This is a genomic window from Actinocorallia libanotica, assembly GCF_039525175.1.
Lineage (GTDB): Bacteria > Actinomycetota > Actinomycetes > Streptosporangiales > Streptosporangiaceae > Actinocorallia > Actinocorallia libanotica.
On record NZ_BAAAHH010000012.1, the window covers coordinates 56,705 to 108,110 of the forward strand.

Consider the following 51,406-nt stretch of genomic DNA (forward strand, 5'->3'; position numbering starts at 1 on the left):
CGCGGCCAGGGGGTGACCGGCGCCGCGGACCCCGGCGGACGGTCCGGATCGCGGCTTGGCGGCGTCCAGCCAGTACCGCCGGCGGTCGAAGGCGTAGGTGGGCAGGGGTGGGATCGGCGCGTCCTGGGAGCCGGGGTGGGCGGTCCAGTCGACGACGACGCCGCGCGTCCACGCTTCGGCCGCCGACAGCAGGAAGCGCTCCAGTCCCCCTTCGTCGCGGCGGAGCGTGCCCAGGACCGCGCCTCCGGCGTCCTCGACCGGCTCCACGAGGGCGGGCCCGATCACCGGGTGCGGGCTGATCTCGAGGAACGCGCCGTGCCCGGCCGCCAGCGCGGCTTCCACTGCGGTCTGGAGCAGGACGGGTGAGCGCAGGTTCCGGTACCAGTACGCGGGGTCGGCGAAGTCGGCTCCGGCAGGCCCGCCGGTGAGAGTGGAGAACACCTCGACCTCCCCGGCGGCGAACGGCGGCACGACGGGCAGCACCGCAAGGAGCTCTTCCCGCAGTACCTCGACGGCCGGGGAGTGCGAGGCGTAGTCCACCTCGATCCGCCGGGCTCGCAGCCCTTCCCGTTCGGCCCGTTCCCGGACGGCCTCCACGGCGGCGACCGGCCCGGACACGACCGTCGAGGCGGGCCCGTTGACCGCGGCGACCGCGACCTCCTCCCCGAGGCCGGCGAGCAGCTCGCGCACCCGGGAGTGCGGGGCGGAGACCGCGAGCATCGCACCGGTCCCGGCGAGCGCCAGCAGCGCCCGGCTGCGCAGCGCCACCACGGCGGCGGCGTCCGGCAGCGTCAGCGCCCCGGCGGTGAGCGCGGCGGCGATCTCGCCCTGCGAATGCCCGGCGACCGCCGCAGGCCGCACCCCGTAGGACTCCCACAGGGCGGTGAGCGCGGCCATCACCGCCCACAGGACCGGCTGCACCACATCCACCCGCTCCAACGGAACCTCACCGCGCAGCGCACCCAGCAGCGACCAGCCGGTGACGGGATCCAGAGCCGCCGCGCACTCGGCGATCCGCGCGGCGAAGACCGGCGATTCCTCCAGCAGCGCCCGCGCCATCTCCGCCCACTGGGCGCCCTGCCCGGGATACAGGAAGACCGGCGAGAGTTCGTCGGAGGCCACCCCGGTGACCGCCAGCGGCGAAGGCCGGTCGTCGGCGACGGCCGCCAGCCCCTCCAACGCCTGCGCCCGGTCGGCGGCGACCACCACGGCCCGGTGGCGCAGCCCGGTCCGCGTACGCGCTAGCTCGGCGGCCACGGCCCCCAGCGGAGCGTCCGGGTGAGCGGTGAGGTAGTCGTGCAGGCGGCGCGCCTCGGCCCGCAGCGACCACCGGCTCCGCGCCGACAGCACCAGCGGCACCGGCCCGTCCTGCGCCTCCTCCGGGACCGGCCCGGCCTGTACTTCCGCTTCCGTCGGAGGGGCGGGAGGTTCTTCGACGATGACGTGGGCGTTGGTGCCGCTCATGCCGAACGCCGAGACGCCGAAGCGGCGCGGACGCCCGCCCGTGGGCCAGGGGGCGTTCTCGGTGAGAAGGGCCAGGCCGCCGGAGTCCCAGTCGACGTGCCGGGAGGGTGCCGAGACGTGCAGGGTGCGGGGCAGGACGCCGTGCTCCAGCGCCAGGACCATCTTGATGAGGCCGCCGACCCCGGCCGCGGCCTGGGTGTGGCCGATGTTGGATTTCAGGGAGCCCAGCCGCAGCGGGGGCCCGCCGTCGCGGCTCGCGCCGTAGGCCGACAGCAGCGCCTGTGCCTCGATGGGGTCGCCGAGGGTCGTGGCGGTGCCGTGCGCCTCGACGGCGTCGATGTCGGCGGGGGTCAGGCGCGCGTCGGCGAGGGCCTCCCGGATCGCGCGTTCCTGGGCGGGGCCGTTGGGCGCGGTGAGGCCGTTGCTGGCGCCGTCCTGGGTGACGGCGCTGCCGCGCACCACGGCCAGGACGCGGTGCCCGTTGCGGACGGCGTCCGACAGGCGCTCCACCAGGAGCAGGCCGACGCCCTCGCTGAAGCTGGTGCCGTCGGCGTCGTCGGAGAAGGCGCGGCACAGCCCGTCCGGGGAAAGGCCGCGCTGGCGGGAGAACTCCACGAACGTCGCGGGCGTCGCCATGACGGTCGCCCCGCCCACGAGGGCCAGGTCGCATTCGCCGCGGCGCAGCCCTTGCGCGGCCAGGTGCAGGGCGACCAGGGAGGAGGAGCAGGCGGTGTCGACGGTGACGGCCGGGCCTTGCAGGCCGAAGGTGTAGGAGATGCGGCCGGAGGCGACGCTTCCGGCGCTGCCGGTGCCCAGGTAGCCGCCGTGTTCGCGGGGGTCGTCCTGGGCGCGGCCGCCGTACTCGGTGTAGATGAGGCCGACGTAGACGCCGGTGCGGGAGCCGCGCAGCGAGGCGGGGTCGATCCCGGCGCGCTGGAACGCCTCCCAGGAGGTCTCCAGGAGGAGCCGCTGCTGGGGGTCGGCGGCGCGCGCCTCCCGCAGGTTCATCTCGAACAGGTCGGCGTCGAAGTCGGCGGCGTCGTGCAGGAAGCCGCCGCTGCGGGTGTAGGAGGTGCCGGGGTGGTCGGGGTCGTCGTGGAAGAGCGCGTCGAGGTCCCAGCCCCGGTCCTCGGGGAAGGGGCCGACGGCCGAGCGCCCCTCCGCCAGCAGCTCCCACAACCGTTCGGGCGTGTCGGCGCCGCCGGGGTAGCGGCAGCTCATCGCGACGATCGCGATGGGCTCGTCCGCCGGTGCCTCCGTCCGGGCCGCGGCGTCGGGGCCGGCGGCGTCGTCGAGGAACTCGGCGAGCGCGCGGGGTGTGGGGTGGTCGAACACCAGGGTGCTGGGGAGCCTGCGGCCGACGGTCTTGCCCAGGCGGTCGCGCAGCCGCACGGCCAGCAGCGAGTCCACGCCCAGTTCCCGGAAGGGCCGGTCGGGGCGGACCTCCCGGGCGGAGGCCAGGCCCAGGACGTCCGCGACGGTCCTGCTCACCACGTCCAGCAGGGCGCGCGGCGCCTGCCGGGACGCCGCCTTCACCCGGCGCGGGGTACGGACCTCAGGTGCGGCGGTCGGTGCGGCGTTCGTGCCGTCCAGGGGCCGGAACCGCACCTCTTCGGCGGTCAGGACGGTTCGTCCGGCCGGGTCCACGGCCGCCAGCGCGACCGTGTCCGGGCCGGTGACGGTCACCCGGACCCGCAGCTCCCGTACGGTGCCGCCGTCGTGGACGCGCACGCCGCTCCAGGAGAACGGCACGACGGGGTCCCGGCCTCTCGCCAGGTAGGCGGCCTGGACCGCGCCGTCGAGCAGCGCCGGATGCAGTTCGTGGCCGCCCGCGCCCTCGGGCAGCGCGACCTCGGCGTCGTGGTGGCCGTCGCCGCGCCATACCGCCCGCACCGTGCGCAGGCCCGGCCCGTAGTGCACGCCGTGTCCGGCCAGTTCCTCGTAGGCGGCGGCCACGTCGAGGGGTTCGCCTTGGGGCCAGGCGGTGGGGAAGCCGTCCGGCGGGTCGGTTTCGTCCTCGGCGAGCAGGCCGGTGGCGCACACCTGCCAGGCACCGTCGTCTTGGCGGGCGTGGAGGGTGAGGCCGCCGTCGGCGGCGACCTGGACCTGCAGGTCCACCGGCCCGTCCGCCACGTCCACGGGTGCCAGGAAGGTCAGCTCCTCCAGTGCCGTGGCCCCGGTGCGGGACCCGGCGGCCAGGGCCAGTTCCACCAGGGCGCTTCCCGGCAGGAGGGCGCGGTCGCCGAGGCGGTGCCGCCGCGCCCAGCCGTTCGGGACGCTCCCGGTGAACAGGGTTCCGCGTCCGTCGGCGGTCTCCACGCCCCGCCCGAGCAGCGGGTGCCCGGAGGAGACGGCGGTGTCGAGCCAGAAGCGCCGCTCCTGGAAGGCGTAGGTGGGCAGGTCGGTGAGCGTCCCTGCGGTCGCCGCCCGCCAGTCGATGGGCGTTCCGGCCACGTGCAGTTCGCCGGCCGAGGTCAGCAGCCGTTCCATACCTCCGTCACCGCGCCGCAGCGTCCCGGTGGCGCGGGCGTCGTCGGTCCCGGCGTGCTCGAAGGTCTCCAGCAGCGCGGTGGTCAGCACCGGGTGCGGGCTGATCTCCAGGAAAGCGCGGTGGCCCTCGGCGAGCAGTCCTTCGATGGTCTGCGCCAGCCGCACCGGTTCGCGCAGGTTGGCGTACCAGTAGGCGCCGTCGAGCCCGGCCGCGTCCAGCGGCCCGGCGGTGACGGTGGAGTGGAACGGGACCGTGGCGGCGTGCGGGCGGATCGCGGCGAACCTGGCGGCCAGGTCGTCCTTCAGCGGTTCCACGGCGGGCGAGTGCGAGGCGTAGTCGACGGGGATGAGCCGTGCCCGCACCCCTTCGGCCTCGCGTTCGGCCACGAAGCGCGCCACTTCTGGTGCCGTGCCGGAGACCACGGTGGAGCGCGGTCCGTTGACGGCCGCGACCCAGATGCCCTCCCGGCCCTCGATGTCGGCGGCGGGCAGCGCGACCGAGGCCATCGCGCCGGTCCCGGCCAGTCCGGCCAGGGCCTTGCTGCGTCCGGCCACCAGCGCGGCGGCGGTCGGCAGGTCCAGTGCGCCCGCGACGCAGGCGGCGGCGATCTCGCCCTGGGAGTGGCCGACGACCGCGGCGGGCTCGACGCCCAGGGACCGCCACAGGGCGGCCAGGGAGACCAGCACCGCGAACAGGGCGGGCTGCACCACCTCGACGCGCTCCAGCGGGGCGCCTTCGGCGGAGGTGACGACCTCGACCAGGTCCCAATCGGTGTGGGGTGCCAGCGCCTCGGCGCACCGGGTGAGTTCGGCGCGGAACACCTCGGACGTCTCGTACAGGTCCCGGGCCATCCCGGCCCACTGGGAGCCCTGGCCGGGGAAGACGAACACCGGCCGTCCCGTGGTGGTGGCCTCGCCGAGCGCCGTCCGGTCGCCGGGCGCCTCGTCCACGACGTCCTGTAGGGCCTTGGCCAGGTCTTGCGTCCGGGTTCCGACGACGACGGCGCGGTGGGGCAGCAGCGCCCGCGCGGTGCGCAGCGTGTGGGCGACATCGCCCGGAGCGGTGTCGGGATGGTCGGCGAGGTGCTCGCGCAGCCTCACGGCCTGTTCGCGCAGCGCCTGCGGGGAGTGCCCCGACAGCAGCCAGGCCGTCGGGCCCGCCGGGCGGGTGGTCGCGGCGGGCCCGGGTGCGGGGGGCTCCTCCACGATGACGTGGGCGTTGGTGCCGCTGATGCCGAAGGACGACACGGCTGCGCGCAGCGGCCGCTCCCGCTTCGGCCAGGGCCGTGCCTGTGCCAGTGGTACCAGGCCTCCGGCGTTCCAGTCGATGCGCGGAGACGGCTCCTCCAGGTGCAGGCTCTTCGGCAGGGTGCGGTGCCCGATCGCCTCGATCATCTTGATGAGGCCGCCGACCCCGGCCGCGGCCTGGGTGTGCCCGATGTTGGACTTCAGCGACCCCAGCCACACCGGGTCGGCCTCATCGCGGGCCCGGCCGTAGACGTCCAGCAGCGCGCCGGCCTCGATGGGATCGCCGAGGGCGGTGCCGGTGCCGTGGCCTTCGACCGCGTCGATGTCGGCGGGGCCGAGTCCGGCGTCGGTGAGCGCGGCGCGGATGACGCGGCGCTGGGCCGAGCCGTTGGGCGCCGACAGGGTGCTGCTGGCGCCGTCGGAGTTGACGGCGCTGCCGCGCAGCACGGCCAGCACGGGGTGGCCCAACCTTTGGGCGTCCGAGAGCCGCTCGATGAGGACGAGTCCCGCGCCTTCGGCCCAGCCGGTGCCGTCGGCCCCCGCCGCGTACGCCTTGCAGCGGCCGTCGGCGGACAGGCCGCGCTGGCGGGAGAACTCCACGAACGTGGAGGGGGTGGCCATCACGGTCGCGCCGCCCGCCAGGGCCATGCGGCAGTCGCCGCGCCGGACGGCCTGTGCGGCGTAGTGCAGGGCGACCAGGGAGGAGGAGCAGGCGGTGTCGACGGTGACGGCCGGTCCTTCGAGGCCGAAGGCGTAGGCGACGCGGCCGGAGGCGACGCTTCCGGCGCTGCCGATGCCCAGATGCCCTTCGAACCCCTCGGGCGGGCGGGCGTGCCGGGAGGCGTAGTCGGAGTACATGATCCCGGCGAACACCCCGATGGGCTCGCCCGCCAGGGAGCGGGGGTCGAGCCCGGCGCGTTCGAACGCCTCCCAGGCGGTCAGGAGCAGCAGGCGTTGTTGCGGGTCGATGCTCAGCGCCTCGCGCGGGCTGATCCCGAACGGTTCGGGGTCGAAGTCGGCCGCGCCGTGCAGGAAGCCGCCCTCGGCGGCGTAGGTGGTGCCCTCGTGGCCGGGGTCGGGGTGGACGAGGTCGGCCAGCGGCCAGCCCCGGTCGGCGGGGAACGGGCCGATGGCGTCGGTGCCCGAGGCCACGAGCCGCCACAGGTCCCGCGGCGAGCGCACCCCGCCGGGGTAGCGGCAGGCGGCGGAGACGACGGCGAGGGGTTCTCGCGTGAGGTTCTCGGCCTTCTCCAGGGCGGCGCGGGTGCGCAGCAGGTCGGCCGTGGTCCGTTTGAGGTAGTCGCGCAGTTTCTCTTCGTTCGCCATGGTCCGCTCCTGCCTCAGTCGCTCAGTTCCCGGTCCAGCAACCCGAACAGTTCATCGTCGGAGGCTGAATCCATGCCAAAGTCGTCCTCCTCGGAGGTGTCGAGCGCGCTCAGCGCGTCCTTCAGCGCCCGCGCCAGCTCCGCGCGGCCGTCGCCGTCGGCGGCCGCGATCCAGGCCGCCAGCACCTGCGGGTCGTAGCCGGGCCGGGCCGGCTCGCACAGGTCCAGCAGGTGGGCGCCGAGGGCGCGGACGGTCGGCTGGTCGAACAGGACGGTCGTGGGCAGGCGTTCGCCGAGGTCGGCGCTCAGCCGGTTGCGCAGCTCCACGGCGGTCAGCGAGTCCAGGCCGAGGTCGAACAGGCCGCGGTCGTCGGGGACGCGCGCGGGGCCGTCGAGGCCCAGGACCTCGGCGATCCGCGCGGCCACCGCCCCGCGCACCAGATCCAGCGCCGCCTCCCGGTCCAGCCCGGCGACCCGCTCCCCCAGCGTCTCGCGCGGCGGCGCCGGCCGGGCGGGTGCCAGGTCGGCGAGGACCTCCGGCAGGCCCGGCGAGGCGGCGGGGGCGAGTCTGGCCGTGACGAGCAGGGCGGCGTCGGCGTCGAGGGAGCGGTCGAACAGCTCCAGTCCTTCGGCGGCGGCCAGCGGCCGGATGCCGAGCCGGTCGATACGGGCGCGCGCCGCCGGGTCGAGGGCGGCGGCCATGCCGTCCTCCCACAGGCCCCAGGCCAGCGAGGTCGCCGGGAGCCCCTCGGCGCGGCGCCGCTGGGCGAGCGCGTCCAGGGCGGTGTTGGCCGCCGCGTAGGCGGCCTGCCCGGCGTTGCCGACCACGCCCGCGATGGAGGAGAACAGCACGAACGCGCGCAGCGGCTGGTCCTCGGTGTGCCGGTGCAGGTTCCAGGCGGCGTCGGTCTTGGGCCGCAGCACCCGGTCCAGGTCGTCCGCGGTGAGGTTGTCCAGGACGGCGTCCGCCAGCACGCCCGCCGAGTGGACGACCGCGCTGAGGGTGCGTCCGCGCAGCAGCTCGGCCACGGCGTCGGAGTCGGCCAGGTCGCAGGCGGCGACCTCGGCGTCCAGTTCCGCGCCGAGCGCCGCCAGCCCCGGATCGGCGTCACCGCGCCTGCTGACCAGGAGCAGCCGGTGCCCGGCCAGATGCCGGGCGATCGCCGAGCCGAGCGCCCCGCCCGCGCCGGTGACCAGAACGGTCTCCGCACCCAGATCCGGCCCGCTCCGCCCATCCGGCGCGGGGGATGCGGGCAGGGCGCGCAGGCGGGGTCGGAGGGCGGTGCCGCGGCGGACGGCGAGCTGGCCGGGGGCCGAGGCCAGCAGGCGGGGCAGGGCGGTGAGGGTGTCGGGGTGGTCGTCGGCGTCGACGATGCCGACGCGGCCGGGGCGCTCCTGCCGGGCGGTGCGGACCAGCCCCCACAGGGCGGCTTGTTCGGCGTGCTCGACCCGGTCTCCGGGTGTGGCGGCGAGTGCGCCGCGGGTGAGCACGACCAGGCGTGCCCGTTCCGGCAGGGTGAGGATCAGGTCGCGGACGGCCAGGACGCTCGTCCGGATTCCGCCTTCCGGGGCGGCGGCGACGATCACGTCCTCGGTGCCGTCGGGGACGGGCACCGCTTCGAGCGCCAGGCCGGGAATCGGGTCGCCGAGCACGACCGTCCGCCCGGCGGGCGCGGCGTCGAGACGTGCCTGCACCCAGGCGACCTCGTACGGCCGGAGCGCGGTGGTGCGCCGGGCAAGGAGGGCGGCGGCCTCGACCTGCCGCGCCCGGACCTCGCCCGCCGAGAACGCCGGGCGGCCGCGTTCGTCGACGGCGTCCAGCGCGAAGGCGTCCTCGCCGGTCCGGCGCAGCCGCACCCGCAGCGGGCCGCGCGGCTCGCCGTGGATCCGCAGGTCGCGGAAGGCGTAGGGCACCAGCAGGGGTCCGTCGCCGTCGGCGATCCAGGCGTGGAAGGCCGCGTCGATCAGGCCGGGCAGCGTGCCGTCCTCGGTGGCGACCTCGGCGTAGGAGTCGGTGCCGTCCCGCCACAGGGCGCGCAGCCCCTGGAAGGCGGACCCGTAGTCGTAGCCGCGTGCCGCCAGCGCCGGGTACAGGCCGGACAGGTCCACCGGCCGGGCGGCTGCGGGGCGCTCCCCCGCCCAGGCGGGGCCGGGTTCGGTCTCGCCCAGGACGGCTTCGGCGTTGAGGGTCCACTCTTCGGCGTCGGCCGGGCGGGTGTGGATCTGCGCGTGCGGGCCGGTGACGCTCACCCGCAGCCGTATCTCTTCTGTCGCGCCGATGAGGACCGGCGCGTGCAGGGACAGCTCGCGGACGGCCGGGTGTCCGTGTTCGGCGGCCAGCCGTGCGGTGAGGTCGGCGAGGGCGGCGGCGGGCAGCAGCGGGACGCCGCGCAGGGCGTGGTCGGCGAGCCAGGGCTGGCGGCGGTGGGAGAGCACGCCGGTGTGGAACGTGCTGCTCGCGTCCGGGGTGGTGACGGAGGCGGCCAGCAGCGGGTGGGCGGGCTCGTCCGCGCCGATGCCGGCGGCGGTGCCGTCCGCGGCGGGCGGCATCAGCCACAGCCGCTCGCGCCGGAACGGGTAGGTCGGCAGCGGCACGGGCGCGGCGTCCGGGCCCAGAAGCGCCCGCCAGTCCCAGTCCGCGCCCGCGACGTACGCCCCGGCCACGAACGTCCAGAACGCCTGCGTGTCGGGGTGTCTGCGGTCCATGACGGCGTGGGCGCGCGTCTCGTCGGTCTGGCGGAGCAGGGCGGTCAGCGCCGCGTCGGGGCCGACCTCCAGGAAGCGGACCGCGCCGAGCTCCCGTAGCCGCCGCAGGGCGTCGGCGAAGCGGACGGTGCCCCGGACCTGGTCGGCCCAGTGCGTTCCGGAGCCCAGCAGTTCGGGTCCTGCTTCGCGGCCGGTGAGCGTGGAGACCACGGTTCGTCCCATCGTGCCGGTCGCCACGGTGTCCACCTGGTCGCGGAACCGTGCCGCGGCGGGGTCCATGTGGGCGGAGTGGAAGGCGTGGCTGACCGTCAGCGGCCGGACCCGGTGCCCGCGCTCGCGCAGCAGGCCGGTCACGGTCTCCACCGCGTCGGCGTCGCCGGACACCACGACCGCCTCGGGTCCGTTGACCGCTGCGATGTCGGCCGCGGCCCCGGTCTCGGCGAGCACGGCGCGGACGGTCTCGGGGTCGGCCTGGACGGCGTGCATCAGTCCGCCTTCCGGGCATTCCTGCATGAGCCGTCCGCGCAGGCCGACCAGGGTGACGGCGTCGGCCAGGGCGAGCGCGCCGCTGAGGTGGGCGGCGGCCAGCTCGCCGATGGAGTGCCCCGCCAGCAGTTCGGCCCGCAGCCCGAGGGACTCCAGGAGGCGGAACAGCGCCACCTCAACGGTGAACAGGGCTGCTTGGGTGTGGCGGGTCTGGTCGATGAGCGAGGGGTCGGCGATCGCGGCCGGTACGTCGAGGCCCTCCTGCTCGCGGAACAGGGCGGTGACCTCGTCGAAGGCCCGTGCGAAGACCGGGAAGGCCTCCCGTAGTTCCTCGGCCATGTCCGCGCGTTGGCTGCCCTGCCCGGTGAACAGGACGGCGGTCGCGCCCCGTGCGGCGGTCCCCGTCACCACGAGGGGGAAGCCGTCGCCTGCGGGCGCGCCGGTGCGGAGGGCGTCCAGCCCGGCCAGGAGCTCCTCCCTGCTGCGGCCCAGGATCACGGCCCGGTGGTCGAAGGCGGTACGGGTGGTGGCCAGCGCGTAGGCGACGTCGGCCGGGTGGGCCTGCGGGTCGGCCAGGACGCGGTGGTGCAGCCGTTCGGCCTGCTCGCGCACTCCGTCCTCGGTGCGGGCGCTGAGCACCCACGGCACGACAGAGCCTTCTTGGCGGTGTTCGCGGGCGGGTTCGGGCGGCCCCTGCTCCAGGATGACGTGGGCGTTGGTGCCGCTGATGCCGAAGGAGGACACCGCCGCGCGGCGCGGGCCGGGACCGTCGGGCCAGGGCACGGTGGCGGCGGGCACGTCGACCGTGCCCGGCGACCAGTCGACGTGCTCGCTCAGCCCGTCCAGGTGCAAGGTGGCCGGGACCCGGCCGTGCCGCATGGCCAGGACCGACTTGATGATGCCCGCGACGCCGGCGGCGGCCTGGGTGTGGCCGAGGTTGGACTTGACCGATCCCATCAGCAGCGGGGGCCTGCCGTTCCGGTCGCCGCCGTAGGTGTTGAGGACGGCGCCGGCTTCGATCGGGTCGCCGAGCCGGGTGCCGGTGCCGTGCGCCTCCAGGACGTCCACGTCGCGGGGCCGCAGCCCGGCACCGCGCAGCGCGCCGCGGATCACCCGCTCCTGGGAGGGGCCGTTGGGGGCGGTGAGCCCGTTGCTGGCCCCGTCCTGGTTGACGGCCGAGCCGCGCACGACCGCCAGGACCCTGCGCCCGTCGCGCAGCGCGTCCGACAGGCGCTGGAGGACGAGCAGGCCCGCGCCCTCGCCCCAGGCGGTGCCGTCGGCGGCGGCCGAGAACGGTTTGCAGCGGCCGTCGTCAGCCAGGCCGCGCTGGCGGGAGAACTCCACGAACGTCGCGGGGCTGGCCATCACGGTCGCGCCTCCGGCCAGCGCCAGGGAGCATTCGCCGAGCCGCAGCGCCTGGGCGGCCTGGTGCACGGCCACCAGGGAGGAGGAGCAGGCGGTGTCGATCGTCACCGCCGGGCCCTCCAGCCCGAGGGTGTAGGAGATGCGGCCGGAGGCGACGCTTCCGGCGCTGCCGCTGACCAGGTAGCCCTCCAGTTCGCGGGCCGCGCCGGGCCGCTGGTGCACGCGCGCCCCGTAGTCGGAGTACATGACGCCGACGAAGACGCCGCTCTGGCTGCCGCGCAGGCTCGCCGGGTCGATCCCGGCGTCCTCGACGGCCTCCCACGCGGCTTGCAGCAGCAGGCGTTGTTGCGGGTCGACGGCCAGTGCCTCGCGCGGGCTGATCCCGAAGAACTCGGGGTCGAACTCGGCGGCGTCGTGCAGGAAGCCGCCGTAGCGGGTCGTGGACGTGCCGGTGCGCTCGGGGTCGGGGTCGTAGAGGGCGGGGTCCCAGCCGCGGTCGTCGGGGAAGGCGGTGATGGCGTCGCGACCCTCCTCCAGCAGCTCCCACAGGTCGGCTGGGGTGCGCACACCGCCGGGGAACCGGCAGGCCATCCCGACGATGGCGATCGGCTCGTCGGCGGACACGGCCGCCGGAGCGGGCTCCTCCCGGTCGTGCCCGGGGTCGTCGAGGCCGGCGGGGCGTTCGAGGTGGTCGATCAGGGCGCGGGGCGTCGGGTGGTCGAAGATGACCGCGCCGGGCAGCCGGACGCCCAGGACGGACGAGAGCCGGTTGCGCAGTTCCACGGCGGTCAGCGAGTCGACGCCCAGTTCGGCGAAGGTCCGTTCGGTGTCGATCTCGGCGGCTCCGCCGTAGCCGAGGACGGCCGCGATCGCCTCCAGGACCAGCGGCCCGGTCCGGGCCTCCCGGACGGTCGCAGCGGCCGCGTTGGTCGTGGTGGTCGTGGTGGTCGTGGTGGTCGTGACGGGCGGGGTGAGTGCGGCGGGGACGCGGTCAAGGCGGGCGGCGACGAGGGCGGGCCTGCCGGTGGCGAGCGCCGTGTCGAGCAGGGACAGTGCCTCGTGTTCGGCCATCGGCCGGATCCCGGCGTCGGCGAGGCGGACGAGGTCGCGTTCGGACAGGTCCGCGGCCATGCCGCCGTCCAGGTCCCACAGGCCCCAGTGCAGGGTGACAGCGCGCTCCCCGGCCAGGCGGCGGGCACGGGTGACGGCCTCCAGGGAGGCGTTGGCCGCCGCGTAGGCGGCCTGCCCTGCCGTACCGAGCACCGCGGCGACGGAGCCGAAGGCCACGAAGGCGTCGAGGTCGCGGCCCCGGGTGAGTTCGTCCAGGTGCCGGGCGGTGTCGGCCTTGACGGCGATGACCTGGTGCAGGGTCTCGGGGTCCAGGCGGGTGACCGTCGCGTCGCCGGTGATCCCGGCGGCGTGGACGACGCCGGTCAGCGGCACGGCGTCCAGCAGGGCGGCGAGCGCGTCACGGTCGGTGAGGTCCAGCGCGGCGAACGCCGGGTGCGCGCCGAGCGCGGAGAGCTCCTCCTCGATCTCGGCGGCGTCGGGATGGCCGGCTCCGCGCCGTCCCGCCAGCAGCAGGTTGCGCACGCCGTGCGCGGCGGCCAGATGGCGGGCGACGGCACGGCCGACCGCCCCGGTCCCGCCGGTGACCAGCACGGTGCCACCCTCGGCGCTGCGCGGCCACAGCGGCTCACCGCCCGGCTCGGCCGTCAGGGGGACGAGCCGGGGCGTCAGGGTCCGGCCGTCGCGGACGGCGGCACGGGACACCCCGACCGACACGCTCCCCACACCGCCGCTCCCCACACGACCGGTCGGTTCGCCGCCGTTCGGCTTGCCGTCGATCAGTAGGAGGCGTCCGGGGTGTTCGGCCTGGGCGGCGCCGACCAGGCCCCAGATCGCGGCGGCCTCTCGGGAGGCGGGTTCGTCGTCTTCGGTGGCCAGGCCGTGCGTCCTGACCGTCAGGGGCTCGGGGAGGTCGTGGGAGAGGTGTTCCTGGACGAGGGCCAAGGCCTCCGCGACGTTCTGCGGCTGCGCCACCGGGCCGGGTGCGTCGTCGACGGTGTCGGCGGGGTGCCAGCGCAGCTCGTACAGGCGGGCGGCGGTGGGCAGGGGCCGGAGCCGGAGCCGGTCGGCGGTCAGGACGGGGCGGCCGTCGCGGTCGGTCAGCTCCAGCCGGTAGGAGTCGGCGTCCAGGGGGGTGAGGCGGGCGCGGACGGCGGTGGCGTGCGCGGTGTGCAGGCGGACGCCTTCCAGCCCGTAGGGGATGCGGGAGGGGCCGTCGAGTCCGTGCAGGGGCAGGGTGTGCAGGGCAGCGTCCAGCAGGGCCGGGTGCAGGAGGTGGCGGGTCGTCTCGGCCGCGGGCAGCGGGGGCAGTGCCGCTTCGGCGTAGAGGGTGTCGCCGTCGGACCAGGCGGCGGTCAGGCCGCGGAAGGCGGGGCCGTAGTCGTAGCCGTGTCCGGCCAGTGCCGCGTGGACGCCTTCGGCCAGGACGCCCGGCGCATCCGGGATCGGCGCGACGGAAGGCGCGGGCGCGGCGTCGGTGTCGGTGAGGGTGGCGGTGGCGTGGGTGGTCCAGGTGTCTTCCCGCCGGGTGCGGAAGGTCAGCTCGCCCGAGCCGGTGAGGGTCAGCTGGAGCCGTACCTCCCCGTCCAGGACGATCGGCGCGTCGAGGGTGAGGTCGGCCAGGTGGGGGCGTCCGGTGGCGGCGCCGACGGCCAGCGCGAGTTCGGCCAGGAGCGCGGCGGGGGCCAGGGCGCGGCCGCCGATGCGGTGGTCGGCCAGCCAGGGGGTGCGTTCGGTGGACAGCACGCCGGTGAACAGCCGGCCGCCGTCGGGCAGGTCGGTGGAGCCGCCGAGCAGCGGGTGCGGGGCGGCGTCCAGGCCGAGGTCGGCGGGGGTGGCGGGCGCGGTGTCGGGCAGCAGCCAGTAGCGGCGGGTCTGGAACGGGTAGGTGGGCAGGTCGGCCGGGCGCGCGCCGGAGACGAAGGAGGCGTGGTCGACGGGGACGCCCGCGGTGTGCAGGCGGGCCAGCGCCTCGCGGAAGGAGCGGACCTCGGGGCGGTCGCGCCGCAGCACGGGGACGGCGAGCGCGCCGTCCTCTCCGGCGTGCGCGGCCAGGGTGCCGTCGGGGCCGAGTTCGACGAAGCAGGTGACCCCGACTTTGCGTGCGGCGCGTACCGCGTCGGCGAACCGGACGGGGCGGCGGATCTGGGCGGTCCAGTAGTCGGGGTCGGCCAGGTCCTCGGGGGCGGCGACGGTGCCGGTCACGGTCGAGATGACGGGCAGTCGTGCCGGGTGGAAGACCAGCCCGGAGGCGACCTCGCGGAACTCCGCCAGGACCTCGTCCATGTGGGCGGAGTGGAAGGCGTGGCTGACCTTGAGGCGGGTCGCGCGCCGACCGCCGGCCTTCCAGCGCGCGACCAGCTCGTCGATGGTCGCGGCGTCGCCTGACAGGACGACGGAGCCGGGCCCGTTGACGGCGGCCAGGTCGGCGGCGCCGCCCGCCAGGTCGGTGATCTGCTGTTCGGTGCCGTCGAAGGCCGCCATCGCGCCGCCCTGCCGTGCCGACTGCATGAGCCGTCCACGGGCGGCGACCAGCGTGCAGGTGGCGGCGAGGTCGAGGACCCCGGCGACGTGTGCGGCGGCGAGTTCACCGATGGAGTGGCCGATGAGGTGGTCCGGGCGCAGTCCGTGGGATTCGGCGAGCCGGTACAGGGCCACCTCGACGGCGAAGAGCGCGGGCTGGGCGTACCGGGTCTGGTGCAGCGGGCCGTCCTCGTCGGCCAGGAGGCCGCGCAGGTCGAGGCCGAAACCGTCGGCGACGGCGTCGAAGGCCTCGGCGAACCGGGGCGAGGCGGCCAGGAGTTCGAGTGCCATCCCGGTGCGCTGCGAGCCCTGCCCGGAGAACAGCGCGGCGAGCCGCTGCTCTTCGCGAGCCGTGCCGGTGACCAGGAGGGGGTGGGGACGGCCGTCGCGCAGCGCGGCCAGCGCGTCCGGCAGGTCGGGGCCGGGTTCGAGGACGGCGCGGTGGGGGAAGCGGCTGCGGCGGGCCAGGGTGAGGGATACGCCCGCCGGGTCGGGCGCGGCCGGCCCGGTGAACAGTTCGTGCAGGGCGGCGGCCTGCGCGCGCAGGGCGGTCTCCGTCTTCGCCGACAGCACGAGCGGTCCGGCCTCGTGGCTCTCATCCGTCCGGCCGGGTTCCGGCGGTGCCTGCTGGAGGATGAGGTGGGCGTTGGTGCCGCTGATGCCGAAGGAGGAGACGCCCGCGCGGCGGGGCCTGCCGGTCTCGGGCCAGGCGGTCCGCTCGGTGAGCAGGGCGACGGAGGGGTCCCACTCCACGTGCGGGGAGGGCTCGTCGGCGTGCAGGGTGCGCGGCAGCACACCGTGGTGCAGCGCCTGCACCATCTTGATGACGCCGCCGACCCCGGCGGCGGCCTGGGTGTGGCCGAGGTTGGACTTCAGGGAGCCGAGGAGCAGCGGCGTCTCGCGGTCGCGGCCGTAGGCGGCGATCAGGGCGTGCGCCTCGATCGGGTCGCCCAGGACGGTCCCGGTGCCGTGCGCCTCGACGGCGTCCACGTCGCCCGGCGACAGACCCGCGTCCGCCAGCGCCCGGGTGATGACCTGCTCCTGGGCGCGCCCGTTGGGGGCGGTCAGCCCGTTGCTGGCCCCGTCCTGGTTGACGGCCGAGCCCGCGATCACGGCCAGCACCCGGTGCCCGTGCTCACGTGCTCGCGACAGGCGCTCCACGACGAGCATCCCCACGCCCTCGGACCAGCCGGTGCCGTCTGCTGCGGCGCCGAAGGCCTTGCAGCGGCCGTCCGGGGACAGGCCGCGCTGGCGGGAGAACTCCACGAACATGCCGGGCGTGGCCATGACGGCCACTCCCCCGGCCAGCGCCATGCTCACCTCCCCGGAGCGGATCGCGCGGACGGCGAGGTCGAGGGCGACCAGGGAGGAGGAGCAGGCGGTGTCGACGGTCAGCGCGGGCCCGCGCAAACCGAGCTGGTAGGCGATCCGGCCCGAGGCCACACTCGACTGGTTGCCCGCCAGCAGCAGCCCTTCGAGCTCTTCGGGTGCGGCGTGCAGCCGCGCCGCGTAGTCGTCGTACATCGCGCCGACGAACACCCCGGTGTCGGATTCCTTGAGGGACAGCGGGTCGATGCCCGCCCTCTCCAGCGCCTCCCAGGCGACCTGCAGCAGCAGCCGCTGCTGCGGGTCGGTGGCCAGCGCCTCGCGGGGGCTCATCCCGAAGAACGCCGCGTCGAACTCCCCGGCTCCGTGCAGGAAGCCGCCGCGCCGGGTGGAGGAGGTGCCCCGGTGGTCGGGGTCGGGGTGGAAGAGCGCCTCGACGTTCCAGCCCCGGTCGTCGGGGAAGTCGCCGATGACGTCGCGGCCTTCGAAGACGAGCTCCCACAGCTCCTCGGGCGAGGCCGCCCCGCCGGGATAGCGGCAGCCCATCCCGACGATCACCACAGGGTCATCGGAGGAGGCGGCGGCCCGGACCGTGACGGGAGCGGCCGTGACAGGGCGTTCCTCCAGTGAGGAGGCGAGGTGGTGGGCGAGTTCGGTGATGGTGGGGAACTCGAAGACGATCGTGGCGGGCAGGCTCAGGCCGGTCAGGGCCGTCAGCCGGGTGCGCAGTTCCACGGCGGTCAGGGAGTCGAAGCCCAGGTCCTTGAACGCCAGGGCCGAGCCCAAGGCGGAGGGGTCGGTGTGGCCGAGGACGGCGGCGACCTGCTCGCGCAGCAGGGCGACGGCCGTGCGCCGCCGGTCCTCGGGCCGTTCGGCCAGGAGCCTGCGCGCCCAGGCGCCCTGCTCCTGGCGGCGGGCGCGGCCGGGCCTGCGCACGAGCCGGGAGAACAGCGCGGGCAGCCGTCCGGCCGCCGCCTCCTCCCGCAGCAGGGTCTCCTCCAGCGGGGAGACGAAGGCGTAGGGGCCCTCGGCCCGGTCCAGGACGTCGAGCGCCTCCTCGGTGGCGAGGCCGCCGACACCGAGGCGGGCCAGCCGGGTCCGGTCGGCGTCGGTGAGGTGGCCGGTCATCGCGCTGGCCTCGTCCCACACCCCCCACGCCAGGGAGGCGGCGGGCAGTCCGAGCCGGTGGCGGTGCTCGGCGAGCGCGTCCAGGAAGGCGTTGCCCGCCGCGTAGTTGCCCTGCCCGGGGACGCCCAGGGCGGCGACGGCGGAGGAGAACAGGTCGAAGCGCTCCAGCGGCAGGCCGAGGGTCAGCTCGTGCAGGTGCCAGGCGGCGTCGATCTTGGGCCGCAGCGCGTCGGCCAGCCGCGCCCGGGTCAGGTTGGCCACGGTGGCGTCGGCGAGCAGGCCGGCGGTGTGGACGACGGCGCGCAGCGGCCGCTCGGGCGGGATGTCGGCCAGGAGCCGCCGGAGCGCGGCGCGGTCGGTGACGTCGCAGGCGGCGACGGTCACGGTGGCGCCCGCCGAGGTCAGCTCCGCCACCAGGTCGGGCGCGCCGGGCGCGGTGATGCCCGAGCGGCCGGCCAGCAGCAGGTGCGGCGGGTTCTCGGCCGCGGCGAACCGCCGGGCGACCAGTGAGCCGAGGCCGCCGGTGCCGCCGGTGATCAGAACGGTGCCCTCGGGGACGGGTCGGGGCGGCCCCTGGCTCGTCGCGGCCGTCAGACGGCGTCCGAGCACCTTCCCGCCGCGTACGGCCACCTCGGGTTCGCCGTGGTCGGCGGCCAGGAGCGCGGCGGGCGCGGATCCGGTGACGGCGGCCAGCGCGAACCGTCCGGGGTGTTCGGCGGCGGCGGTGCGGACCAGGCCGCGTACGGGCGCGGAGGCGAGGTCGTCTTCGGCGACCGCGAAGACCAGACGGGTGGTGCCGGGGAGCGTTTCCTGGATCAGGTCCAGGACCGCGGCGGTCCGCGCGCGCGCCGCGCCGGCCGTGCCCTCGGCTTCGTCGGAGGCTTCGTCGGGTGCGGCGGGGCCGAGGGGGACGAGGACGGTCGGTGGCGCGTCGGCCAGGTCGGTGACGATCGGGTGGGGGCCGGTGAGCAGGTCCGTTCCGCCCAGGCCGTGCAGGACGGCGAAGGGGGCGGCGGATCCTTCCGGCAGGGGCTCCCAGGTGAGGTGGTGGACGAGGGGCCGGGCGTCTTCGGCGGCCAGGGGCCGGAACGCCAAGGAGGCGATCTCGCCCACGGGCCGTCCGTCGGCGTCGGTGAACGAGAAGCGGTAGCGGTCGGCGGACAGGGGCTCGATCCGCACGCGCAGGATGCCGGAGGCGGGCCGCTCCAGCCGCAGGCCCTCGAAGGCGAAGGGCAGCAGCGGCCGTTCGGGTTCGGCGCCGAGCAGGCCCGCCACGACGGGGTGCAGGGCGGCGTCCAGGAGGGCGGGGTGGACGGCGAACTCTCCGTCGGGGCCGCTCACCTCGGCGTGCAGGACGCCGCCGGTGCGCCAGGCGGCGGAAAGGCCCTGGAAGGCGGGCCCGTAGTCGTAGCCGAGCCGGAAGAGGCGGTCGTAGATTCCGGTGAGGTCGATCGGGGCGGCGTCGGGCCCGGGCCCGGGCCCGGTGTAGGGGGTGCCGGTGTCCGCGGCGGGGGCCAGGACGCCGGAGGCGTGCAGTGTCCATGGTTGGTCGTCGGCGGGGCGGGCGTGCAGGTCGAAGGCACGGCGGCCGTCGGGGTCGGGCGGGCCGGCCAGGAGTTGCAGGCGGGCCGGGTGCAGGGGCAGCGGCGCGCGGACGGTCAGTTCGGCGACCTCGGGTGCTCCGGCTTGTTCTCCGGCGCGGGCGGCGAGTTCGGCAAGGACGGTGCCGGGTACCAGGGGGCGGCCGCGGACGGCGTGGTCGGCCAGCCACGGCTGGGCGGCGGGGTCGATGCGGCCGGTCACCAGCAGGGCGTCGTCGGCGAGCGCTACGGCCGTTTCGATGAGCGGGTGGCCGCTGGAGGCGGGGCCGCGTGCGGAGGGGGTGAGCCAGTAGCGGTCGCGGGCGAAGGGGTAGGTGGGCAGGGCGGGGTCGGCGGGCGGGCGCGGCCAGGTGACGTCGGCGCCGCTGAGGTGGGCGGCGGCCAGGGCGCGCCGGAGCTGTTCGGGGCCGCCGTGGTCGCGGCGCAGCGTGCCCTGGACGGTGCCGGGCACGGTGCGGGCGGCGAGGATCTCCTCGATGGCGAAGGTCAGCACGGGGTGGGCGCTGATCTCCACGAACCGGTGGTGGCCGGTGTCGATGAGGTGGCCGACGGCCTCCTCGAACCGCACGGTCCGGCGCAGGTTGCGGTACCAGTAGTCGGCGTCCAGGTTCGTGGTGTCCAGGGTGCCGGCGGTGACGGTCGAGCAGAACGCGGTGGCGGCGGGGCGGGGGGCGAGCCCGGCGAAGGCCTCCAGGAGTTCGGCGCGCAGCGGTTCGGTGAAGGCGGTGTGGGAGGCGTAGTCGACGGGGACGCGGCGGGCGCGGAACCCTTCGCGTTCGGCCCTGGCCAGCAGGTCGTCCAGGAGGGCGTCGGGGCCGGCGACGACGGTGGAGCGCGGCCCGTTGCGCACCGCGATCTCCAGGCCGTCGGGCAGGCCGGTGAGCTCTTGGGCGGGCAGGGCGACTGAGACCATGCCGCCGTTTCCGGTGATGCGCCGGAGGGCTCGGCTGCGCAGGACGATCAGGCGGGCGGCGTCGGCCAGGTCCAGGGCTCCGGCGACGTAGGCGGCGGCGATCTCGCCCTGGGAGTGGCCGACGACGGCGTCGGGGATGACTCCGGCGGCGCGCCAGGCGGCGGCGAGGGCTGCCATCACGGCGAACAGCACCGGTTGGACGACGTCGACGCGCTCCAGCGGCGGCGCCCCCTCCTCGCCGCGCAGGACGGCGGTCAGCGACCAGTCGGTGTGCTCGGCGAAGGCCGCCGCGCAGGCCTCGATCTCGGCGCGGAACGCCGGGTCGTGCTCCAGCAGTCCGCGGGCCATGGCGGGCCACTGCGATCCCTGTCCGGGGAAGACGAACACCGTGCGGCCGGTGACGCGTTCGGCTGTGACGAGGTCGGCGTGCGGCTCGCCGGAGGCCAGGGCCCGCAGCGCCGCCGTCGCGGTGGCGGGTTCGCCGGACAGCACGGCCGCACCGTGGCGGAGCCGGGCGCGGGTCAGCAGCGTCCCGGCGGTCGCCGCGAGGTCGGGTCGGGCGGCCAGGTGGTCGGCGACGGCGTCGGCGTGGCGGGCCAGGGAGGCGGGGTCGGCTGCCGACAGGAGCAGCGGCGGTGCCTGCGCCGGGGGCTCCTCGGCCGGTGTTTCCGGTGGGGCCTGCTGGAGGATGAGGTGGGCGTTGGTGCCGCTGATGCCGAAGGAGGAGACGGCGGCGCGGCGCGGCCTGCCGGTGTCGGGCCAGGCGGTCTGCTCGGTGAGCAGGGACAGGCCCGATTCCGTCCAGGTGATGTGCGGGGAGGGTTCGTCGGCGTGCAGGGTGCGCGGCAGGACGGCGTGCTGGAGGGCCTGCACCATCTTGATGACGCCGCCGACCCCGGCGGCGGCCTGGGTGTGGCCGAGGTTGGATTTGAGGGAGCCGAGGAGCAGGGGCCTCTCGCGGTCGCGGCCGTAGGCGGCGCTGAGGGCGTGGGCTTCGATCGGGTCGCCGAGCGTGGTGCCGGTGCCGTGTGCTTCGACGGCGTCCACGTCGGCCGGGCTCAGCCCGGCGTCGGCCAGCGCGCGGGCGATGACCTGCTCCTGGGCGCGCCCGTTGGGTGCGGTGAGGCCGTTGCTGGCTCCGTCCTGGTTGACGGCCGAGCCCGCGATGACGGCAAGGACGCGGTGCCCGTGCGCGCGGGCGAGGGAGAGGCGTTCCACGACCAGAACGCCGACGCCTTCGGCCCAGCCGGTGCCGTCTGCTGCGGCGCCGAAGGCCTTGCACCGTCCGTCCGGGGACAGGCCTCGCTGGCGGGAGAACTCCACGAACATGCCGGGCGTGGCCATGACGGCGGCGCCTCCGGCCAGCGCGACGCCCGTCTCTCCGGAGCGGACGGCGCGGACGGCCAGGTCGAGGGCGACCAGGGAGGAGGAGCAGGCGGTGTCGACGGTCAGGGCGGGTCCGCGCAGTCCCAGGACGTAGGCGATCCGGCCGGAGGCGACGCTCATGGTGCCGCCGGTCAGCAGGTAGCCGTCGGCCGAGCCGTCGCCTTCGTGCAGGCGGGGTGTGTAGTCGGAGGTGGTCGCGCCGATGAAGACGCCGGTGTCGCTCTCCTTGAGGGACAGCGGGTCGATGCCCGCCCTCTCCAGCGCCTCCCAGGCGACCTGGAGCAGCAGCCGCTGCTGGGGGTCGATCGCGAGTGCCTCGCGGGGGCTGATGCCGAAGAACGCCGCGTCGAACTCGCCGGCTCCGTGCAGGAAGCCGCCGCGCCGGGTGGCCGTGTCCAGGGTTTGCGGGTCCCAGCCGCGGTCGTCGGGGAAGTCGCCGATGACGTCGCGGCCTTCGGCGAGGAGCTCCCACAGGTCCTCGGGTGAGGCGACGCCGCCGGGGTAGCGGCAGCCCATGCCGACGATCACCACGGGGTCGTCGTCGGCGGCCCGTGCCGCGCGGGTCTGCGCCTGTTCGGGTGCGCCGCTCAGGTGCTCGACCAGCGCGGTGGCGGTGGGGTGGGCGAAGAGGGTCGCGGCGGGCAGGTCGGCGTCCAGCAGTTCGCCGAGCCGCTCGCGCAGCCCGACGAGGCCGAGGGAGTCCAGGCCCAGTTCCTGGAAGGTGGCTTCGCGGTCGATCCTGGCCGGGTCGGTGAAGCCGAGCGCGGCGGCGATCTCCGCCAGGACCCGTGCCTCCAGGTCGAGGTCGGCGGGTTGAGGAGCACCGGGCGTCGCGGCCGGGACGGCCGGAGCCGTCCGGGGTCGTGCGGTGCCGTCCAGCCAGTGCGGTTCGCGTTGGAAGGCGTAGGTCGGCAGCGGCACGCGGGTGCGCTTCCTGCCGTAGACCGCCTCCCAGTCCAGTGGCACTCCGGCGGTGTAGAGCCCGGCGACGGCGGCGGCCGGGTCGCCGTCGCGGCCCAGCAGCGGCACGAACGCCGCCCCGGTGGCCTCCTTGCCCAGGCCGCTCAGGACGGCGCCGGGCCCGGCTTCCACGAAGACGTCCGCGCCCAGGTCGCGCAGGCGGCGCAGGCCGTCGGTGAAGCGGACGGGGCGGCGCGCGTGCTCCACCCAGTAGCCGGCGTCGGTGGTCTCGAGGAGCCCGCCGGTGACGGTCGAGACGAACGGGATGCGGGCGCGGCCGAAGTCCAGCCCGTCCAGGACCTCGCGGAAGTCCGCGAGCATCGGCTCCATCAGGGGCGAGTGGAAGGCGTGGCTGACCTCCAGGCGGCGGGTGCGGTAGCCGTGTTCGGCGGCGCGGGCGGCGATCTGCTCCACCGCGGCGCGCTCCCCCGACACCACGACCGCCTCGGGCCCGTTGACGGCGGCGACCGCCGCCCCCTCGCCGCCGATCAGCGCGGTGACGGCGGTCTCGGAGGCGCCGACGGCGAGCATCGTGCCGCCTTCGGGCAGGGCGTCCATGAGCCGTCCGCGCGCGGTGATGAGCTCGACGGCCGAGGCCAGGTCCAGGATGCCCGCGACGTGCGCGGCGGCGACCTCGCCGATGGAGTGGCCCGCCACGAACGACGGCCGCGCGCCCAGGGAGCGCAGGAGCCGGTAGGAGGCGACCTCGACGGCGAACAGGGCGGGCTGGGTGAAGGCGGTGCGGTTGAGGTTCTCGGCGGGCCCGTCGATGATGCGGCCGATGGGCTGGGGCAGGCGTGCGTCCAGCAGTTCGGCGACCTCCGCGAACGCCTCCCGGTAGGCCGCGGCGGTGCTGCCCATGCCGGGCCGCTGGCTGCCCTGGCCGGGGAAGAGCACCGCGAGGTGCCCGGTGGAGGCCCTCCCGGTGCGTACTCCCGGCGCGGGCCTGCCGGCTGCGAGGGCTTCCAGGCCTTGGAGGGCGTCGCCGGTGAGGGCGGCCCGGTGGGTGAAGGCGGTGCGGGTCGTGGCCAGCGCCCGGCCCAGTCCGTCGGGGACGCCTTCGGTGAGGGTGTCGCGCAGCCGGGCGGCCTGCCCCCGCAGGGCCGCCTCGGACCGCGCGCTGAGCAGCAGCGGCCCGGCCTCTCCGGTGAACAGCGGCTCGTCCGAGGACCGGGGCTCGCCGCGAGCGGGGGCGGGGTCGGGTGCGGGTGCTTCGGTGAGGACGAGGTGGCAGTTGGTGCCGCCCATGCCCCAGGAGCTGACGCCCGCCACCAGGGGGCCTTCGGGCCAGGGGCCCGCCTGGGTGCGCACGGCCAGGCGCCAGGCGTCCAGGTCGATGGCGGGGTTGGGGTCGGTGTGCCCGAGGGTGGCGGGCAGGTGGCGGCGGTCGATGCTCAGGACGGTCTTGAGCAGGCCGGTGATCCCGGCGGCGCCCTCCAGGTGGCCGACGTTGGTCTTGACCGAGCCGACCTGCACGACGGGCGCGTCGCCGCCGCGCGCCAGGCCCAGGCCGCGGGCCTCGATCGGGTCGCCCAGGGGGGTTCCGGTGCCGTGCAGCTCGACGTAGCGCAGGTCGGCGGGGGCCAGGCCGGAGGCGGCGCAGGCGCGGCGGATCACCTCGGCCTGGGCTTCGGCGCTGGGCACGGTCAGCCCGCCGGTCGCGCCGTCGTTGTTGACGGCGCCGCCCGCGATGACGGCGTAGACGTGGTCGCCGTCGGCCAGGGCGTCCTCCAGCGGTTTGAGGAGGACCAGGCCCGCGCCTTCTCCTCGCACGTAGCCGTTGGCGCGGCGGTCGAAGGTGTGGCAGTGCCCGTCGGGTGACAGCGCGCCGAAGCGGGCGACGGCGGCGGTCCCGTCGGGGTCGACGATGAGGTTGACGCCTCCGGCCAGGGCCAGGGCCGATTCGCCGCGCCGCAGGCTCTCGCAGGCCAGGTGCACCGCGACGAGTGAGGAGGACTGGGCGGTGTCGACGGCGATGCTGGGTCCGGTGAGGCCGAGGGTGTAGGAGACGCGGTTGGCGATGATGCCGCGGGTGGTGCCGGTGAGGGTGTGCCGTCCGGGTTCGCTCGTGCGGGAGAGGACGGCGTACTCGTCGGCGATGGCGCCGACGAAGACCCCGGTCGCTGTGTCGCGCAGCGTGGCGGGCACGATCCCGGCGTCCTCCAGAGCCTCCCAGGCCAGTTCCAGGACGAGCCGCTGCTGGGGGTCGGTGGCGGCGGCCTCCAGCGGGGAGATCCCGAAGAACTCGGTGTCGAATCCGGCGATGTCCTCCAGGTATCCGCCGAACCGGGTGCCGGGGTGGCCGGGTTCCAGGGCGGTGGCGCGCTCGCGGGGCGTTTCGCGGATCGCGCTGCGGCCCTCGGCCAGCAGGTTCCACAGCGCCGCGGGGTCGGGTGCGCCGGGCAGGCGGCACGCCACCCCGATCACGGCGACGGGCCTGGTGTCGGGGACGGACCGTGGTCGGTTCAACGGGGGCCTCGCTCTTGTGGATCAGGCGGGGACGAGCACCGCGCGGATGGTCTCGGCGACCTCTGCCAGGGCGGGGGTCAGGTAGAAGTGGTCGCCGGGCAGCACTTTCAGTTCGAAGGGCCCGGTGGTGTGGGCGCCCCAGGCGCGGGCGTCGGCGACGGGGACGAGGGGGTCGCAGTCGCCGACCAGGGCGGTGAGGGGGCAGTCGACCGTCGCGCCGTACCGCGGCGCATAACGGCTGAGCGCCTGGAAGTCGGCGCGCAGCGGGGGCAGGACGAGTTCGCGCAGCGCCTCGTCGTGCCTCAGTTCGCGGGCGGTGCCGCCCAGGCCGAGGACCTGTTCCAGCAGGGCGCCGTCGTCGTGCAGGAGGGCGGGGTCCACGCGGGTGCGCGAGGGGGCGCGGCTGCCGGACACCAGCAGCCTTCCGGCCCGCACCCGTCCGGTCCGCAGGGTCTCGAAGGCGACCAGGCCGCCCATGCTGTGCCCGAAAAGGGCGGCCGGTGAGGGTTCGCCGGCCAGCGCGTCGGCGACGCCCCGCGCCAGTTCGCGCAGGTCCCGCGCGCAGGGTTCGCGCCGCCGGTCGAGCCGTCCGGGGTACTGGACGGCCAGGACCCTGACGTGCGGGGCGAGCGCGCGGGCGTAGGGGGCGAAGAAGCTCGCCGACCCTCCGGCGTGGGGGAAGAACACCACGGTCGGCGCGCCGGGGTCGGCGGGGGCGGCCTGCCGGAGCCAGGGAGAGCGGGGGGCGCTCATCGGGCCGCCTTCGCCTGGGTCACCGCGGCCGTCAGCGCCTCGATGACCTGCGGCGGCGGGTCGGGCCGCATCTTGTGGACGGCCAGCAGGCTCCACGCGCGGGTCTCGGCCAGGTGGGAGGGCGCTCCGTGGACGTCGTCGTGTTCGACGATGCTCAGGAAGGGGACGTTCTCGCGCAGCAGCGCGGTGTCGGCGGGCGGGATGACCTCGTCTCGGCGGGCGGTGACGACGGCCAGCGGCACGTTCAGGGAGCGCAGCTGCTCGGCGGTCAGCGCCCAGTCCCGTACGTGCTCGTAGACCTTCTCGGCGGGGACGCCGGTGAGGTGGGCGAGGGTGTCGGTGGTGACCTTGGGGACGCGTCGCTGCCAGGCGGTGTCGCGGAAGAACGCGCGGATCGGCGGCCCGTTGCCGACGATGCCCCGGATGCGCGGGTCGTGCAGGGCGGCGGTGATCGCGGCGTGCCCGCTGAAGCTGAGGGCCAGCAGGCGGCTCTCCTGGACGCGGGCGCGTCCGGCCAGGGCGTCGAGGATCGCGGGGTAGATCCGCCAGCTGTCGCGGTGGTAGCGCAGCGGGCTCTCCCCCACGCCGGGCAGGTCGGCGACGACCGCGGCCAGCCCGGACGCGGCGAGCTGGGGCAGGACGGCGCCCCACTGCTCCTTGGGGCTGACGATCCCGCCGGTCAGCACGAGCAGCGGCCTGGGCTGCTCGGCGGACAGCCCGGCGGTGAGGACGCGCACGGGCAGGCCGTCGATCTCGATGGTCTCGGCGTCGATGCCGGGCTGGGTCTCGCGCCAGGTCTCGAACGCGGCCGTGCACAGGGCGAGGGCGCGGCGGCGGCCGGGGCCGTCCACGAAGGGGAAGCGGCCGAAGTTGTAGTACTGGGCGGCGGCCAGGGTCTGGCCGGCCTCCTGCAGTTCCCGGCCCGCCCTGATCCATTCGTGGGGCCAGGAGCCGGGCGCGTCTGCGGTGTCGGTGGTGATGCGGTCGAGGACGGCGGTGTAGGGGCCGGGCGGCAAGTTCTGGGAGACGGCGTGGGTGACCACGAACCGTTTGAGCTCCTCCAGGTCGTTCACAGCGGTCCGGCCTCCAGCAGGTCCTTGGTCTCGGTGAGGATGTCGGCGGCCTCGGCCCCGTCGATGACGCGGTGGTCGAAGGCCAGGGACAGGCGCAGCACGGGGGCGACGGCGATGCGGCCGTCGCGTACGACGGGCCGGTCGGTGATGCGGCCGACGCCCAGGGTGAGGGTGGTGCCGCCGACGGAGTGGAAGCCGTCGACGGCGCGGTGGCCCAGCGAGGTGACGCTGAAGGTGCCGGTGAGGGCGGGGCGCAGGTCGAGGCGGTCGGCGGCGGCGCGGAAGCGCTCCCGCGCCTGGGGGCCGGGCAGGGCGCGCAGGTCGCGGACGGCGGCGAAGCGCGGGTCGGTGTCGGGGTCGGCGGCGATGGCCTGGTCCAGGTGGTCCTGGATGCCGGCCAGGCCGGTGTGCTCGGGTTCGGGGATGACGGTGGCCAGGACGACGCGGCGGCCGTCGAGCCTCTTGTCGAGGGTGACCTTGGCGCTGGTGGCGGCGTGGCGGACGACGGCGGGTTCCAGCCGGCCGCGGATGGAGGTGTTGGCGTCGGGGTGGGCGGCCAGGACGCGGGCGGCGGCGTGCACGATGTAGGCGACCACCGAGCGGCGCAGGCCCTGTTCGCGGGCGGCGGCGCGGTGGGCGGTCAGGGCGGTGGCGTCGATCTCGGTGTCGAGGAAGACCGGGGAGAAGTCGCGGATCTGGTCGAGGAAGAGGAGGGTGTGCCTGCGGCGGTCGTCGAAGGGCTCCTCGGCGCTCATCGTGTCACCGTCTCGTAGAGGGCCTGCAGGCTGCGGGCCTCCAGCAGTTCGGGCAGGGACAGCTCGCGGGAGGTCTCCTTCTCCAGCGCGGTGAACAGGGTCAGGGTGCGCACGGAGTCCCAGTCGGGCAGGGCGTCCAGGGGCAGGTGCAGGTCCGCGGCGGTGACGTCGAGGTCGAGTTCGTCCTGCAGGAGGGCGACGAACCGGTCACGGGTGAGGGCGGCCACCGGTGGTGCTCCTTTCCAGCGCGAGGCCTGATTTGATCCATTTGCTCGACTCGATGGCGACGGCCAGGGCGCGCCAGGGCGCGGCGGTGTCGTCCAGGAGCCGCTGGAGCTGGAAGAACAGCAGGGCGTTGCCGGTGTTGCCGGTCTCGGCGACGCAGGAGATCTCCTTGGCCAGGGGGAAGTCCAGGCGGCGGGTGATGCGGTCGGTCATCGTCACCGACAGTTGCGGCGGCAGGAGGTGGGAGACGTCGCCGCGGTCCCAGCCGAGGTCCTCCAGGAGCTCCTCGGCGATCTCCTCGGCGAGTTCGGGGACGAGCTCCTCGATGGCCTTGTAGTCCTCGCTGGCCGGGGTGAGGGGCTCTGAGCGGTCGGCCAGGCCGTACCAGTTGAGGATCTGGCCGGGCGGGCGGTCCAGGCCCGACAGCACGGTCCGCACGGCGCGTATCTCGGGGGCGCCGGGGTGGTCCTCGGTGGTGAGGATCGCCGCGCCCGCGCCGTCGCCGAACAGCAGGTAGTTGACGAGTTCGTCCGGTGGGACGGCGCGCAGGTCGACGGTGACGTCGTAGTGCTTGGCGATGACGTCGCCGCCCAGGACGAGGGCGGTGCGGTGGCGGCCCGAGCCCAGCAGCGCGGTGGCCACGTCGAAGGCCTGGACGGCGCCGGAGCAGCCGGACTGGAGCTGGAAGGTCGGCACGCCGTCGATGGCCAGGCGTTCGGCGACGGTGTTGACGGTGGCGGGCATGAGGGCGTCGGGAGTGGCGGTGCCCAGGACCAGCACGTCGATGTCCTGGGCGGACAGGCCCGCGGCCTCCAGGGCTTCGGTGGCGGCCTGGGCGGCGAGGTCGGCGAGGGTCTCGCGCCGGCGGCCGGTGCGCAGGTCGATGGCCAGGTGGCGGGTGCGGGTGCCGATGAACGTGTCGACCCACTGGCGCCACAGCCGGTCCATGCCGAATCTGTCGGCCAGTGCCTGGGTGTCCAGGGGCGGGCCGGGCAGTGCCGTTCCCGCGGAGAGGATCCGGACAGGTTGGTCGCTCACCGGTCTACCCCCGGTTTCTCGGACGACGGGTCACTTCTGTCCGAAAAGCTAGGAAAGTCCGCTAAAGCGCTACTAAGGCAGGTGCGTCGTCACCACTCGGCCCGCGGCGCCAGGACCCGCAGCATCGCGGCCAGCGCGCCGTGGGAGGGGTCGACCTGCGGTGAGGCGTGGCGGCGCGGCCACGGGTTGGGCGCGCACCCGTACAGGGAGATGCTCTGCTGGACCATGACGGGGGCGGGCCGCCCGGGGCCGGGGCACTCGCGGTGGCCGTGCCCCAGGGCATGGCCGACCTCGTGGTTGATGAGGTACTCGCGGTAGGTGGCCAGGTCGCGGCCGTAGGAGGCCGCGCCGCGCGCCCAGCGGGCGGCGTTGATGACGGCGCGGCTGCCCTGCCAGCACGACAGGCGCAGCCCGACGTCCAGGGGTCGGCAGTGGCGGCGGGCGACGGCGGGGCTGGTCAGGGAGACGCGCAGCTCGACGGGCTCGCTGTCCACGCGCTGGAATCCGACGGGCCAGCCGCGCGGGTCGGTGAGGATGCGGTGCACGTCGCGGGCGAACTCCTGCGGGGTGAAGGGCAGCCCTTTTTCGACCTCGACGAGGTAGCGGACGGGAAGGTGGCGGTGGTGGCGGGGCGCCTCGGTGCCGGGGGCGGTCAGGTAGCGGCCCGAGGCTCGGGTGGGAACGGCGCGGACGGCCGGCTGCAGGCGCCCGCTGACCACCAGAGGCGGGCCCGAGGGCTGTTTGCCCTGGGCCTTCTCGGGTGCGGGCGCCGCCACAGGGGGCGGCGCCGGCGCGCCGCGGGTGACGAGCGCGAGGGTGAGAGCGGAGGTCAGCAGGACGGCCAGTGCGGTACCGGCGTGGTGGCGGGCGCGTGAAGGGGGTCGCCTGTGTGATCCCATACCCGCACAGTAACTGTTTCGTCGCCCGCGGTGATGGGAGGTTGGGGTTTACGGTCCGTCACGATCAGGCGTAGTGGCGCGCTTCGATGACGTTGCGGTCGGGATCGGTGAAGTAGACGGTCTCGGGGGCCAGGCCGCGGGCGCCGAAGGAGTCCTTCATGGTCAGGGGGGTGGGGATGCCCAGGGCGGCCAGGCGCTCCTTCAGCGCGAGGTAGCCGTCGCGGTCGAGGCTGAGGCACAGGTGGTTGACGGGGTGGCCGGCGCTGCCCTGCGCCGCGGCGTCCATCCCGGGCGCCAGGCTCAGGGGCATGAGGTCGATGATGGTCCCGGCCGAGACGCGGACGCTGGGAAAGGGCGCGGTACCCTCGCGGAACTCCGCCAGCCGCAGCGGCGCGAGCCCCAGGACGGTGCCGTAGAACTCCGCGGAGCGCAGCGGGTCGGCGACCCACAGGACGATGTGGTCCAGTTCGATGCTCATGGCGATCATCGTGTCATTCCCCGGCCGGCCCCGCCCACCGTGCGAGGGTGGGCGTTATGAGGGAGATGTTCCGCATCGGGGGCGAGATACCCGTAGGACGGCTGGGTTTCGGAGCGATGCGCCTGACGACGGAGCCGGGACCGCAGCGGCAGGCTTCGATCGCGGTGGCGCGGCGCGCGGTGGAGCTGGGCGTGACGCTCATCGACACCGCGCACCTGTACGGGTGGGGTGCCAACGAGGAACTGCTGGCCGAGGCGCTGCACCCGTACCCGCCGGAGCTGCTCATCGCCACGAAGGTGGGGGTGGCGCCGCCGGGGCCAGACGGGGACGCCGACCTGTGCGGGCGGCCGGAGTTCCTGCGCGAGCAGGTCGATGAAGGGCTGCGGCGGCTGCGCGTGGAGCGGCTGGATCTGCTGCAGCTGCACCGGGTGGACCCGAAGGTTCCGTTGGCCGACCAGGTCGGGACGCTGCGCGATATGCGGGACCAGGGGAAGATCGGCCACATCGGGCTGTCGGAGGTGACCGTCGAGCAGCTGGCCGAGGCGCGCGGCATCGTCGAGGTGGCCAGCGTGCAGAACCGCTACAGCGTGCTCGACCGCGAGTACGAGGCGGTGCTCCAGGCGTGCGGCGAGGCGGGGATCGCGTTCCTGCCGTGGCGGCCGGTGCATCCCGCCGCCTCCCAGGGCGCGGACGAGATCACCGCGGTGGCGGGCGAGCTGGGCGCCACGGCCGCGCAGGTGGCTCTGGCGTGGCTGCTGGCGCGCTCTCCGGTCGTGCTGCCGATTCCGGGCACCGCCTCGCTGGAGCATCTGGAGGAGAACGTCGCCGCCGCGGATCTGCGGTTGAGCCAGGAGCAGTACCGGCGGTTGGAGCGGCTGGCCGCACCGCCGGTTTGACCTTCAAGCTGGTTGAACGCCCACAATCACGTCCATGCAAGAGCCGGACGGGTTGATGAGCATCGGGGTGTTCGCGCGCAGGGTGGGGCTGGCGCCCAGCGCGCTGCGGTTCTACGACGACTGCGGGCTGCTGGCCCCGGCCCGGGTGGACGCGGCGACCGGATACCGCCACTACGCGCCCGAGCAGGAGGAGCGGGCCGTGCTGGTGCGGCGCCTGCGGGACGCCGGGATGCCGCTGCCGGACGCCTCGGTGGTCCTCGACGGGTCCGCCGAGGAGGCGCGTGCCGTGCTGCGGCGGCACGCGGAGCGGACCCGCGAGTCCGCCCGCGCCGCCCAGGAGGTGATCGGTGAGTTGCTGGGCGCTCTGCCCGGCGGCGGTGACGCGTCGTGCGCCCGGCTCGGCGGGCCCGAGCTGGCCCGCGCCGTCCGCCAGGTGGCGGCGGCCGTGGCCCGCGGCGCCGATCTCGGCCGTTTTCCCGTCCTGGGGTGCGTGCTGCTGGAACTCGACGGCCACGAGGTGCGGCTGGCCGCCACCGACCGCTACCGCCTGGCCGTGCGCACGTTGCGCGCCTTCTCTTCCACCGGCGGCCCCCGCCATGCCCTCGTGCCCTCCGAGGAGCTGAACGAGGCCGTCTCCTGGCTCCTGCCGCGCCCCGAGATCGGCCTCGAACTCGACGGCCGGCGCGTTCTCCTCCATGACGGCTCCCAGCAAAGGGCCCTGTCCGTCCGCGACGAGGTCTTCCCCTCCTACCGGATGCTCCTGGACGCCCTTCCTCCCGTCCGCCACCGCATCATCACCGCCCGCGAGCCCCTGGCCGCCCTCCTGCGCGCGCCTTCCGCATCTGCCTCCGGTGAGGCAGTCGAGGCCGTCTGCGTACAGGCGGACAGTGAAGGACGGCTCGCGGTGGGCGATACGGAGCTGCCCGCGGTGTGCACGGGGCCTGCGGTGCGGGCGCATTTCGACCCCCGGGTGCTGCTGCCGGCCTTGGAGGCGAGCGTGGGCCCCGACGTTCTGCTGGAGATCTCCGCCGCCGACCAGCCCGTGGTGGTCCGCTCCGCCGACCAGGGCAGCTTCACCACGCTGGTCATGCCCGTCCACCACCGAAAGGAAGACCGTGAATCCTGACAACCCCGTAGTGGCGCTGTGCTCCCAAGGCATGCAGGCCGAGGCCGAAGGCCGCGACGACGACGCCCGTGATCTCTTCCTCCAGGCGTGGAAGAACGCCTCCGACGACTACGAGGCGTGCATCGCGGCCCACTACCTTGCCCGTCACCAGCCCACCGCGCACGACACCCTGCACTGGAACCGCGAGTGCCTGGAGCGCGCGGACCGCGTGGCCGACGACCGCGTCAAGGGCTTCTACGCCTCCCTGCACCTGAACATGGCCCACTCCCACCGCGACCTTGGCGCGCCCGAAGAGGCACGCGCCCACTTCGCCCTGGCCGCCGAGCGCCTGGCCGACGTCCCGCCCGGCCCCTACGCCGACGGGATCCGGATCGCGGCCGCCGAAGGGCTGCGCGCCTGCGGAGCGCTCACACCCTCCCCCGCGGCCGACCTCCTGGACACCCTGGCCGCCGCCCTGTGCGAGCGCCGCGACCTGAAATCCCTGTCCCTGCTGCTGCCTCCGCTGCTGGGCGACACCGGCACCTCCGAGGACCGCCTCCGCCTCACCACGGCCCTGCACACCCTCCACGCCGCCCGCGCCCTGCCCGACTCCGAGCAGGACCTCCTCCGCCGGGCCGTCACCGCCCTCACCTGAGCTCCCGCGGGACGCCTTCGGCGATCTCGTGCCGGCGGGAGGCGTCCCAGGGGCTGCTCCATTCGAGTTCGTCGAGAAGCCAGTCCAAGACGCTGCCGGTGAAGCCCCAGATGTGCCCGCTGTCGAGCAGGAACCCCGGTCCCGCCCAGTAATCCCCGTACGTGACGGTCGTGCGGTTCTCGGGGTCCACCAGGTGGCTTCGCGGCACCCAGTGCGTCGAGTGGGTCTCGTGATCGTGCCGGTGCTGCGCCAGGTGGCTTCGGGCGTCTCCCGCCCAGGCCAGCACCGGGGTGACGACGTTCGCGCTCGCCTCCAGCGCCAGGGCCGGCAGCGTGCCGAGTACGTGCCCCTGGTCGAGGACCACTCCGGTCTCCTCGCGGCATTCTCGGATCGCGGCCGTGACCGGTGTCTCCTCCGGGTCGATGCCGCCGCCGGGGAAGGCGAACTCGCCCGGGTGGTGGCGCAGTGTCAAGGAGCGCCGCAGGAGCAGGAAGGCGACATCGCCGGCGATCGGCCTGGCCAGCACCATCACGGCGCTCGCGCGCATCGCGCGGTGGTGCTGCGGCGTTGCGAGCGGCAGACCGTCCCAGCCCCACCGGCGCCTTCCGGCACCTTCGATGAGTCCGCCCAGCTGTTTCCGGGCGCTGATCGCCACCTCTGTCATCCTGCCTCCATCCGGTCGTGTCGGTGCCCCGGGCGGGCACCCGGGTCAACGGGACACGCTCTGCCCTGCCTGGGGGGTGGAGGGCTCCGGTGCCGGGCCGGTCGTCCCCGTGCGGTCGGTGAAGCGGTGCCGGTATGACGTGGGCGTGGTCGCGTAGTGGGCCGTGAAGTTCTGCCGGAAGGTCACGGCGCTGGCGAAGCCGCACGCCGCGGAGATGCGGGTGATGCTCCAGGTGGTGGTCTCCAGCAGGCGGCGGGCCTCGTCGAGCCTGCGGGTGAGGATCCACTTGGCGGGGCTCATGCCGGTCGTCTCGTAGAAGCGGCGGGAGAAGTTGCGCGTGCTCATGCACGCGTGGGCGGCGAGTTCGGTGACGGACAGCCGCCGGTCCAGGTTGGCCAGCGCCCAGGTGATCGTGTCGCCGATGGGCCCGGCGGCGTTGCCGGGGAGGGGCCGGTCGATGTACTGGGCCTGGTCGCCCTCCCGGTGGGGCGCGATGACGAGATGGCGGGCGATGGTGGCGGCGGCCGCCGATCCCAGCCTGTCGCGGACGAGGTGGAGGCAGGCGTCGAGCCCCGAGGCCGTGCCGGCCGAGGTGAGCACGTCGCCGTGGTCGAGGTAGAGGGCGTCCGCGTGCACGTCCACGGCGGGGTGGCGTTCGGCCAGCCGCGCCGCCGAGGCCCAGTGGGTGGCGACCGCGCGCCCGTCGAGCACGCCGCTGGCCGCCACGGGGAACGCGCCCAGGCAGAGCCCGACGATCCCTGATCCGCGGGCGTGCGCGGCCCGGATCAAGGCGATGAGCCCGTCGTCCGGTTCGGGGAGGTCGGTGGGCCAGGAAGGGAAGATGATCAGATCGGCCGCGTCCACCGCGTCCGGCCCGGCGAGGTCGCCGAGCACGATCCCCTCCGAGGTGCGGACCGCACGCGCGTCCGCGCTCCACACCGCGGTGGCCCATCCCGGGGCCAGCTCCTGCCGGGCGACTTCACCGAACACCAGCAGGGGCGCGGCGAGATGGAACGCGGTGATCCCGTCGAAGGCGTGAACGGCGATGCGCATGCTGTCCTGATCTCATCGATTATCTGCTTTTCTGCCACTCACTGTAGCCCCCGCGGTCCGATGAGGATGAAGTCCACGGCGACGACCGCGCCGTGCCCGCCGAGCACAGGAGAGTCCGTTGAACGCCCCTCGCCGAGCCCTTGTCCTCATCGACGTGCAGCAGGAGTACTTCGATGGTCCGCTGAACGTCCAGTACCCGCCCCGCGACGCGTCGCTGGCCCGCATCCTGCACGCCCTGGACGCCGCGGCCCGGGTGGACATGCCCGTCGTCTCCGTCCAGCACGAGTTTCCCGAAGGGGCCCCGGTCTTCGCGGCCGGCTCGGCCGGCTGGAAACTCCACCCCGAGGTGGAACGCCGCGTCGGCCCGACGGCCAAGCGGGTGACCAAGAGCTTCTCCGACATCTTCGCCTCCACCGGCCTGGCCGCGTGGTTCCGGGAGAACGAGATCGACACCCTGACCCTGGTCGGCTACATGACGAACAACTGCGTCCTGTCCACCGCGGCCGCGGCCGAGCCCCTGGGACTCGCGATCGAGGTGCTCTCCGACGCGACCGGCGCCATCCACCTGGCCAACGAGGCCGGAACCGCCTCCGCGCGGCAGGTCCACGAGACCCTGATGGCGCTGCTGCACTCGAACTGGGCCGCGGTCACCACCACCGACGCCTGGACGTCGGCCGTCACCAAGGAGGACGGCCTCGCCAAGAGCGACCTCGTCACCTCGGCCACGCAGGGCCGAGCCGCTCACTGACGGCGCCTTCCACCGGGTGAGAGCGCCACGCGTCCGGGATGAGCCCGTGGCGCTCCCACCCCGGGCGGGCCGCCGGGGTTTGCATCTTGTACCCGGGTACGGGCTTACCGTCGCAGTTGAGGGGCCGTCAGGCGGCTCGGAGACGGGGTGGGTGATGTGCGGATCTGGGTGCGGGTGCGGTTCGGTCGGCGGGGCGCCGGTGGGGGTGCCGGTCGCGTGCACGCTGCCGGCCGGGGCGATACGGGCCCGGCTGGGTGAGTTCGAGGAGCTGTTCGCTCGGGCGCTGACGGACTGGAAGCGGGAGCCGCTGCTGTTGCGGCTGGAGTTCGGTCAAGGGGCTGAGGAGCAGGTACGGGGACTTTTCGCCGCCGAGGCCGAATGCTGCGCGTTTCTGGGCTTCCAGGTGGAGAGCGGCGGTGGTGAGGGGCTGGTGGTGACGGTGACGGCGCCACCGGAGGCGGGTGCCGCGCTGGACGGGCTCCAAGGGCTTGCCGAAGGCCGGGTCTCCACTGGGCAGGCGGCTTCCGGGTGGCCGCGGTGAGCGGATACGAGGGTCTGCGGTCGGGCGAGCTCGCCGCGGCGGCGGGGGTGAACGCCCAGACGCTGCGTTACTACGAGCGGCGGGGGCTGCTCGCCGAGCCGGAGCGGACGCTGGGCGGGCACCGCCTGTACCCGGCCGAGGCCGTCACCGTGCTGCGCGTGATCAAGGCCGCGCAGCGGCTGGGATTCACCTTGGAGGAGGTCGCCGGTCTTCTGGAGACCGCCGGGCACCGCCACCGCGGCGACGGTCTGGCCGAACGCGCCCGGCTCAAGCTGATCGAGGTGGAAGAGCGCATCGCGGACCTGACCGTCGTCGCGGGCGCTCTGCGGCAGACGATCGAAGCGGGCTGCGCCGACCTGGTGGGGTGCGCTCAGGCCGACTGCTGCCCGATCCCCTTCACTCCCCCGGCCGGCCCGCACCGCCGCACTGATCCCTCGGAGGACCGCTCGTGAAGGGGTCGATGTCGTTGACGGCCGGGACGGGACCGGGCGCGCTGGCGTGCGCGGCGTGCTGCGCGCTGCCGGTCCTGTTCGCCGCCGGGATGCCGTCGGGCACCGGTGCCGCCGTTCTGGCCGATCGGGTGCCGCTGGACGCCGTGATCCTGGCGGTGACGGCCGTTGCGGTCTCCGCCTTCGCGGCTTGGCGGCCCGGGTGCGGCGTCGGCGGCTTGATCTTCGAGTCGACTTGAGGGCCTACCCTGTGCGCATGGCCGCCATGGGGATCTCCCGGCTCGCGGAGTGCAAGGGAGGCGGCCTTGAACGACGCCTCGTGCACTCCGATCCCGGCGGCTGACGATCCCCGTACCGGCCCCCTGCCCGACCGAAGGACCCGCCTGCTGTGACCGTCGCCCGCTCCATCGTCTTGTTCCTCGCCGCCGCCCTGTTCGAGATCGGGGGCGCCTGGCTCGTCTGGCAGGGTGTCCGGGAACACCGCGGCTGGCTGTGGGCGGGTGCGGGCGTCATCGCGCTCGGCGTCTACGGGTTCGTCGCCACCCTCCAGCCCGATGCGAACTTCGGCCGCATCCTCGCCGCCTACGGCGGTGTCTTCGTCGCCAGCTCCCTGGCCTGGGGCATGGTCGCCGACGGATTCAGGCCCGACCGGTGGGATATCGTCGGCGCCCTCGTCTGCCTGGTGGGCGTCGCGGTCATCATGTACGCGCCCCGCACCTGAACCTTCCCGGCAGCCCTCCCGCCCATCGCGGCGGCAGTCCGCGAGCCACTGGCGCACAGCGCCTCTTGTAACCGGTGTTACATTCTCACCTGTGTCTGATGTTGATGCGGCGGGCCGGTGGCTCGTGTTCGTGGTGAAGGTACCGGCGGAGCCGTCGCGGTTCCGGGTGGCGGTGTGGCGTGAGCTGCGCAAGGTCGGGGCGCTGTCGCTCGGCCAGGGGGTGTGGGCGGTGCCGGACGTGCCGGTGTTCGCCGACGGGATCGCGCGGGCCCGGGAGATGACCGGCAAGGGCGGCGGGCAGTTCGTGACGCTGGTCGCGTCCGGCCGCGACGGCGAGGACGGCGAACGGCTGCGGGAGATGTTCACCGCGGCCCGGTCGGCGGACTGGACGGAGTTCCTGGCCGACTGCGGCAAGTTCGAGGCCGAGCTGGCCAAGGAGATCGCCATCGGCAAGTTCACCCTGGCCGAACTGGAGGAAGAGGAGCAGTCGCTGGAGCGGCTGCGGCGCTGGCACCGCGACCTGACCGCGCGCGACGTGTTCGGCGCCCCGGAGACCGGCGAGGCCGCCCGGCGGCTGCGGGAGTGCGCGGCCGCGTGCGAGGACTACGCCGAGCGGGTGTTCGCCGCGCTGCACCAGATGCCCGGACCGGTGGAGGAGGAACGGTGACCGGCCGGGCGCGGGCCGCCGCTCCGGCGCGGCAGATGTGGCCGTTGTACGCGGCCGGGTTCACCACGGCGTTCGGCGCGCACGGGATCGCCGCGAACCTGGGCGGGTTCTCTGATGACGCCGTCACCTCCCTGCTGGTCCTGGGCGGTCTGCTCGCCCTGTACGACGGCGCGGAGGTGCTGCTCAAGCCCCTGTTCGGGAGCATCGCCGACCGGATCGGCGCCCGTCCGGTCCTGCTCGGCGGCCTGGTCGCGTTCGCGCTCGCCTCGGCGGCGTACGTCGTGGCCGACGGTCCCGGCTGGTTGTGGGCGGCCCGGCTCGGCCAGGGCGCGGCCGCCTCGGCGTTCTCCCCGTCGGCGTCGGCTCTGGTGGCCCGGTTGAACCCGTCCACCGGGTTGGGGCGCGCGTTCGGCGGTTACGGCTTCTACAAGTCGATCGGTTACACGCTCGGCCCGCTGCTGGGCGGCCTGCTGGTGTGGGCGGGGGGCCTGCGGCTGCTGTTCGCGGTCCTGGCGGTGCTGGGGCTCGCGGTCGCGGTGTGGGCGGCGTGGGCGGTGCCGGCCGTGCCGCCGCTGCCCAAGCAGCGGCAGACGGTCCTCGACCTCGCCCGCCGCCTGGCCGACCCGGCCTTCCTCGCCCCCACCTGCGCGCTGGCCGCCGCCACGGCCGCGCTGTCGGTCGGCGTGGGGTTCCTGCCGGTGTCCGGCCGCGCCGCCGGCCTCGGCACGATCGCCACCGGCGCCGCCGTGTCCGTCCTGGCCGCCTGCGCCGCCGTCGTCCAGCCGCGGGCCGGACGCGCCCTGGACGAAGGCCGCCTGTCCCCCCGGGCCGGGATCCTGGCCGGCCTCCTCGTCACCGCCGCCGGCCTGGCCGCGGCGATGCTGCCCGGACTCCCCGGGATCCTGGCCGCCGCCGTCCTCATCGGCGCCGGGACCGGCCTCATCACCCCGCTCGGCTTCGCCGCCCTGGCCGGACGCACCCCCGCCGAACGCATGGGCCAGACGATGGGCGCCGCCGAACTCGGCCGCGAACTGGGCGACGCCGGCGGCCCCCTGCTCGTCGCGGCCGTCGCCGCGACCGCCACCCTCACCTACGGCTACGCGGCCCTCGCCCTCCTCATCGCCCTCCCGCCCCTGACCGCCCTCCTCCTCCACCGCCGGCCACCCGCCCTCGACCCCTCCCCATGACCGTTCCGGGAATCCGGCACCGGGTGTTCCTTCAGCTCCGGATGCAGTGCGCATCTCCTCCGCCGTGGAGTCCGTCGGGAGAGGTGATGGTCAGCGGTAGGTGCAGGAGCGGGAGGGCGGAAGGCCGGACATGGCGTGGAAGGTGCTCGCGGCATGGGAGGGGCTGGAGAAACCGGCTTCGGCGGCGATGGTGATGAGGTCGTGTCCCTGGGGCGTGAGGTCGGCGGCGCGGAGCATCCTGACCCACAGCCGGTAGCGGCGGAAACCCGTACCGGTCTGGGCGCTGAAGGGGTGTGACCGGGATACGCGGCAAAGGGGCAACGGGATGATCTTGAAGCCCTGAGCGCTCGTCGCCCGTCACCCGTTCGGCTCAGTGTCGTTGGTGGTGATGTTGAGCGTCGTCTGGGGCCTGGGGTGGGTTGTGACATCGATTGAACGGACCGCGTATCCGCGGTTCAAGCGGCTGATCACCGCGCATGAGCTGCATCTGTTCTTCTCGCCGACTCGCGATGAGCTGGAGTGGGCGTCCGATGTCACGGACTGCGATGAGCATCTGCTGGCGCTGCTGCTGATGCTGAAGTCGTACCGGCGCATGGGGTGTTTCCCGGCGCTGGAGGACGTCCCGGAGATGGTGGTGGACTTCGTCCGGCGGGCGGTGGAGCTGCCGGAGGGCACGCTGCCGGTGTACCGGGCGGAGTGGACCGCCAAGCACCACCGGGGCCTGGTCCGCAAGCAGGCCGGCGTGACATACGACCAGGCCAGGGCCCGCGGGATCGTCGAGCAGTCGATCCGCAAGGAGGCCGCGGCGAAGAACCGCCCGGCGGATCTGATCAACATCGCGCTGGAGAAGGTGGTGGAGGCCGGGCTGGAACTGCCCGGGTTCTCGACCTTCGACAAGATGGCCTCGAAAATCCGCACCGAGGTGAACGCCTCGATCTGCACGGGCATCCACGACCGCATGAGCGCCGCGCAGCGGGCGGGGCTCATGCGACTGCTGGAGGACCGCGACAGTGACGGGACGACGCTGTTCAACCGGCTGAAGAAGCCCGCTAAGGGCCCGACCTGGTCGCACTTCAAGAACCTGACCAAGCGTCTGGAATGGCTGGACGGGCTCGGTGACACCGACGTGTGGATGGACGGAGCCGCCGCGGGGAAGGTCACCGACTTCGCCGGGGAGGCGGACGCGGCGGACGCCTCGGAGCTGCGGGACTTCGTCCCCGTCAAACGCATCGCGCTGGTCGCGGCCCTGACGCACAAGGCGCGGATGCGGGTGCGGGACGACCTGGCGATGATGTTCTGCAAGCGTGTGGCGACGAAGATCGGGAACTACCGCACGGTGCTCAAGCACATCGACGAGGGCGGCCCGGCCCAGGAGGCGCTCACGAAGGCCTCGGCCATGACCGCCGAAGTCCGCCAGGCCCTGGACGGTCTGGACGAGGAGGCGCCGGTGGACGAGGTCGCGACGCGGCTGGAGGGCAGGGTCTCCCCGGCGGTCCTCGCCCTGGTGAAGGCTCAGGTGATGCAGGCCGGCGGGTTCGGCGCGGTCACCCGCGCGGTGGACGGCTTCGGCGGATTCGCGAAGCAGTACGAGCAGATCGAGAAGGTCTCCGCCCATCACGGCAACTTCTGGGAAGTGCTGCTGTACGGGCAGATCGGCCGGGACCGGGCGGTGATGTTCGACCTGGCCGACAACGACAAGCTGAAGTTCACCGCGACCAGCGAGGACAGCCGGGTGCTGGACGCCCTCGCGCACGCCCAGCGGCACCAGGCGGCCCGCGGCGAGTACATCACCGCCTTCAACGAGGAGGGCAAGGAGGTCGACATCTCCTTCGCCACCCAGAACTGGCGCAAGGCCGTCCTCGACAAGACCCGGACCGGGCAGTTCGTGCGCAAGCACTTCGAGGCGATGGTCTTCACCGCCCTCGCCGAGGAACTGCGCACCGGCGACGTCGCGGTGGTCGGCTCGGAGGAGTACGCCGACTGGTCCGAGCAGCTGCTGGACTGGGAGATCGTCCAGGAGACGCTGGGATCCTACCTGGTGGAGGTCGGCCTCGCCGAGCCGGGCGAGAGCGCCGAGTTCGACGCGAAGTTCTTCCGCCGGCAGCTGGAGGACAAGCTGCGCGGCGCCGCCGCAGCGGCGGACGCCGGGTACCCGGAGAACGAGAGCCTGGTCATCGATCCAGAGACGGGCATCCCGTCGCTGAAGGCGTTCCGGGCTGACGGCCAGCGGCCCTCGGCGAAGCGGCTGGAGCAGGAGATCAAGGCGAGGATGCCGGAGCGTTCCCTGATGGGGATCGTGGCCCGGACCGCGTACTGGGTGGAGTGGTGGCGCCGTTTCGGCCCGCCGTCGGGCAACGAGCCCAAGCTCACTGACCCCTTGGGCCGCTACGTGATCGTCACGTTCGTCAAGGGCACCAACATGGGGCCGTACGAGGCCGCCCGGCACATCCCCGGCGTGAGCGGACACGAGCTGTCGTACGTCGCCAACAAGCACTTCTCGATCGTGCTGCTGAACGAGGCGGTCGCCGACCTGGTGAACGCGCACGCCCGCCTGGACATCTCACAGGCGTGGGGCGACGGGACCGCCGTCGCGGCGGACGGCACCCACATGGATACCTATCTCGACAACCTGCTCTCCGAGACGAGCGTGCGGTACGGCAAGCCGGGCGGGATCGCCTACCACCATGTCTCGGACACTTACATCGCGCTGTTCACGCACTTCATCCCGTGTGGGTGTGGGAGGCCGTCTACATCATTGAGGGCCTGCTGAAGAACACCAGCGAGGTGCAGCCGACCACGGTGCATGCGGATACGCAGGGCCAGAGTTTCCCTGTCTTTGCGCTCGCCCACCTCCTGGGCTTCGATTTGATGCCCAGGATCAGGAACTGGAAGGAATTGACCTTCTACCGGCCTTCCAGGCAGAGCGAGTACGTGCACATCGACGCCCTTTTCGGCGAGCCGGGCAGGCACGTCATCGACTTCGACCTGATCGAATCCCAGTTCCGGCACCTGATGCGGGTGGCCGTCTCCGTACGCGAGGGCACCATCTCCTCCTCCACCCTGCTCAAGCGCCTGCGCTCGGGGCCGAGGAAGAACGCCACCTACGCCGCCTTCCGCGAGGTCGGCCGCGTGATCCGCACCGTTCAGCTCCTGCGCTACCTCTCGGACGCGCCACTTCGCCGGCGGGTGACCGCGGCGACCAACAAGGTGGAGTCGTTCAACCGGTTCTCCCAGTGGATCGGCTTCGGCAACCGCGGTGTCATCGCCGACAACGACCCCATCGAGCAGGAAAAGGCGATGAAGTTCAACGCCCTGCTCACGAACGCGGTGATCTTCCACAATGCCCTGGACATCGCCGAGATCGTCCGCCAGCTGCTGGAAGAGGGATGGGAGATCGACCCGGAAGACCTGTCGCACATCTCGCCGTACCTGACCGAACACATCAACCGGTTCGGCGAGTACAGCACCCACGAACTCGGCATCCAGCCCGAGGCGTACGACCCGAAACTCGACGTGGACTTCACCCCGCTTCGCGAGCAGGACCTGACCGCCAGCCTCGGCCAGGCTGCCTGAACCGTGAGGAAACTAGCTGGTGACGCCCTTCACGGGCGCGGGCCGGTATACCCCAGAATCCTGCCGCTTCAGTGAAGATCCGACTGCACCTCGGTCAGTCGATGCCTTCGACGATGCGGAAGTCGCGCTCGACGCCATCGGAGAGGGCGACCAGAGCCTCCTGGTAGGCCACACTCTCGCGCGCCGCGACGGCCTGCTCGAAGCTGTCGAACTCGACCAGGACGGTGCGCTCGGCGATTCCGGCGTCATACGCCACGACCCGACCGCCACGGACGAGGGTCCGACCGCCCCAAGGCTGGACGGCCGAACGGGCCAGCTCGTTGTAAGCAGCCAGCTTCTCAGGGTCGGAAATGGTGCGGTAGACGCTGACCCAGTAGCCCTTGGGCATGGAACCTCCGGTGTTGGGATGAGCGCATGTGACTTAGATCAGTGTGCGGAGATCGGCTCGGTGCCGGGTTCAAGGGGCAGGCGGAGCGCCCTGACGGCGAACGAGATGGCGTGGTACCAACCGCAGATCAAGACCAGATCGAGTGCGGCATCTTCATCGGCGACAGCGACCAGGTTCGCCCAGGTGTCGTCGGAGAGGTCAAAGGTCGCATGGAGCTCGTCGACCGCTTCGAGCACGGCACGATCGGTGGTGTGCCAGCAGTCGTCCGTCGGCCTTCCCTTCGCGAGGGACGCGAGCTGCGCCGCGTCGAGTCCCACCTTCTCGGCGAAGCCCGCGACGTGCACAGCCCACTCGTAGTCGGCGCCACACAGCGCGGTGGTCCGGTCGATGACCAGCTCACGCTGGCGCAGAGTGAGAGCGGAGCGCCGAGAGAAGTAATAGCTTCCCCAGCCCGCGATGGAGCGGGCGAGCTCGGGCCGGCGGGCCCACACCCGGAACAGCTGGATGGGGGAATGCCCGAGGAGCTCAAGGGCCTCGCTGGCTCCCGCGCCATAGGGCGGCGAGAGTGGCTCGATGCGAGGCTGCTTCGATTTTAGAGGCATAGCGGGACGCTAACATTGACGCTTCGGAAAGGGAAGCAGATGACACGACCAACACCACTCCCAGGCCGCCGGGTCCGCGGCTCGCACACGGGGCGCCCGATCATGGCGCTCCTGGACCTCTTGGGCCGACGCTGGGCGCTGCGAGTCCTGTGGGAGCTACGGGACGGCTCATCTCCGACCTTCCGCCAGCTCCAGCAACGATGTGGCGGCGTATCATCAAGCGTCCTGGCAGACAGGCTTCGCGAGCTCGGACAGGCCGACCTCGTCGAGCACGCCGGCGAGGGGTACCTGCTCACTGAACAGGGCAGAACCCTTCAAGAATCTCTCGCCCCGCTCGATGCTTGGGCCTCCGGTTGGCGGCCCAAGGCGGCGGACTGACGGCCGTGACGGCAGGACGGGCTCAGTCTCTCCAGTCGACTGGCGCGGGCGGCGCGCCCCTCGGGCAGGCCGACCCGCCGGATCCGGGTCAGTGCCAGGCCCAGCAGCCGGTCGGCGCGGTCGCCCTCGGCGAGCCGGTCGCGGAAGTCGGACAGCACGCTGTGGTGGAAGTCGGGATCTTCCAGCCCCAGGGCAGAAACGCATTCGGGCGGTTACTCGATCGCGGAGACGTATTCACAACTACCGCAGTAAATACCGGATTTACTGCGGCAGAGCCCCTACCGTGATCGTCGCGACCTGCGGCGGGGCATCCCGGCCGACGGAGCGAGGTGTACGCATTTACTGCGGCAGTACCGGAAAGGTGGGACGGCGTGACGATCGAACCAGTGACCGAACTCGGGAACGGGGGCGAGCTCCGGCTGCCGCGCGCCCGGGCGGTGCCGCTGTCCACCCCTCCGTCCACGTACGCCACGGCGGTCGAGCGCTACCTCACCGGCGCGGGCATCGCCAAGTCCTCCGCACGGATCTACCGGATCTCGCTGACGACGTGGGGCTGGATGTTCGCCGGCGAACCGGCGCCGACCGGACCGGCCCGCCGGGGCGCGAAGCCGCCCGCCTTCCCCGTCACCGCGATCGACGACCCGGCGCTGCCGGAGGCGCTCGCCGAGCTGGCGGCAGCGCGAGCGGACGAGATGGACGCCGACACCGTCAACCGGGAGCTGTCCATCGCGCGCAAGGCGATCGGCTGGTTGCAGCGTCAGGGCTGGATTGACGGCGATCCGACGATCGGCATCGAGCGGCGCCCGGCGCCGCCGGACCGCACCAAGGCCCTGGCACAGAACCAGATCGCCGCCCTGTGGCGCCTCGACGTCACGCTGCGGGAGAAGACGCAGTGGAAGATGCTCTACGAGTCCGCCGCACGGGCCGACGAGGTGCTGTGCCTCAACGTGGAAGACCTCTACCCGCAGGACAAGCGAGGGAAGATCACTGCCAAGGGCGGGGCGACCGAGTGGATTCACTGGCAGTCCGGCACCGCCCAGCTACTGCCCCGGCTCATCGCCCGTCGTACGCGCGGCCCGCTGTTCCTCACCGACCGCAAGGCACCGGCCGGAACACCGACGCTCGACGTGTGCCCGGAGACCGGCCGGGCCCGGCTCTCCTACCGCCGCGCTGAGGAGATCTTCGAGGAGAACACCCGGCTGCTGGCCAACCCCCTCGCCTCACCCGATGACATCGAGGACCTGGACGGCTGGACGCTTCACCGGCTCCGGCACAGTGCCCTGACGCACGACGCGGAGGACGGCACCTCCACCCCGATGCTGCTGGCCCGCTCCCGCCACGCCTCAGTCCGCTCCCTGGAGCGATACGCCCGCCCCGGCGTCGACTCAGTCGCCCGACACATTGCCGAACGCGACCCCGCTGCACGCCGCCGCACATAACTCCGAGCAGATCAGGGCTTCAAGATCATCCCGTTGCCCCTTTGCCGTGTATCTCGGTCACACGCCCTGAACAGGTGCTGGAATCCGGAGACGGACAGACCGCACCGAACCGCAAGTGCCTGGGCGGACACTTCAGAGCCGGGTGATGCGAGGAGTAGCCGCGCGGCCTCGCGGGTCCGTTCGCCGACCGGCTCCGGTGCGGTGGGAGCAGCCTGCCGGAGCCACCGTCCGGGATCGTCGAACCGAGTCGGCATGGTCTCGGCGACGTGGTCGAATCCGATGCCGCGGGCGTCCTTACGGACCATCTGGTCGCCGCCCGCGGCCAGATGGTGTTGCAGCCGGGTGGGGAGGGTCAGGTGTTGGGACGTACCCGCAGTACGTCCACCCCGGCCGTGGTGCGCCGGTAGAAGACGATGACGTCCTCGCGCTCCAGGCGGTAGGCGTCGGGGATCCCGGCGTAGGCGAGGCCCGTGGCGGCGTCGCCGGCGAGGTCCATCAGGATCTCCCGCGCGGCCTTGCGGTGGCGTTCGGGCAGGTCGCGCAGTTCATGCTGCACCTGCGGGTCCAAGAACAGGCGTGTCACGTCACAGAGCCGCGAACCACGCGTCGACGGCGTCGGGGCCGTCCAGCTCCACGGTGCCGGGCTGCGGCTGGTGACGCCGCTCCAGCGCCTCCCGCACCTTCCGCTGGTCTTCGCCGTCCTCCAGCTGCTGGAGGCGACGGTACTTGTCCATGGAGATGACCACCGCGGCGTCCGTGCCGCCGTCGTGGACGATGACCTCAGGGCCGCAGAGGGCCCGGCCGACCGCTTCGCTCAGATCGGCCTGCAGGGGGATTCTCTCGGCAGACATGCTCCGCAGCCTACCTTCCACCCGGCTCCTGCGGCAGAGTCTCGATCCCGTGTCCGCAAGGTGCCTGAGATGAGGACGTTGGAGACCGCGCCAAGGCCGTGTTCGCCGCCGCTCACGGCCTCGCCGGCCTCTCCGGGGAGGGTGGCGGTGGAGGGTGGCGGTCCCGTTCAGGCGCGGGTGGCGGGGGCGGCCTGCTCCAGACGGGTGCGCAAGGTGGCGGCGAAGTCCTCGGCCCGCTCCAGCTGCACCCGCAGCTCCTCCACGCGCCGGCATGCGGTCTGCTCGTAGCCGCGCACGCGTTCCAGCAGCGCTGCCCGCTCGGCCTCCGTCACGTCCTCGCCGTCATCGAGGCGGTCGGTGGCCTCCAGCAGGTCGCGCATCTGCTCCAGGGTGAACCCGAGCGGTTTCATGCGGCGGATGACCATCAGACGCTCGACGTCGCGTTCGGTGTAGAGGCGAAAGCCCCCCTGGGATCGGGCGGAGGGGACGACCAGCCCGCTCTCCTCGTAGTGCCGGATGGTGCGCAAGGACAGCTCCGTGCGCGCGGCGACCTCGCCGATCTGCATGTGCCCGCCGTCCAACGCCCTCGCCCCTTTCCCGTACCCCGTCCGCGCCCTGCTCCGGCTCCTCCCGGGACCGCCCGCAGACTCTACCCTAACGTTAGGGTAGAGTCTGCGGTGGCGGAAGCGCGTGCGGGCTTCCGATGCCTGCCGCGCCGGGGCCGACGCCTCCGGCGAAGATCAATTCTTTCAGGGGGAAGCGTGCGCGAGGTCGCCATGCCCGCCGCCGCCTGTCCGCCGTGACACCCCGCCCCGGTTGAGGCCCCGGCCGCGCTCCGCGCTCTCCGGATCCTTCTGCCCTTCCCCGGCGCGGTCCCGCACCCGCGTCTCCCCCGGGGCGCCCGCCCGGCGTCCCGGACGTCTTCCGCACCCGCCCTGGCCGCGAGTGCCTGAGCACGACAGGTCTTCCTCTCCTTGTCCTCTTCCGCTTCCGCCCTGTCCCCGGCCGCGCGTCTGCGCGGCCTGAAGCCCGACTGGCTGTCCGATCCGAAGGTGTGGCGCACCGAGGTGCTGGCCGGCCTGGTGGTCGCGCTCGCGCTGATCCCCGAGGCGATCTCGTTCTCCATCATCGCCGGAGTGGACCCCGCCATCGGGTTGTTCGCCTCCTTCACCATGGCCGTCGTCATCGCCGTCGTCGGCGGGCGGCGCGCGATGATCTCGGCGGCCACCGGTGCCGTCGCCCTGGTCATCGCCCCCCTCAACAACGAGCACGGCCTCGGCCACCTGGTCGCCGCGGTCATCCTCGCCGGCGTCTTCCAGATCGCCCTCGGCGCGGCGGGGGTGGCCAAGCTGATGCGGTTCATCCCCCGCTCGGTGATGGTCGGCTTCGTCAACTCCCTGGCCATCCTCATCTTCATGGCGCAGGTCCCCGAGTTGCGCGACGTGCCCTGGCCGGTCTACCCGCTCATCGCGGGCGGCCTGCTGCTCATGGTGTTCTTCCCGAAGATCACCACGGTGGTGCCCGCGCCGCTGGTGTCGATCGTCGTCCTCACCGTCATCACGATCGGCGCCGGGATCGCGGTGCCGACCGTCGGCGACAAGGGGGAGCTGCCCTCGGCCCTGCCGACACCCGGCCTGCCGGACGTGCCTTTCACCCTCGACACCCTGGTGATCATCGCCCCCTACGCGTTCGCCATGGCGCTGGTCGGGCTCATGGAATCGCTCATGACGGCCAAGCTCGTCGACGACATCACCGACACCCGCTCCAGCAAGACGCGCGAGTCCATCGGCCAGGGCGTCGCCAACATCGTCACCGGCCTCTTCGGCGGCATGGGCGGCTGCGCCATGATCGGCCAGACCATGATCAACGTGAAGGTCTCCGGCGCCCGCACCCGCCTGTCGACCTTCCTGGCCGGAGCCTTCCTGATGGTGCTGTGCATCGTCTTCGGGCCGGTCGTCTCCGACATCCCCATGGCCGCCCTCGTCGCCGTCATGATCATGGTGTCGTTCGCCACGTTCGACTGGCACTCCATCGCGCCCCAGACCTTGAAGCGCATGCCCGCCGGGGAGCTGACCGTCATGGCCGTCACCGTCGCCGTCGTCGTGGCCACCCACAACCTGGCCATCGGTGTGATCGTCGGCTCGCTGACCGCGATGGTGATCTTCGCCAAGCGTGTGGCGCGCCTGGTCGACGTCACCTCCGTCACCGATCCCGACGGCGGCCGCGTCGTCTACGCCGTCACCGGCGAACTCTTCTTCGCCTCCAGCAACGACCTCGTCACCCGCTTCGACTACGCCGGCGATCCCGGGCACGTCACCATCGACCTGACCGACGCCCACATCTGGGACGCCTCCACCGTCGCCGCCCTGGACGCCGTCGAGACCAAGTACGCCCAGCGCGGCAAGACCGTCGAGATCATCGGTCTCAACCCGCCCAGTGCCAAGATGCACGGCGCCCTCAGCGGGGAGCTGGCGGGCGGTCACTGACCGCCGGTCCGCCCGCCGCCTCCAGACCCGGACGGATCAGCAGCCCTTCCCGGCCTTCCCTCCCCGTCCCGCGCAAGGGGAGGGAAGGCCGGGACCGTACAAGCTCCGAACCGAGCCACGCCTACGCCTCGGCGGTCGACCAGGCCACCGCAGCGGTCGGCGGTCGCAACCGGCTCCCGGGCGGCGTCACCGACGCCGAGATCGGTGACGCCCTCACCGCGCTGCGGGGCGTGCGCGCACCGGCGGCCTGGAACCACAACCGCGCCGCCGTCTCCTCCTGGCTCGCCTGGCGCGCTGGCACGCTGGCACGCGAGCAAGAAGCGGTGGGCGGCGCCGTCGGTGCCGGCCGACGCCGCGAGAGCGTCGACCACGCCAGGGCCGTCTCCAAGTCGAAGCCCGGAGCGGTTGCCGTCCCGGCGCGACGTCCCGCTGCGCGACAAGACGCGCTACCGGATGCTGTACGAGATCACCGACCGCGCCACCGAGATCCTCTCCCTCGACGTCGAAGACCTCGATGTGGAGAACCGGCGCGCGCCCCTGTCCTCCCGTCGATTGAGAGCGGGCATGAGGATGAGCGGAGTGAGGGCGGTGCGCAGGGTGGTGCGGTCGGCGAGGGCGCCGATGAGGGGGCCGGCCGGCTTGCCCCTGGAGACGGTCGGCGCTGACCTCGTCAGCGGCAGTCGAGTCGAGCTTCAGTAAAGATCCGACTGGGCCTCGGTCAGTCGAGACCTTCGATGATGCGGAAGTCGCGCTCGAAGCCGTCGGGGATTTCGGCGAGCGCCTCTTGGTAGGCCGCGCTCGCGCGTGCGGCGACGGCCTGTTCGAAGCTGTCGAACTCGATCAGGACGACGCGCTCGGCGATTCCGGCTTCGTGTGCGTCGACCCGGCCGCCGATGCCGGCGAGCACCCGCCCGCCCGCGGCCGCGACGGCTAGACCTGCCAATTCGTTGTAGACATCAAGCCTCTCGGGGTCCTCGATGGTGGGGTAGACACTGACCCAGTAGCCCTTGGGCATGAAACCTCCGGTGTTGGAATGAGTGCATGTGACTTACGGGTTGGTCTCGGGTGGGCGTCGGCGGGCGAGGGCGAGGCTTGTCAGCGTTGTGATCGCCATCGCGGCGACGCCGACCAGGGCCGCGGTGGTGTAGGCGCTGTCGTCGGGGAAGAGGTGGCCGGGGCCGGTGCCCGCGGCGAGGACGAGGCCGCCGATGGCGCTGCCCAGGGAGTACCCGACGCTGCGGACGACGTAGTTGAAGCTCATGGCGCTCGACGTCTCGTTCTTGGGGGTGACGGCCAGGATGACGCCGGGCATCGCGGCCGAGAAGCCGCCGACGCCGAAGCCGAGCACGCCCATCGCCGCGAACAGTTCGGCCAGGTCCGACCGGGCCGCCGCGAACAGGGCGAACCCGCCGCCGACCACGACGGCGCTGCCGGCCAGGAGCAGGGGGTCGGCGATCCGCGTCCGGACCCGCGGCGTGAGCTTGCCGGCGACGAACCCCAGCACCGAGAACGGGATGAGGACCAGCCCGGCGACGAAGGTCGTCAGCCCGAAGCCGTAGCCGGCGCCGTGCGGCGTCTGCGCGTACCGGGTGATGAGCGTGAGCAGGAGGTACATGCCGATCCCGCCGACGAACATGGCGAGGTTCGCCCCGGCGACCGCCGGGTGCCGCACCGCCCGCACATCGACCAGGGGCGTCGCGCTGCGCAGCTCGATGACGGTCCAGACGCAGAGCAGCGCCACCGCGACGACGGCGAGGCCCGCCGCCACGGCGAGGTGCCGGCTCCACAGATTCCGTTCGCCGGCGAGGAACAGCACCAGGACCAGCGCAGCGGCCAGGACGACCGCGCCTGACACGTCCACGCGGGCGCAGCGGCCTTCGGGGGCTTCGGGCATGGAGCGCCACGCGGTCAGGAGGGCGGCGGCGGTGACGACCAGGCCGAGGCCGTAGGCGGCCCGTACTCCGCCGAGCTCGGCGAGCAGTGCGGCCAGCGGGTAGCCGACGCCGGCCCCGATGATCGAGACCACCGAGATCAGGGCGATCACGGCCGCGCCGCGCTCCTCGGGGAGGTGGTCCCGGGCCACGCCCATCATCAGCGCCGTCAGCCCGAGCCCGACGCCCTGGGCCGCCCTGCCGGCCAGCAGCCACGCGAACGGCAGCGGCAGCACGGTGAGCGCGCTGCCGGCGACGACGACCGCCAGCGTGGCGAGGATCGCGGCCCGCCGGTGCGGGCCGGCTCCGAGCCGGCCCAGGACCGGCGTGGCGACGGCGCCGCTGAGCAGCGCGACGGTCAGCGTCCACTGCGCGCTGCCGAGTGAAACGTGGAACGAGGTCGCCACGCTGGTGATGAGCGGCGCCCCGAGGCTGGCGACCGCCGCCACGACCAGAGCGATGAACATCAGGGCGGGGACCAGCAGCCGCGCCTCGGAACGCGCCACCGGGAACGCCTTCACCGCGACCCGCCGACCGGCCGCCCGGTCACTGCTTCGGCTCTTCGCGGTCCTGGCTTTCGAGCTCTGCCAGATGCTTCAGCGCCGGAAGGGCCGCCACCAGCGCCTCGACCTCGTCGCCGGTGAGCTCACCGATCAACCGCTCGAACGCGTGGACGCCCGCCTGGCGCCGCGTCCGGACATAGGAAGCGCCGGCCTCGGTCAGGCACACCAGCGTGACCCGCTTGTCGGACGCGTCGCCCCGCCGCTCGACCAGGCCGGACTCCTCCATCACCCGGACCAGGGCGGTCATCGCGGGCTGAGTGACGCCCTCGACCGCGGCCAGATCGGTGATGCGCCGCGGGCCGGTCCGGTCCAGGGTGGCCAGGGTGGCGGCGGACGTCAGGCTCATGTCCCGGGGCAGGCGTCTTACGGCTCTGGTGGCCAGGCCGTAGAGGGCTGCCCCGATGGCGGCGGACGCGCCAGGATCGGTGTCTTGACGACTCATGCCCGAAGCATAGCAATTTTATATTCATAGTCTATGCAAATGGTCGACTGGCGCCGGCTCTACGGGCGGCGCTCGGGGGCCGAGGGCGGCATCGAGGAGTTCATGGACGGCCACCGCGGGCGCCGGTGCCGCTACCGCGGCCTCGCGAAGACGCACGTCCAGCACGCCCTGACCGCACTCGCGATCAACGGCGAGCGGCTGAGCCTTCAAGAACCCGCCGACGGCCCCTACCGGCTGCGCCCGCCCACGGCGTTCCAGCAGTACCTCGACGAACGAGGACTGCCCCGGCCCCTGCGGTGGAGGCAGGGTCAATGACTCTGAACCTCAAGATTCCCGATGGAGTTGCCCTGGGGACAACAGGCTAATCTCTCCCAAGGGTCCACATCGA

General features: G+C 73.7%; 37 protein-coding genes and 1 pseudogene (1 of these 38 only partly in view). 16 read left to right on the forward strand and 22 right to left on the reverse strand.

The features are described from left to right. From ABD140_RS16605 to ABD140_RS16645, 9 genes are all read right to left on the reverse strand, one after another. A protein-coding gene (locus tag ABD140_RS16605; RefSeq protein WP_344241731.1) for an SDR family NAD(P)-dependent oxidoreductase crosses the window boundary here: on the reverse strand, nt 1-6,528 show its 5' portion. The gene continues 3,318 nt to the left of window position 1, outside the view; 6,528 of the gene's 9,846 nt are visible here — the first part of the coding sequence; its start codon is at nt 6,526-6,528; its stop codon lies beyond the left edge, outside the window. A gap of 14 nt (nt 6,529-6,542) precedes the next feature. Continuing rightward, entirely contained in the window at nt 6,543-24,458 is a 17,916-nt protein-coding gene (locus tag ABD140_RS16610; RefSeq protein ID WP_344241733.1) for an SDR family NAD(P)-dependent oxidoreductase, read from the reverse strand. 21 nt (nt 24,459-24,479) lie between these two features. Then, on the reverse strand, nt 24,480-25,211 hold the full coding sequence (locus tag ABD140_RS16615) for a thioesterase II family protein (protein WP_344241735.1): 732 nt from the start codon (nt 25,209-25,211) through the stop codon (nt 24,480-24,482). Continuing rightward, nucleotides 25,208-26,284 (reverse strand): alpha/beta fold hydrolase, encoded by a 1,077-nt coding sequence (locus ABD140_RS16620; RefSeq protein ID WP_344241737.1) that lies wholly within the window; start codon nt 26,282-26,284, stop codon nt 25,208-25,210. The genes ABD140_RS16615 and ABD140_RS16620 overlap by 4 nt, the downstream gene beginning before the upstream one ends. Continuing rightward, entirely contained in the window at nt 26,281-27,039 is a 759-nt protein-coding gene (locus ABD140_RS16625; protein WP_344241739.1) for a 2-oxo acid dehydrogenase subunit E2, read from the reverse strand. The genes ABD140_RS16620 and ABD140_RS16625 overlap by 4 nt, the downstream gene beginning before the upstream one ends. Continuing rightward, on the reverse strand, nt 27,036-27,266 hold the full coding sequence (locus ABD140_RS16630; protein ID WP_344241741.1) for an acyl carrier protein: 231 nt from the start codon (nt 27,264-27,266) through the stop codon (nt 27,036-27,038). Before ABD140_RS16630 ends, ABD140_RS16625 begins: the two co-directional genes overlap by 4 nt. Beyond that, nucleotides 27,247-28,302 carry a 3-oxoacyl-ACP synthase III family protein gene (locus ABD140_RS16635; protein ID WP_344241743.1) on the reverse strand — a complete coding sequence of 352 codons (1,056 nt, stop codon included), beginning with the start codon at nt 28,300-28,302 and terminating at the stop codon, nt 27,247-27,249. Before ABD140_RS16635 ends, ABD140_RS16630 begins: the two co-directional genes overlap by 20 nt. 89 nt (nt 28,303-28,391) lie before the next feature. Further along, on the reverse strand, nt 28,392-29,201 hold the full coding sequence (locus ABD140_RS16640; protein ID WP_344241745.1) for a DUF3152 domain-containing protein: 810 nt from the start codon (nt 29,199-29,201) through the stop codon (nt 28,392-28,394). Nucleotides 29,202-29,265: 64 nt separating this feature from the next. Further along, a complete protein-coding gene (locus ABD140_RS16645) occupies nt 29,266-29,679 on the reverse strand; it encodes a VOC family protein (RefSeq protein ID WP_344241746.1) in 414 nt (137 codons plus the stop codon). A gap of 56 nt (nt 29,680-29,735) precedes the next feature. Here ABD140_RS16645 and ABD140_RS16650 point away from each other — a divergent pair, with 56 nt between their 5' ends. Genes ABD140_RS16650 through ABD140_RS16660 form a run of 3 tightly spaced genes read left to right on the forward strand, consistent with a single transcriptional unit; the run spans nt 29,736 to nt 32,335 of the window. Beyond that, nucleotides 29,736-30,575, forward strand: a complete 840-nt coding sequence (locus ABD140_RS16650; RefSeq protein WP_344241747.1) for an aldo/keto reductase — start codon at nt 29,736-29,738, stop codon at nt 30,573-30,575. A gap of 34 nt (nt 30,576-30,609) precedes the next feature. Beyond that, nucleotides 30,610-31,701 carry a DNA polymerase III subunit beta family protein gene (locus tag ABD140_RS16655; protein WP_344241748.1) on the forward strand — a complete coding sequence of 364 codons (1,092 nt, stop codon included), beginning with the start codon at nt 30,610-30,612 and terminating at the stop codon, nt 31,699-31,701. Continuing rightward, complete coding sequence (locus ABD140_RS16660) at nt 31,691-32,335, forward strand: hypothetical protein (protein WP_344241749.1); 645 nt, start codon at nt 31,691-31,693, stop codon at nt 32,333-32,335. The genes ABD140_RS16655 and ABD140_RS16660 overlap by 11 nt, the downstream gene beginning before the upstream one ends. Here the strand turns inward: ABD140_RS16660 and ABD140_RS16665 are convergent. Together ABD140_RS16665 and ABD140_RS16670 are read right to left on the reverse strand one after the other, a co-directional pair. Beyond that, a complete protein-coding gene (locus ABD140_RS16665; protein WP_344241750.1) occupies nt 32,328-32,999 on the reverse strand; it encodes an NUDIX hydrolase in 672 nt (223 codons plus the stop codon). The genes ABD140_RS16660 and ABD140_RS16665 overlap by 8 nt on opposite strands. 45 nt (nt 33,000-33,044) lie before the next feature. After that, nucleotides 33,045-34,052: a GlxA family transcriptional regulator gene (locus tag ABD140_RS16670; protein WP_344241751.1), complete on the reverse strand. Its 1,008-nt coding sequence runs from the start codon at nt 34,050-34,052 to the stop codon at nt 33,045-33,047. A 118-nt stretch (nt 34,053-34,170) separates the two neighbouring features. Between ABD140_RS16670 and ABD140_RS16675 the strand changes: the two genes are divergently transcribed. The 7 genes from ABD140_RS16675 to ABD140_RS16705 all read left to right on the forward strand — a co-directional run bounded on the left by ABD140_RS16675 (nt 34,171) and on the right by ABD140_RS16705 (nt 38,365). Beyond that, nucleotides 34,171-34,800, forward strand: coding sequence for an isochorismatase family protein (locus tag ABD140_RS16675; protein ID WP_344241752.1), 630 nt, complete (start codon nt 34,171-34,173; stop codon nt 34,798-34,800). Nucleotides 34,801-34,999: 199 nt separating this feature from the next. After that, nucleotides 35,000-35,341 carry a hypothetical protein gene (locus tag ABD140_RS16680; RefSeq protein ID WP_344241753.1) on the forward strand — a complete coding sequence of 114 codons (342 nt, stop codon included), beginning with the start codon at nt 35,000-35,002 and terminating at the stop codon, nt 35,339-35,341. Further along, nucleotides 35,338-35,793, forward strand: coding sequence for a MerR family transcriptional regulator (locus tag ABD140_RS16685; RefSeq protein WP_344241754.1), 456 nt, complete (start codon nt 35,338-35,340; stop codon nt 35,791-35,793). The genes ABD140_RS16680 and ABD140_RS16685 overlap by 4 nt, the downstream gene beginning before the upstream one ends. Beyond that, entirely contained in the window at nt 35,790-36,029 is a 240-nt protein-coding gene (locus ABD140_RS16690) for a hypothetical protein (RefSeq protein ID WP_344241755.1), read from the forward strand. Before ABD140_RS16685 ends, ABD140_RS16690 begins: the two co-directional genes overlap by 4 nt. Before the next feature lie 149 nt (nt 36,030-36,178). Beyond that, complete coding sequence (locus ABD140_RS16695; RefSeq protein ID WP_344241756.1) at nt 36,179-36,511, forward strand: YnfA family protein; 333 nt, start codon at nt 36,179-36,181, stop codon at nt 36,509-36,511. Nucleotides 36,512-36,602: 91 nt separating this feature from the next. Continuing rightward, nucleotides 36,603-37,178, forward strand: a complete 576-nt coding sequence (locus ABD140_RS16700; RefSeq protein ID WP_344241757.1) for a Chromate resistance protein ChrB — start codon at nt 36,603-36,605, stop codon at nt 37,176-37,178. After that, nucleotides 37,175-38,365: an MFS transporter gene (locus ABD140_RS16705; protein ID WP_344241758.1), complete on the forward strand. Its 1,191-nt coding sequence runs from the start codon at nt 37,175-37,177 to the stop codon at nt 38,363-38,365. The genes ABD140_RS16700 and ABD140_RS16705 overlap by 4 nt, the downstream gene beginning before the upstream one ends. 90 nt (nt 38,366-38,455) lie before the next feature. Here the strand turns inward: ABD140_RS16705 and ABD140_RS16710 are convergent, their stop codons facing one another. Then, nucleotides 38,456-38,686, reverse strand: a complete 231-nt coding sequence (locus ABD140_RS16710) for a helix-turn-helix domain-containing protein (protein WP_344241759.1) — start codon at nt 38,684-38,686, stop codon at nt 38,456-38,458. Nucleotides 38,687-38,753: 67 nt separating this feature from the next. On the opposite strand from ABD140_RS16710, the pseudogene ABD140_RS16715 reads away from it, so the two are divergent. Continuing rightward, a pseudogene (locus ABD140_RS16715) lies at nt 38,754-41,938 on the forward strand (Tn3 family transposase). Between the two features lie 94 nt (nt 41,939-42,032). Here the strand turns inward: ABD140_RS16715 and ABD140_RS16720 are convergent. Together ABD140_RS16720 and ABD140_RS16725 are read right to left on the reverse strand one after the other, a co-directional pair. Further along, nucleotides 42,033-42,326 (reverse strand): DUF1330 domain-containing protein, encoded by a 294-nt coding sequence (locus tag ABD140_RS16720; RefSeq protein ID WP_344241760.1) that lies wholly within the window; start codon nt 42,324-42,326, stop codon nt 42,033-42,035. Between the two features lie 38 nt (nt 42,327-42,364). Beyond that, nucleotides 42,365-42,928: a carboxymuconolactone decarboxylase family protein gene (locus ABD140_RS16725; RefSeq protein WP_344241761.1), complete on the reverse strand. Its 564-nt coding sequence runs from the start codon at nt 42,926-42,928 to the stop codon at nt 42,365-42,367. A 102-nt stretch (nt 42,929-43,030) separates the two neighbouring features. On the opposite strand from ABD140_RS16725, the gene ABD140_RS16730 reads away from it, so the two are divergent. Next, nucleotides 43,031-43,306, forward strand: a complete 276-nt coding sequence (locus tag ABD140_RS16730; protein ID WP_199810501.1) for a winged helix-turn-helix transcriptional regulator — start codon at nt 43,031-43,033, stop codon at nt 43,304-43,306. Here ABD140_RS16730 and ABD140_RS16735 read toward each other — a convergent pair. Then, nucleotides 43,243-43,464 carry a hypothetical protein gene (locus ABD140_RS16735; RefSeq protein WP_344241846.1) on the reverse strand — a complete coding sequence of 74 codons (222 nt, stop codon included), beginning with the start codon at nt 43,462-43,464 and terminating at the stop codon, nt 43,243-43,245. The genes ABD140_RS16730 and ABD140_RS16735 overlap by 64 nt on opposite strands. 213 nt (nt 43,465-43,677) lie before the next feature. On the opposite strand from ABD140_RS16735, the gene ABD140_RS16740 reads away from it, so the two are divergent. Then, entirely contained in the window at nt 43,678-44,745 is a 1,068-nt protein-coding gene (locus tag ABD140_RS16740) for a tyrosine-type recombinase/integrase (RefSeq protein ID WP_344241762.1), read from the forward strand. A gap of 352 nt (nt 44,746-45,097) precedes the next feature. Here the strand turns inward: ABD140_RS16740 and ABD140_RS16745 are convergent, their stop codons facing one another. The 3 genes from ABD140_RS16745 to ABD140_RS16755 all read right to left on the reverse strand — a co-directional run bounded on the left by ABD140_RS16745 (nt 45,098) and on the right by ABD140_RS16755 (nt 46,177). Then, nucleotides 45,098-45,328 (reverse strand): hypothetical protein, encoded by a 231-nt coding sequence (locus ABD140_RS16745; RefSeq protein WP_344241763.1) that lies wholly within the window; start codon nt 45,326-45,328, stop codon nt 45,098-45,100. Nucleotide 45,329: 1 nt separating this feature from the next. Next, entirely contained in the window at nt 45,330-45,596 is a 267-nt protein-coding gene (locus ABD140_RS16750) for a type II toxin-antitoxin system Phd/YefM family antitoxin (protein WP_344241764.1), read from the reverse strand. A gap of 167 nt (nt 45,597-45,763) precedes the next feature. Further along, a complete protein-coding gene (locus ABD140_RS16755; protein ID WP_425544122.1) occupies nt 45,764-46,177 on the reverse strand; it encodes a MerR family transcriptional regulator in 414 nt (137 codons plus the stop codon). 432 nt (nt 46,178-46,609) lie between these two features. On the opposite strand from ABD140_RS16755, the gene ABD140_RS16760 reads away from it, so the two are divergent. Then, nucleotides 46,610-48,082, forward strand: coding sequence for a SulP family inorganic anion transporter (locus ABD140_RS16760; protein WP_344241843.1), 1,473 nt, complete (start codon nt 46,610-46,612; stop codon nt 48,080-48,082). 121 nt (nt 48,083-48,203) lie between these two features. On the opposite strand, the gene ABD140_RS16765 is transcribed toward ABD140_RS16760, so the two are convergent. Beyond that, entirely contained in the window at nt 48,204-48,383 is a 180-nt protein-coding gene (locus ABD140_RS16765; protein WP_344241765.1) for a hypothetical protein, read from the reverse strand. Nucleotides 48,384-48,535: 152 nt separating this feature from the next. Between ABD140_RS16765 and ABD140_RS16770 the strand changes: the two genes are divergently transcribed. After that, nucleotides 48,536-48,781, forward strand: a complete 246-nt coding sequence (locus tag ABD140_RS16770) for a hypothetical protein (RefSeq protein ID WP_344241766.1) — start codon at nt 48,536-48,538, stop codon at nt 48,779-48,781. A gap of 19 nt (nt 48,782-48,800) precedes the next feature. Here ABD140_RS16770 and ABD140_RS16775 read toward each other — a convergent pair whose 3' ends face one another. The 3 genes from ABD140_RS16775 to ABD140_RS16785 are packed head-to-tail and all read right to left on the reverse strand — an operon-like array spanning nt 48,801 to nt 51,018. Next, nucleotides 48,801-49,097 (reverse strand): DUF1330 domain-containing protein, encoded by a 297-nt coding sequence (locus ABD140_RS16775; protein WP_344241767.1) that lies wholly within the window; start codon nt 49,095-49,097, stop codon nt 48,801-48,803. A 33-nt stretch (nt 49,098-49,130) separates the two neighbouring features. Continuing rightward, nucleotides 49,131-50,519, reverse strand: a complete 1,389-nt coding sequence (locus tag ABD140_RS16780; RefSeq protein WP_344241768.1) for an MFS transporter — start codon at nt 50,517-50,519, stop codon at nt 49,131-49,133. 40 nt (nt 50,520-50,559) lie between these two features. Then, nucleotides 50,560-51,018: a MarR family winged helix-turn-helix transcriptional regulator gene (locus tag ABD140_RS16785; RefSeq protein ID WP_344241769.1), complete on the reverse strand. Its 459-nt coding sequence runs from the start codon at nt 51,016-51,018 to the stop codon at nt 50,560-50,562. 39 nt (nt 51,019-51,057) lie between these two features. Here ABD140_RS16785 and ABD140_RS16790 point away from each other — a divergent pair, with 39 nt between their 5' ends. Next, nucleotides 51,058-51,333 (forward strand): transposase, encoded by a 276-nt coding sequence (locus ABD140_RS16790; RefSeq protein ID WP_344241770.1) that lies wholly within the window; start codon nt 51,058-51,060, stop codon nt 51,331-51,333. The last annotated feature ends 73 nt before the right edge of the window (nt 51,334-51,406 follow it).

Excerpts from the sequence above, each read along its gene's own strand:
- ABD140_RS16615 (WP_344241735.1), bottom strand. The coding sequence starts at position 25,211 with ATGAGCGCCCCCCGCTCTCCCTGGCTCCGGCAGGCCGCCCCCGCCGAC.
- ABD140_RS16625 (WP_344241739.1), bottom strand. The coding sequence starts at position 27,039 with ATGAGCGCCGAGGAGCCCTTCGACGACCGCCGCAGGCACACCCTCCTC.
- ABD140_RS16640 (WP_344241745.1), bottom strand. The coding sequence starts at position 29,201 with ATGGGATCACACAGGCGACCCCCTTCACGCGCCCGCCACCACGCCGGT.
- ABD140_RS16645 (WP_344241746.1), bottom strand. The coding sequence starts at position 29,679 with ATGAGCATCGAACTGGACCACATCGTCCTGTGGGTCGCCGACCCGCTG.
- ABD140_RS16650 (WP_344241747.1), top strand. The coding sequence starts at position 29,736 with ATGAGGGAGATGTTCCGCATCGGGGGCGAGATACCCGTAGGACGGCTG.
- ABD140_RS16655 (WP_344241748.1), top strand. The coding sequence starts at position 30,610 with ATGCAAGAGCCGGACGGGTTGATGAGCATCGGGGTGTTCGCGCGCAGG.
- ABD140_RS16665 (WP_344241750.1), bottom strand. The coding sequence starts at position 32,999 with ATGACAGAGGTGGCGATCAGCGCCCGGAAACAGCTGGGCGGACTCATC.
- ABD140_RS16670 (WP_344241751.1), bottom strand. The coding sequence starts at position 34,052 with ATGCGCATCGCCGTTCACGCCTTCGACGGGATCACCGCGTTCCATCTC.
- ABD140_RS16720 (WP_344241760.1), bottom strand. The coding sequence starts at position 42,326 with ATGCCCAAGGGCTACTGGGTCAGCGTCTACCGCACCATTTCCGACCCT.
- ABD140_RS16725 (WP_344241761.1), bottom strand. The coding sequence starts at position 42,928 with ATGCCTCTAAAATCGAAGCAGCCTCGCATCGAGCCACTCTCGCCGCCC.
- ABD140_RS16730 (WP_199810501.1), top strand. The coding sequence starts at position 43,031 with ATGGCGCTCCTGGACCTCTTGGGCCGACGCTGGGCGCTGCGAGTCCTG.
- ABD140_RS16750 (WP_344241764.1), bottom strand. The coding sequence starts at position 45,596 with ATGTCTGCCGAGAGAATCCCCCTGCAGGCCGATCTGAGCGAAGCGGTC.
- ABD140_RS16770 (WP_344241766.1), top strand. The coding sequence starts at position 48,536 with ATGCTGTACGAGATCACCGACCGCGCCACCGAGATCCTCTCCCTCGAC.
- ABD140_RS16775 (WP_344241767.1), bottom strand. The coding sequence starts at position 49,097 with ATGCCCAAGGGCTACTGGGTCAGTGTCTACCCCACCATCGAGGACCCC.
- ABD140_RS16785 (WP_344241769.1), bottom strand. The coding sequence starts at position 51,018 with ATGAGTCGTCAAGACACCGATCCTGGCGCGTCCGCCGCCATCGGGGCA.
- ABD140_RS16790 (WP_344241770.1), top strand. The coding sequence starts at position 51,058 with ATGGTCGACTGGCGCCGGCTCTACGGGCGGCGCTCGGGGGCCGAGGGC.